This window comes from Streptomyces sp. NPDC005533, from assembly GCF_042871845.1.
Taxonomy (GTDB): Bacteria; Actinomycetota; Actinomycetes; order Streptomycetales; family Streptomycetaceae; genus Streptomyces.
Genome location: NZ_JBIAJH010000026.1, coordinates 1 through 56,988 on the forward strand (window position 1 = coordinate 1; position 56,988 = coordinate 56,988).

The 56,988-nt window shown below is 71.6% G+C and carries 55 protein-coding genes and 1 pseudogene (1 of these 56 only partly in view); 47 read left to right on the forward strand and 9 right to left on the reverse strand.

Annotation, left to right across the window (positions count from 1 at the left end):
- The 3 genes and pseudogenes from ACFYP3_RS24595 to ACFYP3_RS24605 all read left to right on the forward strand — a co-directional run.
- Positions 1-297, forward strand: a pseudogene (locus tag ACFYP3_RS24595) (protein translocase subunit SecF); the annotation flags it as partial.
- Positions 294-848 (forward strand): adenine phosphoribosyltransferase, encoded by a 555-nt coding sequence (locus ACFYP3_RS24600; RefSeq protein ID WP_388836324.1) that lies wholly within the window; start codon positions 294-296, stop codon positions 846-848. The pseudogene ACFYP3_RS24595 and the gene ACFYP3_RS24600, both read left to right, overlap by 4 nt.
- Before the next feature lie 229 nt (positions 849-1,077).
- Positions 1,078-3,510: a RelA/SpoT family protein gene (locus ACFYP3_RS24605; RefSeq protein WP_388836327.1), complete on the forward strand. Its 2,433-nt coding sequence runs from the start codon at positions 1,078-1,080 to the stop codon at positions 3,508-3,510.
- A gap of 88 nt (positions 3,511-3,598) precedes the next feature.
- On the opposite strand, the gene ACFYP3_RS24610 is transcribed toward ACFYP3_RS24605, so the two are convergent.
- Together ACFYP3_RS24610 and ACFYP3_RS24615 are read right to left on the reverse strand one after the other, a co-directional pair.
- Complete coding sequence (locus ACFYP3_RS24610) at positions 3,599-4,828, reverse strand: DUF349 domain-containing protein (protein WP_388836330.1); 1,230 nt, start codon at positions 4,826-4,828, stop codon at positions 3,599-3,601.
- A 191-nt stretch (positions 4,829-5,019) separates the two neighbouring features.
- The gene (locus tag ACFYP3_RS24615; RefSeq protein ID WP_388836333.1) at positions 5,020-5,811 is read right to left on the reverse strand and encodes a peptidylprolyl isomerase; all 792 of its coding nucleotides are present in this window, start codon (positions 5,809-5,811) and stop codon (positions 5,020-5,022) included.
- A 153-nt stretch (positions 5,812-5,964) separates the two neighbouring features.
- Here ACFYP3_RS24615 and ACFYP3_RS24620 point away from each other — a divergent pair, with 153 nt between their 5' ends.
- The 4 genes from ACFYP3_RS24620 (at position 5,965) to ACFYP3_RS24635 (ending at position 10,108) form a co-directional block, all read left to right on the forward strand.
- Complete coding sequence (locus ACFYP3_RS24620; RefSeq protein WP_388836336.1) at positions 5,965-6,678, forward strand: MBL fold metallo-hydrolase; 714 nt, start codon at positions 5,965-5,967, stop codon at positions 6,676-6,678.
- Positions 6,679-6,688: 10 nt separating this feature from the next.
- On the forward strand, positions 6,689-7,948 hold the full coding sequence (gene hisS, locus ACFYP3_RS24625) for a histidine--tRNA ligase (RefSeq protein WP_388836338.1): 1,260 nt from the start codon (positions 6,689-6,691) through the stop codon (positions 7,946-7,948).
- A gap of 146 nt (positions 7,949-8,094) precedes the next feature.
- The gene (locus ACFYP3_RS24630; protein ID WP_388836340.1) at positions 8,095-8,709 is read left to right on the forward strand and encodes a vitamin K epoxide reductase family protein; all 615 of its coding nucleotides are present in this window, start codon (positions 8,095-8,097) and stop codon (positions 8,707-8,709) included.
- Between the two features lie 40 nt (positions 8,710-8,749).
- On the forward strand, positions 8,750-10,108 hold the full coding sequence (locus ACFYP3_RS24635; protein ID WP_388836343.1) for a replication-associated recombination protein A: 1,359 nt from the start codon (positions 8,750-8,752) through the stop codon (positions 10,106-10,108).
- 46 nt (positions 10,109-10,154) lie between these two features.
- Here ACFYP3_RS24635 and ACFYP3_RS24640 read toward each other — a convergent pair whose 3' ends face one another.
- Complete coding sequence (locus ACFYP3_RS24640; protein ID WP_388836346.1) at positions 10,155-10,832, reverse strand: DUF2470 domain-containing protein; 678 nt, start codon at positions 10,830-10,832, stop codon at positions 10,155-10,157.
- A gap of 286 nt (positions 10,833-11,118) precedes the next feature.
- Between ACFYP3_RS24640 and rpsD the strand changes: the two genes are divergently transcribed.
- On the forward strand, positions 11,119-11,730 hold the full coding sequence (gene rpsD / locus ACFYP3_RS24645; protein WP_008740451.1) for a 30S ribosomal protein S4: 612 nt from the start codon (positions 11,119-11,121) through the stop codon (positions 11,728-11,730).
- A 13-nt stretch (positions 11,731-11,743) separates the two neighbouring features.
- Here rpsD and ACFYP3_RS24650 read toward each other — a convergent pair whose 3' ends face one another.
- Entirely contained in the window at positions 11,744-14,017 is a 2,274-nt protein-coding gene (locus tag ACFYP3_RS24650) for an ATP-binding protein (RefSeq protein WP_388836350.1), read from the reverse strand.
- A gap of 160 nt (positions 14,018-14,177) precedes the next feature.
- Between ACFYP3_RS24650 and ACFYP3_RS24655 the strand changes: the two genes are divergently transcribed.
- The 15 genes from ACFYP3_RS24655 to nusB all read left to right on the forward strand — a co-directional run bounded on the left by ACFYP3_RS24655 (position 14,178) and on the right by nusB (position 27,699).
- Entirely contained in the window at positions 14,178-14,621 is a 444-nt protein-coding gene (locus ACFYP3_RS24655) for a DUF948 domain-containing protein (protein ID WP_365477525.1), read from the forward strand.
- Positions 14,622-14,629: 8 nt separating this feature from the next.
- Positions 14,630-14,974 carry a DUF6167 family protein gene (locus ACFYP3_RS24660; protein WP_388836353.1) on the forward strand — a complete coding sequence of 115 codons (345 nt, stop codon included), beginning with the start codon at positions 14,630-14,632 and terminating at the stop codon, positions 14,972-14,974.
- Positions 14,974-17,643: an alanine--tRNA ligase gene (alaS, locus tag ACFYP3_RS24665; protein WP_388836356.1), complete on the forward strand. Its 2,670-nt coding sequence runs from the start codon at positions 14,974-14,976 to the stop codon at positions 17,641-17,643. Before ACFYP3_RS24660 ends, alaS begins: the two co-directional genes overlap by 1 nt.
- 2 nt (positions 17,644-17,645) lie before the next feature.
- Positions 17,646-18,116 carry a Holliday junction resolvase RuvX gene (gene ruvX, locus ACFYP3_RS24670; protein WP_030009552.1) on the forward strand — a complete coding sequence of 157 codons (471 nt, stop codon included), beginning with the start codon at positions 17,646-17,648 and terminating at the stop codon, positions 18,114-18,116.
- A 128-nt stretch (positions 18,117-18,244) separates the two neighbouring features.
- On the forward strand, positions 18,245-20,011 hold the full coding sequence (gene mltG / locus ACFYP3_RS24675) for an endolytic transglycosylase MltG (protein ID WP_388836359.1): 1,767 nt from the start codon (positions 18,245-18,247) through the stop codon (positions 20,009-20,011).
- 6 nt (positions 20,012-20,017) lie between these two features.
- On the forward strand, positions 20,018-20,842 hold the full coding sequence (locus ACFYP3_RS24680; protein ID WP_388836362.1) for a shikimate dehydrogenase: 825 nt from the start codon (positions 20,018-20,020) through the stop codon (positions 20,840-20,842).
- A 33-nt stretch (positions 20,843-20,875) separates the two neighbouring features.
- Entirely contained in the window at positions 20,876-21,091 is a 216-nt protein-coding gene (locus tag ACFYP3_RS24685; protein WP_388836364.1) for a hypothetical protein, read from the forward strand.
- Between the two features lie 283 nt (positions 21,092-21,374).
- Positions 21,375-22,559 carry a chorismate synthase gene (gene aroC / locus ACFYP3_RS24690; RefSeq protein WP_388836367.1) on the forward strand — a complete coding sequence of 395 codons (1,185 nt, stop codon included), beginning with the start codon at positions 21,375-21,377 and terminating at the stop codon, positions 22,557-22,559.
- The gene (locus tag ACFYP3_RS24695) at positions 22,556-23,074 is read left to right on the forward strand and encodes a shikimate kinase (protein ID WP_388836370.1); all 519 of its coding nucleotides are present in this window, start codon (positions 22,556-22,558) and stop codon (positions 23,072-23,074) included. The genes aroC and ACFYP3_RS24695 overlap by 4 nt, the downstream gene beginning before the upstream one ends.
- Complete coding sequence (gene aroB, locus ACFYP3_RS24700; protein WP_388836373.1) at positions 23,071-24,162, forward strand: 3-dehydroquinate synthase; 1,092 nt, start codon at positions 23,071-23,073, stop codon at positions 24,160-24,162. The genes ACFYP3_RS24695 and aroB overlap by 4 nt, the downstream gene beginning before the upstream one ends.
- Entirely contained in the window at positions 24,159-24,599 is a 441-nt protein-coding gene (gene aroQ, locus ACFYP3_RS24705) for a type II 3-dehydroquinate dehydratase (protein ID WP_388836375.1), read from the forward strand. The genes aroB and aroQ overlap by 4 nt, the downstream gene beginning before the upstream one ends.
- Before the next feature lie 92 nt (positions 24,600-24,691).
- A complete protein-coding gene (locus tag ACFYP3_RS24710) occupies positions 24,692-25,462 on the forward strand; it encodes an AAA family ATPase (protein ID WP_388836378.1) in 771 nt (256 codons plus the stop codon).
- Positions 25,463-25,534: 72 nt separating this feature from the next.
- A complete protein-coding gene (locus tag ACFYP3_RS24715; RefSeq protein WP_388836381.1) occupies positions 25,535-26,641 on the forward strand; it encodes an aminopeptidase P family protein in 1,107 nt (368 codons plus the stop codon).
- A gap of 59 nt (positions 26,642-26,700) precedes the next feature.
- Complete coding sequence (gene efp / locus ACFYP3_RS24720; protein WP_327412890.1) at positions 26,701-27,267, forward strand: elongation factor P; 567 nt, start codon at positions 26,701-26,703, stop codon at positions 27,265-27,267.
- 3 nt (positions 27,268-27,270) lie between these two features.
- Positions 27,271-27,699: a transcription antitermination factor NusB gene (nusB, locus tag ACFYP3_RS24725; RefSeq protein WP_388836386.1), complete on the forward strand. Its 429-nt coding sequence runs from the start codon at positions 27,271-27,273 to the stop codon at positions 27,697-27,699.
- Positions 27,700-27,973: 274 nt separating this feature from the next.
- On the opposite strand, the gene bldD is transcribed toward nusB, so the two are convergent.
- Positions 27,974-28,474, reverse strand: coding sequence for a transcriptional regulator BldD (gene bldD, locus ACFYP3_RS24730; protein ID WP_007263032.1), 501 nt, complete (start codon positions 28,472-28,474; stop codon positions 27,974-27,976).
- Positions 28,475-28,763: 289 nt separating this feature from the next.
- Between bldD and pyrR the strand changes: the two genes are divergently transcribed.
- The 14 genes from pyrR (at position 28,764) to ACFYP3_RS24800 (ending at position 45,319) form a co-directional block, all read left to right on the forward strand.
- Positions 28,764-29,339 carry a bifunctional pyr operon transcriptional regulator/uracil phosphoribosyltransferase PyrR gene (gene pyrR, locus ACFYP3_RS24735; RefSeq protein ID WP_030706334.1) on the forward strand — a complete coding sequence of 192 codons (576 nt, stop codon included), beginning with the start codon at positions 28,764-28,766 and terminating at the stop codon, positions 29,337-29,339.
- Between the two features lie 114 nt (positions 29,340-29,453).
- Positions 29,454-30,446, forward strand: a complete 993-nt coding sequence (locus tag ACFYP3_RS24740; RefSeq protein WP_388836390.1) for an aspartate carbamoyltransferase catalytic subunit — start codon at positions 29,454-29,456, stop codon at positions 30,444-30,446.
- A gap of 2 nt (positions 30,447-30,448) precedes the next feature.
- Positions 30,449-31,735, forward strand: a complete 1,287-nt coding sequence (locus ACFYP3_RS24745) for a dihydroorotase (RefSeq protein ID WP_388836393.1) — start codon at positions 30,449-30,451, stop codon at positions 31,733-31,735.
- Positions 31,732-32,313 carry a hypothetical protein gene (locus tag ACFYP3_RS24750; protein ID WP_388836396.1) on the forward strand — a complete coding sequence of 194 codons (582 nt, stop codon included), beginning with the start codon at positions 31,732-31,734 and terminating at the stop codon, positions 32,311-32,313. The genes ACFYP3_RS24745 and ACFYP3_RS24750 overlap by 4 nt, the downstream gene beginning before the upstream one ends.
- Complete coding sequence (gene carA, locus ACFYP3_RS24755) at positions 32,310-33,458, forward strand: glutamine-hydrolyzing carbamoyl-phosphate synthase small subunit (RefSeq protein WP_388836399.1); 1,149 nt, start codon at positions 32,310-32,312, stop codon at positions 33,456-33,458. Before ACFYP3_RS24750 ends, carA begins: the two co-directional genes overlap by 4 nt.
- Positions 33,451-36,759, forward strand: coding sequence for a carbamoyl-phosphate synthase large subunit (gene carB / locus ACFYP3_RS24760; protein ID WP_388836402.1), 3,309 nt, complete (start codon positions 33,451-33,453; stop codon positions 36,757-36,759). Before carA ends, carB begins: the two co-directional genes overlap by 8 nt.
- Positions 36,760-36,849: 90 nt before the next feature.
- Positions 36,850-37,959, forward strand: coding sequence for a quinone-dependent dihydroorotate dehydrogenase (locus tag ACFYP3_RS24765; protein WP_030706346.1), 1,110 nt, complete (start codon positions 36,850-36,852; stop codon positions 37,957-37,959).
- Positions 37,956-38,798, forward strand: a complete 843-nt coding sequence (pyrF, locus tag ACFYP3_RS24770) for an orotidine-5'-phosphate decarboxylase (protein ID WP_388836405.1) — start codon at positions 37,956-37,958, stop codon at positions 38,796-38,798. The genes ACFYP3_RS24765 and pyrF overlap by 4 nt, the downstream gene beginning before the upstream one ends.
- 304 nt (positions 38,799-39,102) lie before the next feature.
- Positions 39,103-39,426, forward strand: a complete 324-nt coding sequence (locus ACFYP3_RS24775; RefSeq protein ID WP_030008746.1) for an integration host factor — start codon at positions 39,103-39,105, stop codon at positions 39,424-39,426.
- Between the two features lie 61 nt (positions 39,427-39,487).
- Positions 39,488-40,051 carry a guanylate kinase gene (gene gmk, locus ACFYP3_RS24780; RefSeq protein WP_030706348.1) on the forward strand — a complete coding sequence of 188 codons (564 nt, stop codon included), beginning with the start codon at positions 39,488-39,490 and terminating at the stop codon, positions 40,049-40,051.
- Between the two features lie 75 nt (positions 40,052-40,126).
- Positions 40,127-40,399: a DNA-directed RNA polymerase subunit omega gene (rpoZ, locus tag ACFYP3_RS24785; RefSeq protein WP_004948662.1), complete on the forward strand. Its 273-nt coding sequence runs from the start codon at positions 40,127-40,129 to the stop codon at positions 40,397-40,399.
- A 107-nt stretch (positions 40,400-40,506) separates the two neighbouring features.
- Complete coding sequence (gene coaBC / locus ACFYP3_RS24790; protein ID WP_388836409.1) at positions 40,507-41,721, forward strand: bifunctional phosphopantothenoylcysteine decarboxylase/phosphopantothenate--cysteine ligase CoaBC; 1,215 nt, start codon at positions 40,507-40,509, stop codon at positions 41,719-41,721.
- A gap of 196 nt (positions 41,722-41,917) precedes the next feature.
- Entirely contained in the window at positions 41,918-43,126 is a 1,209-nt protein-coding gene (gene metK, locus ACFYP3_RS24795) for a methionine adenosyltransferase (protein ID WP_319721164.1), read from the forward strand.
- 54 nt (positions 43,127-43,180) lie between these two features.
- The gene (locus ACFYP3_RS24800) at positions 43,181-45,319 is read left to right on the forward strand and encodes a primosomal protein N' (protein WP_388836412.1); all 2,139 of its coding nucleotides are present in this window, start codon (positions 43,181-43,183) and stop codon (positions 45,317-45,319) included.
- Between the two features lie 128 nt (positions 45,320-45,447).
- Here ACFYP3_RS24800 and ACFYP3_RS24805 read toward each other — a convergent pair whose 3' ends face one another.
- On the reverse strand, positions 45,448-45,996 hold the full coding sequence (locus ACFYP3_RS24805; protein WP_388836415.1) for a hypothetical protein: 549 nt from the start codon (positions 45,994-45,996) through the stop codon (positions 45,448-45,450).
- Positions 45,997-46,289: 293 nt separating this feature from the next.
- Between ACFYP3_RS24805 and fmt the strand changes: the two genes are divergently transcribed.
- The 10 genes from fmt to ACFYP3_RS24855 all read left to right on the forward strand — a co-directional run bounded on the left by fmt (position 46,290) and on the right by ACFYP3_RS24855 (position 55,490).
- The gene (gene fmt, locus ACFYP3_RS24810) at positions 46,290-47,234 is read left to right on the forward strand and encodes a methionyl-tRNA formyltransferase (protein ID WP_388836418.1); all 945 of its coding nucleotides are present in this window, start codon (positions 46,290-46,292) and stop codon (positions 47,232-47,234) included.
- A 157-nt stretch (positions 47,235-47,391) separates the two neighbouring features.
- Positions 47,392-48,852: an RsmB/NOP family class I SAM-dependent RNA methyltransferase gene (locus tag ACFYP3_RS24815; RefSeq protein WP_388836421.1), complete on the forward strand. Its 1,461-nt coding sequence runs from the start codon at positions 47,392-47,394 to the stop codon at positions 48,850-48,852.
- A gap of 128 nt (positions 48,853-48,980) precedes the next feature.
- Positions 48,981-49,436, forward strand: coding sequence for a hypothetical protein (locus ACFYP3_RS24820; RefSeq protein WP_388836424.1), 456 nt, complete (start codon positions 48,981-48,983; stop codon positions 49,434-49,436).
- A gap of 7 nt (positions 49,437-49,443) precedes the next feature.
- Positions 49,444-51,279 (forward strand): alpha/beta hydrolase, encoded by a 1,836-nt coding sequence (locus ACFYP3_RS24825; protein ID WP_388836427.1) that lies wholly within the window; start codon positions 49,444-49,446, stop codon positions 51,277-51,279.
- A 104-nt stretch (positions 51,280-51,383) separates the two neighbouring features.
- Entirely contained in the window at positions 51,384-52,235 is an 852-nt protein-coding gene (locus ACFYP3_RS24830) for a hypothetical protein (RefSeq protein ID WP_388836430.1), read from the forward strand.
- Between the two features lie 141 nt (positions 52,236-52,376).
- Positions 52,377-53,063 carry a ribulose-phosphate 3-epimerase gene (gene rpe / locus ACFYP3_RS24835; protein WP_388836433.1) on the forward strand — a complete coding sequence of 229 codons (687 nt, stop codon included), beginning with the start codon at positions 52,377-52,379 and terminating at the stop codon, positions 53,061-53,063.
- Positions 53,064-53,168: 105 nt separating this feature from the next.
- Positions 53,169-54,218, forward strand: coding sequence for a sugar-binding domain-containing protein (locus tag ACFYP3_RS24840; RefSeq protein WP_327412869.1), 1,050 nt, complete (start codon positions 53,169-53,171; stop codon positions 54,216-54,218).
- Between the two features lie 102 nt (positions 54,219-54,320).
- Positions 54,321-54,542, forward strand: a complete 222-nt coding sequence (locus ACFYP3_RS24845) for a CarD family transcriptional regulator (protein WP_030012151.1) — start codon at positions 54,321-54,323, stop codon at positions 54,540-54,542.
- Between the two features lie 49 nt (positions 54,543-54,591).
- Positions 54,592-55,050, forward strand: a complete 459-nt coding sequence (locus ACFYP3_RS24850; RefSeq protein WP_388836437.1) for a ribonuclease domain-containing protein — start codon at positions 54,592-54,594, stop codon at positions 55,048-55,050.
- Positions 55,047-55,490, forward strand: a complete 444-nt coding sequence (locus ACFYP3_RS24855; protein ID WP_388836440.1) for a barstar family protein — start codon at positions 55,047-55,049, stop codon at positions 55,488-55,490. The genes ACFYP3_RS24850 and ACFYP3_RS24855 overlap by 4 nt, the downstream gene beginning before the upstream one ends.
- A 215-nt stretch (positions 55,491-55,705) precedes the next feature.
- On the opposite strand, the gene ACFYP3_RS24860 is transcribed toward ACFYP3_RS24855, so the two are convergent.
- From ACFYP3_RS24860 to ACFYP3_RS24870, 3 genes are all read right to left on the reverse strand, one after another.
- Positions 55,706-56,176, reverse strand: coding sequence for a group II truncated hemoglobin (locus ACFYP3_RS24860; protein ID WP_388836443.1), 471 nt, complete (start codon positions 56,174-56,176; stop codon positions 55,706-55,708).
- Positions 56,173-56,502: a putative quinol monooxygenase gene (locus ACFYP3_RS24865; RefSeq protein WP_388836446.1), complete on the reverse strand. Its 330-nt coding sequence runs from the start codon at positions 56,500-56,502 to the stop codon at positions 56,173-56,175. Before ACFYP3_RS24865 ends, ACFYP3_RS24860 begins: the two co-directional genes overlap by 4 nt.
- Before the next feature lie 73 nt (positions 56,503-56,575).
- Positions 56,576-56,988, reverse strand: partial view of a hypothetical protein gene (locus tag ACFYP3_RS24870; protein ID WP_030706381.1) — the 3' portion only. Its footprint extends 97 nt past the window's final position; 413 of the gene's 510 nt are visible here — the last part of the coding sequence; the start codon falls outside the window, past its right edge; it ends in the stop codon at positions 56,576-56,578.

A 56,988-nucleotide genomic window follows, 5' to 3' on the forward strand; every position in this document is an offset into this window, starting at 1 on the left:
CTCCCGGTCGCCGCGCTGCTGTTCATCGGCGGCGGCTTCCTGGGCGCCGGCATGCTGAACGACATCTCGCTGTCGCTGTTCGTCGGCCTCGCGGCCGGTGCGTACTCCTCGATCTTCATCGCGACCCCGCTGGTCGTGGACCTCAAGGAGCGCGAGCCGGCGATGAAGGCCCTGACGAAGCGGGTGCTCGCGAAGCGGGCGGCCGCGGCGGCCAAGGGCGAGTCCCCGGACGACGGCTACGCCTCCGAGGACGGGCCGCAGGTCGTGGCGCAGGGCCGGCCGGGGCGGCGACGTTGACCGCGCCGCTGTCCGAGGACGTACGGGCCCTGCTGCTCGCACGGATCAAGGACGTCCCGGACTACCCGAAGCCGGGCGTGATGTTCAAGGACATCACCCCGCTGCTGGCCGACCCGAAGGCCTTCGCGGCCCTGACGGACACGCTGGTGGAGCTGGCCGGACGGTACGGGGCGACGAAGATCGTCGGACTGGAGGCCCGGGGGTTCATCCTCGCGGCTCCGGTGGCCGTGCAGGCCGGCATCGGCTTCGTGCCGGTGCGCAAGGCCGGGAAGCTGCCGGGTGCGACGCTCGCGCAGTCGTACGAGCTGGAGTACGGCACCGCGGAGATCGAGGTCCACGCGGAGGACCTGGCGGCGGGTGACCGGGTCATGGTCATCGACGACGTGCTGGCCACCGGTGGTACCGCCGAGGCCTCGCTCTCGCTGATCCGGCGGGCCGGGGCCGAGGTCGCGGGCGTGGCGGTCCTGATGGAACTGTCGTTCCTGCCGGGGCGGGCCAAGCTGGCCCCGGCGCTGGGCGGGGCTCCGCTGGACGCGCTGATCGTGGTCTGACCTCTGCCGTGCCGAAGCGGCGGGCATCCGGTTCCTCCGGGTGCCCGCCGCTTCCGTGTGCGGGGGGCCTGCGGGGCGGAGCCCCGGAAGCGGCGGCGGCCGGGGCGTTCGAGGCGTGGGCTCGGGGAACGGGCCGGCGCAACCCTCGCTACCATGGGTTGTCCGGACCGGACACGGGCACCGGATGCTCCCCCACGCTTCGTCCGGGGGGACCCCCAGAGGAGCGCTCTTGCCAGACGAGGTCCAGCCAATCTCCGCCGCGCAGCCCGACCCGAAGGCCGAGCCGGCCACGGCGGTCCCCGCCACGCCCCCGCCGGCTCCGCCGGCGCCGCCGGTGAAGCCCGCGTCGGCGAAGTCGGCCGGTTCCTCGAACCGGGTGCGCGCCCGTCTCGCCCGGCTCGGCGTGCAGCGCTCGAACCCGTACAACCCGGTGCTGGAGCCCCTGCTCCGCATAGTCCGCAGCAACGACCCGAAGATCGAGACGTCGACGCTGCGCCAGCTCGAACAGGCCTACCAGGTCGCCGAGCGCTGGCACCGCGGCCAGAAGCGCAAGAGCGGCGACCCCTACATCACCCATCCGCTCGCGGTGACGACCATCCTCGCCGAGCTCGGCATGGACCCGGCCACCCTGATGGCCGGTCTGCTGCACGACACCGTCGAGGACACCGAATACGGCCTGGAGGACCTGCGCCGCGACTTCGGCGACGCCGTGGCCCTCCTCGTCGACGGCGTCACCAAGCTGGACCGGGTGAAGTTCGGCGAGGCCGCCCAGGCCGAGACCGTCCGCAAGATGGTCGTGGCGATGGCCAAGGACCCGCGCGTCCTCGTCATCAAGCTCGCCGACCGGCTGCACAACATGCGCACCATGCGCTACCTCAAGCGGGAGAAGCAGGAGAAGAAGGCCCGCGAGACGATCGAGATCTACGCCCCGCTGGCGCACCGGCTGGGCATGAACACGATCAAGTGGGAGCTGGAGGACCTCTCCTTCGCGATCCTGTACCCGAAGATGTACGACGAGATCGTCCGCCTGGTCGCCGAGCGGGCGCCCAAGCGCGACGAGTACCTCGCTCTCGTCACCGACGAGGTGATGGTCGACCTCCGGGCCGCCCGGATCAAGGCCACCGTCACGGGCCGGCCGAAGCACTACTACAGCGTCTACCAGAAGATGATCGTCCGCGGCCGTGACTTCGCGGAGATCTACGACCTGGTGGGCATCCGCGTCCTCGTCGACACCGTCCGGGACTGCTACGCGGCCCTCGGCACCGTGCACGCGCGCTGGAACCCGGTCCCCGGCCGGTTCAAGGACTACATCGCGATGCCCAAGTTCAACATGTACCAGTCGCTCCACACGACGGTCATCGGGCCCAGCGGCAAGCCCGTCGAACTCCAGATCCGCACCTTCGACATGCACCGCCGCGCCGAGTACGGCATCGCCGCGCACTGGAAGTACAAGCAGCAGACCGTCGCCGGCACCTCCAAGGTCCGCACCGACGTCCCGCAGGCCGCCAAGGGCAGCGCCGGCCAGGACACGGTGAACGACATGGCCTGGCTGCGCCAGCTGCTCGACTGGCAGAAGGAGACCGAGGACCCGGGCGAGTTCCTCGACTCGCTGCGCTTCGACCTCTCCCGCAACGAGGTCTTCGTCTTCACCCCCAAGGGCGACGTGATCGCGCTGCCCGCCGGCGCCACCCCCGTGGACTTCGCGTACGCCGTCCACACCGAGGTCGGCCACCGGACCATAGGCGCCAGGGTCAACGGCCGCCTGGTGCCGCTGGAGTCCACCCTCGACAACGGCGACCTGGTCGAGGTCTTCACCTCGAAGGCCGAGGGCGCGGGCCCGTCCCGCGACTGGCTGGGCTTCGTCAAGTCCCCGCGGGCCCGCAACAAGATCCGCGGCTGGTTCTCCAAGGAGCGCCGCGACGAGGCCATCGAGCACGGCAAGGACGCCCTCGCGCGGGCCATGCGCAAGCAGAACCTGCCCATCCAGCGCATCCTCACCGGCGACTCGCTCGTCACCCTCGCGCACGAGATGCGCTACCCCGACATCTCCTCCCTGTACGCGGCGATCGGCGAGGGCCACGTGGCCGCGCAGGGCGTCGTACAGAAGCTGGTGGCGGCCCTCGGCGGCGAGGAGGCGGCCAACGAGGACATCGAGGAGTCGATCCCGCCGGCGCGTGCCCGCAGCAAGCGGCGCAGCAACGCCGACCCGGGCGTGGTCGTCAAGGGCGTCGACGACGTGTGGGTCAAGCTGGCCCGCTGCTGCACCCCGGTGCCGGGCGACCCGATCATCGGGTTCGTCACCCGCGGCAGTGGCGTATCGGTTCACCGCGCGGACTGCGTCAACGTCGACTCGCTCTCGCAGCAGCCCGAAAGGATGCTGGAGGTCGAGTGGGCGCCCACCCAGTCCTCGGTCTTCCTCGTCGCCATCCAGGTGGAGGCGCTGGACCGGTCCCGACTGCTGTCCGACGTGACCCGGGTCCTGTCGGACCAGCACGTCAACATCCTCTCGGCGGCCGTCCAGACCTCCCGCGACCGGGTGGCCACCTCCCGGTTCACCTTCGAGATGGGCGACCCCAAGCACTTGGGCCACGTCCTGAAGGCCGTCCGGGGCGTCGAGGGCGTCTACGACGTCTACCGGGTGACCTCCGCCCGCAGGCCGTAGGAGATCCGGCTGTCGACCGACGTACCGGGGCCCGGTGGTGATCCTTCACCACCGGGCCCGGTACGTCGTGCGGCGTCCGCTCGGCCACTCAGCCGCCGAACTCCTCCAGGCCCTTCAGCGCCTGGTCCAGCAGGGCCTGGCGGCCCTCCAGCTCCCGGGCCAGCTTGTCGGCCTTCGCGTTGTTGCCGGCGGCCCGCGCCGCGTCGATCTGCTCACGCAGCTTGTCGACCGCCGCCTGGAGCTGACCCGTCAGACCGGCCGCACGCGCCCGCGCCTCCGGGTTCGTACGGCGCCACTCGCCCTCCTCGGCCTCCTGGATCGCCCGCTCCACCGCGTGCATCCGGCCCTCGACCTTCGGCCGGGCGTCCCGCGGCACGTGGCCGATGGCCTCCCAGCGCTCGTTGAGGGAGCGGAACGTGGCACGGGCCGACTTCAGGTCCGTGATCGGGACGAGCTTCTCGGCCTCGTCGGCCAGCTCCTCCTTCAGCTTCAGGTTCTCCACCTGCTCGGCGTCGCGCTCCGCGAACACCTCGCTGCGGGCCGCGAAGAACACGTCCTGCGCACCGCGGAAACGGTTCCACAGGTCGTCCTCGGACTCGCGCTGCGCCCGGCCCGCCGCCTTCCAGTCCGCCATCAGCTCGCGGTAGCGGGCGGCCGTCGGACCCCAGTCGGTCGACTTCGACAGCGACTCGGCCTCCGCGACCAGCCTCTCCTTGACCTTGCGGGCGTCCTCGCGCTGCGCGTCCAGCGAGGCGAAGTGCGCCTTGCGGCGCTTGGAGAAGGCGGAACGGGCGTGCGAGAACCGGTGCCACAGCTCGTCGTCCGACTTGCGGTCCAGGCGCGGCAGCCCCTTCCAGATGTCCACCAGGGCACGGAGCCGCTCACCGGCGCTGCGCCACTGGTCGCTCTGCGCCAGCTGCTCGGCCTCGACGACCAGCGCGTCCTTGGCCGCACGGGCCTCGTCCGTCTGCTTCGCCTTCTGGGCCTTGCGCTCCTCGCGCCGCGACTCCACGGTCCCGACCAGCTTGTCCAGCCGCACGCGCAGCGCGTCGAGGTCGCCCACGGCGTGGTGCTCGTCGACCTGCGTGCGCAGGTGGTCGATCGCCGTCTGCGCGTCCTTGGCGGACAGATCAGTGGTCCGCACCCGCTTTTCGAGGAGGCCGATCTCGACCACCAGGCCCTCGTACTTGCGCTCGAAATAGGCCAGGGCCTCCTCAGGGGTGCCCGCCTGCCACGAACCGACGACCTGCTCGCCCTCGGAAGTACGCACGTACACGGTGCCCGTCTCGTCGACGCGGCCCCACGGGTCGCTGCTCACAGCGCCTCCTCCACCTGATGCCTTGCGAGGGGTTCACCCCCTGGGCATCGTCCACAGTTTCCTGGGGCGGGCAGCGCCCGCCCTGCACAACGCCAACATAGGCGACCGCCGGGCCGGCTGTCCGCATCCCGCACGACGGAATATCGACGTACGGGCGGCGGGCCGGCGAGGCCCGGGGCCGCCGCATCCGGTCAGTTCTGGGTGACCGTGCCCTTCTCGATCTTGACCTCGGTCTTCGGCGCGCCGTCCTGGCCGCCGTCGACCGTACCGGCCTTGGCGATGTCCTCCAGGACCTTCAGGCCGGCCGCGTCGATCTTCCCGAACGGGGTGTACGACGGCGCGAGCGGGCTGTCCTTGTAGACCAGGAAGAACTGGCTGCCGCCCGAGCCGGGCTGGCCCGTGTTGGCCATCGCGACCGTGCCCGCCGGGTAGATCACCTGACCCTGCTCGTTGGCCTTGCCGAGCGAGTCCAGGTTCTCGTCCGGGATGTTGTAGCCCGGGCCGCCGCGGCCGGTGCCCTCGGGGTCGCCGCACTGCAGCACGAAGATCCCGCCGGCCGTCAGCCGGTGGCACTTCGTGTTGTCGAAGTACTTCTTGTCGGCCAGCGACTTGAAGGAGTTCACGGTCTGCGGGGTCTTCGCCGCGTCCATCGTGAAGTTGATGTCGCCCGCGCTCGTCTTCAGGGCGAAGGTGTACTTCGCCTTCTGGTCGATCGCCATCTCCGGCGAGGGGGACTGCTTGGGCTCGGGCGCCGACGGCGAGGCCGACGGGTTCGCCGCCGGGTCCGCTGCCTGGTCCTTCTTGTCCTTGTCGAAGACACCGCCGACGATCAGGCCGACCAGCGTCGCGACCACCACGGCCACCGCCGCGCCGATCACCGCCGTACGCCGGCGTGCCTTCCTGCGGGCCTCCGCGCGGCGCTTCTGCTGGCGCTCGAACTTCTCCCTGGCGAGCTGTCGCCGCCGCTGATCGCTCGTGACCACGGGGTCGTCTCCTTGTGCGTGTCTGGTACTGCTGTCCGGGCTGGGATAGGCCGTACCGTATATGGGTTCGCTGTGTAATGAGCGGCGCCGGTAGGCTCTGAGCAGCAGGATTCCGACCTGCAGCCTCCCGCCGGACGACGATTGAGGACGAACGTGCTGATTGCCGGGTTCCCTGCCGGGGCCTGGGGGACCAACTGTTACGTGGTCGCCCCCGCCGCCGGTGAGGAGTGCGTCATCATCGACCCGGGCCACCAGGCCGCCCAGGGTGTCGAGGAGACGCTGAAGAAGCATCGGCTCAAGCCCGTCGCGGTCGTGCTGACCCATGGCCACATCGATCATGTGGCCTCGGTGGTCCCGGTCTGCGGAGCACACGACGTACCGGCCTGGATCCACCCCGAGGACCGCTACATGATGAGCGACCCGGAGAAGGCCCTCGGCCGCTCCATCGGGATGCCGCTCATGGGCGAGCTGACCGTGGGCGAGCCGGACGACGTCCGCGAACTGGCCGACGGCGCCGCGCTGAAATTGGCCGGAATGGACTTCTCCGTGGCGCACGCGCCGGGGCATACCAAGGGGTCGGTGACCTTCCGGATGCCCGAGCTGGCCGACGTCCCACCGGTCTTCTTCTCGGGCGACCTGCTCTTCGCCGGCTCCATCGGACGCACCGACCTGCCCGGCGGCTCCCACGCCGAGATGCTCGCATCGCTGGGCCGCGTGTGCCTGCCGCTCGACGACTCGACCGTGGTGCTGTCCGGCCACGGTCCCCAGACCACCATCGGCCGCGAGCGCGCGACCAACCCGTACCTGCGGGAGGTCGCCGCCGGCCTGGCAGCGGACCCGACAGCCGCTCCACGACGAGGAATGTGACGAGAGTTCCGTGGCTACTTTCCAGGCCCCCAAGGGCACGTACGACCTGATCCCGCCGTTCTCCGCGAAGTACCTCGCGGTGCGCGACGCCATCTCCGCCCCACTGCGCAAGGCCGGCTACGGCTACATCGAGACGCCCGGCTTCGAGGACGTGAACCTCTTCGCCCGCGGTGTCGGCGAGTCCACCGACATCGTCACCAAGGAGATGTTCACCCTCACCACCAAGGGCGGCACCAACCTCGCCCTGCGCCCGGAGGGCACCGCCTCCGTGCTGCGCGCGGCGCTGGAGGCCAGCCTGCACAAGCAGGGCAACCTGCCGGCCAAGCTCTGGTACTCCGGCTCGTACTACCGCTACGAGCGCCCGCAGAAGGGCCGCTACCGCCACTTCTCGCAGGTCGGCGCCGAGGCCATCGGCGCCGAGGACCCGGCGCTGGACGCCGAGCTGATCATCCTGGCCGACCAGGCGTACCGCACCCTCGGTCTGTCGAACTTCCGCATCCTGTTGAACTCGCTGGGCGACAAGGAGTGCCGCCCGGTGTACCGGGAGGCGCTGCAGTCCTTCCTGCGCGGGCTGGACCTCGACGAGGAGACCATCCGCCGCGCCGAGATCAACCCGCTGCGCGTCCTCGACGACAAGCGGACCGACGTGCAGCGGCAGCTGGTCGGCGCGCCGATGCTGCGCGACTACCTGTGCGACGCGTGCAAGGCGTACCACGAGGAGGTCCGCGAGCTGATCACGGCCGCCGGCGTCGCCTTCGAGGACGACGAGAAGCTGGTGCGCGGGCTGGACTACTACACGCGGACGACCTTCGAGTTCGTGCACGACGGTCTGGGCGCGCAGTCCGCGGTCGGCGGCGGCGGCCGCTACGACGGCCTGTCCGAGATGATCGGCGGACCGGCGCTGCCGTCGGTGGGCTGGGCCCTCGGCGTGGACCGCACCGTCCTGGCCTTGGAGGCCGAGGGCATCGAACTGGACATCCCCGCGCCCACGGCGGTCTTCGCGGTGGCCCTGGGCGCGTCCAAGCCGAGGGTGTTCGGGCTGGTCACGGAGTTGCGCAAGGCGGGCGTCGCGGCGGACATGTCGTACGGCGGCAAGGGCCTCAAGGGCGCCATGAAGGACGCGAACCGCAGCGGCGCCCGCTTCGCGATCGTCGCGGGCGACCGCGACCTCGCGGACGGCGTGGTCCAGGTCAAGGACATGGAGTCCGGCGAGCAGGGTCCGGTGGCGCTGACCGACGTGGTCGAGGCGCTGCGGGCCAAGCTCGGCTGAGCCGGCTGCCCCATCTTTCCGGCCCGTGGGGCCCGGCGGCACTGCCGCCGGGCCCCACGGCCTTACGCGGATCGAACGGTGGACCCCCGGCGCGGTACGGCAGAATGGCCCGTGCTTGATCACCTGGCAGATGTGGAGCGGGCGGTATGACGACACGAGGTACGGACGCGGAGACCGCCCGGGGGACCGTCGGCGCCAGCCGGGCGCTGGCCCTGCTGCTGGTGATCACGGGAGCCGCGGGCCTGCTGGCCGCCTGGGTGATCACGATCGACAAGTTCAAGCTGCTGGAGGACCCGAACTTCACGCCGGGCTGCAGCCTGAACCCGGTCGTCTCCTGCGGCAACATCATGAAGAGCGACCAGGCCGCCGTCTTCGGATTCCCGAACCCCATGCTCGGACTGGTCGCCTACGGCATCGTGATCTGCGTCGGGATGAGCCTGCTGGCCGGAGCCCGGTTCCGCCCCTGGTACTGGCTGACGCTGAACGCCGGCACCCTCTTCGGCGTGGTCTTCTGCGCCTGGCTCACCTACCAGTCGCTCTACAACATCAACTCGCTCTGCCTGTGGTGCTGCCTGGCCTGGGTCGCCACGATCTTCATGTTCTGGTACGTCACCTCGCACAACGTCCGCGAGGGCCTGCTGCCGGCTCCGGGCTGGCTGCGGGGCTTCCTCGACGAGTTCACCTGGGTGCTGCCGGTGCTGCACGTCGGGATCATCGGCATGCTGATCCTGACCCGCTGGTGGGACTTCTGGACCTCGTAGTCCGGACGGCCCTGTCGGTGGGCTCGCTTAGGCTTCCTGTGTGGAACCAGACCTGTTCACCGCCGCTGCCGAAGAACGCCAGGAGAAGGACCCCGCGAGTTCCCCGCTCGCCGTCCGGATGCGCCCGCGCACCCTGGACGAGGTCGTCGGCCAGCAGCACCTGCTGAAGCCCGGCTCGCCGCTGCGGCGGCTGGTCGGGGAAGGGGCCGGCGGCCCGGCCGGTGCCTCGTCGGTGATCCTCTGGGGCCCGCCCGGCATCGGCAAGACCACCCTCGCGTACGTGGTCAGCCAGGCCACGCAGAAGCGGTTCGTGGAGCTGTCCGCCATCACCGCGGGCGTCAAGGAGGTCCGGGCGGTCATCGAGGGCGCCCGGCGCGCGGCCGGCGGCTACGGCAAGGAGACCGTCCTCTTCCTCGACGAGATCCACCGCTTCAGCAAGGCCCAGCAGGACTCGCTGCTCCCGGCCGTCGAGAACCGCTGGGTGACGCTGATCGCGGCCACCACCGAGAACCCGTACTTCTCGATCATCTCCCCGCTGCTGTCGCGGTCGCTGCTGCTGACGCTGGAACCGCTGACGGACGAGGACCTGAGCGCGCTGATGCGGCGCGCGCTCGCCGAGGAGCGGGGCCTCGGCGGAGCGGTGACCCTGCCGGCGGACGCGGAGGCGCACCTGCTGCGGATCGCCGGCGGCGATGCCCGCCGGGCCCTGACCGCGCTGGAGGCGGGGGCCGGATCGGCCCTCGCCAAGGGCGAGGCGGAGATCACCCTGGAGACGGTCGAGGAGGCGGTCGACCGCGCCGCCGTGCGCTACGACCGCGACGGCGACCAGCACTACGACGTGGCGAGCGCGCTGATCAAGTCGATCAGGGGCTCCGACGTGGACGCGGCCCTGCACTACCTCGCCCGCATGATCGACGCGGGGGAGGACCCCCGGTTCATCGCGCGCCGCCTGATGATCTCGGCGAGCGAGGACATCGGCCTCGCGGATCCGACCGCCCTGCCGCTCGCGGTGGCGGCGGCCCAGGCGGTGGCGATGATCGGCTTCCCGGAGGCCGCGCTGACCCTCTCGCACGCGACGATCGCGCTGGCGCTGGCCCCGAAGTCGAACACCGCCACGACCGCGATCGGCGCGGCGCTGGCCGACGTACGGGCCGGGCTGGCGGGCACGGTCCCGGCCCACCTGCGGGACGGGCACTACAAGGGCGCGGCGAAGCTGGGGCACGCGCAGGGGTACGTGTACCCGCACGACGTCCCGGGCGCGATCGCGGCCCAGCAGTACGCGCCGGACGAGCTGCACGGCAAGCGGTACTACGAGCCGACGCGGTACGGAGCGGAGGCGCGGTACGCGGACGTGGTGGAGAAGGTCCGGGAGCGGCTGCGGGGCGCCGGGCCGTCCTGACCTGCGCGGGCAGGGAGTACGCCGGCGGGTGCCGGCCGCCTGCCCCTCAGTGGGAGGCCGCCGAGAAAAGCGTGCGCATCGCCCGCCGCAGGCCGCAGATGTCCGCCACCGGCTCCGGGAAGTCGAAGCGGGCGTCGAAGGAGCCGGCGGCGCCGCCCGTGAAGCGGACGCGCAGGCCCAGGCGGTCCAGGGAGAGCGGGACGGCGGTCATGCCCCGGGCCCCGCGCGGGCCGAGCAGGCCGCACAGTTCGCCGATCCGGTCGCCGTGGGCCGCGTGCAGGTGCTGGAGCAGCTCCGTCTCGTGGGCGACCATCGGGTCCGGCTCCGCCGCGGCCAGGTCCTCCGGGTCCACGTGCTCGGCGCCCCACAGGTCGTCCACCGAGATCTCGCCGACCTCCAGCCGCAGCATCATCCACGCCGGGCGGGCCGAGTACGGCAGCTCCGAGGCCTCCGACAGGCCCAGCAGCTCGCCCACCGGGTGGCGCTCCGCGAGCAGCGCCGCGCAGGCCGCGCGGTCGTCACCGCGCACCGGTGTCAGCCACCCGGCCAGCCAGGCGCGACCTCGGATACGATGGGGCACGGACACCGGCGCCACATCCGTGATCTCGATCACGGCGGTGAGGTCGTCGTCCTGGGCGTGAGCGGCTGCTCTGGCAGCCGTGGATTCCCCGGAAACCAGGAGAATCACGTCCCCGTCCGGGTTGACGGTCCGTGCGGCCGGCACCCCTGCCCCGAACTCCTCGTGCTCGTGACTGTCACGAGCACCGACGAGCGTGAGGGATACTGAGGCGTTGGACTCTACGAGGGTTCGTACGCGTTCGGCTCCGGTGAGCTGCCGAACGCCTTCCCTGGGACGCGGCTGACCTTGCTTATCGTCGGCGCAAGCGGATTCTGTTACGTCTGAATCCGAACTGCGCTGCGCACTGGGCAGGGGGATCCCATGTGGTCGAGACATTACGTCCTCCTCGCTAAGGTAAGCCTCACCTAACTTACATGGAGGTAGGTTCCACGTGAACCAGAAGCGACCCAAGGTCAAGAAGTCGCGTGCCCTCGGCATTGCGCTGACCCCGAAGGCCGTCAAGTACTTCGAGGCCCGCCCCTACCCGCCGGGCGAGCACGGCCGTGGCCGCAAGCAGAACTCGGACTACAAGGTCCGTCTGCTGGAGAAGCAGCGTCTGCGCGCTCAGTACGACATCTCTGAGCGTCAGATGGCCCGCGCGTACGACCGCGCCAAGAAGGCCGAAGGCAAGACGGGCGAGGCGCTTGTCGTCGAGCTCGAGCGTCGCCTCGACGCCCTGGTCCTGCGTTCGGGCATCGCCCGCACCATCTACCAGGCCCGCCAGATGGTCGTTCACGGCCACATCGAGGTCAACGGTGACAAGGTCGACAAGCCGTCGTTCCGTGTCCGCCCGGACGACGTCATCACCGTGCGCGAGCGCAGCCGCGAGAAGGTTCCGTTCCAGGTTGCCCGTGAGGGTGGCTACGCAGGCGAGGGCGAGACCCCGCGCTACCTGCAGGTCAACCTGAAGGCCCTGGCCTTCCGCCTGGACCGCGACCCGAACCGCAAGGAAATCCCGGTCATCTGCGACGAGCAGCTCGTCGTCGAGTACTACGCCCGCTGACGCAGGCCCGGTCTCACTGACTGGTCGACCCGCCGTCCCCTCCGGGGGGCGGCGGGTCTTCCCGTTCCCGGGCCCACCCGGCCCGCCGAACGCCCACGACGGCTGGTCCGCCGCCCCGTCCCGCCTGCCGGGACACCCGGGCCGCCCGCCCGCGCTCACCGGGGCTGCGCCGGGCCCGCCCGACCAGCGCCTCGCGGCTCAGCTCCCGCCCCTCGGCCGCGTACGCCTCGTACCGCTCGGCCCCCAACAGCTCGCCGGCCCGCTCCCGGCACATCAGCCGCGGGGCGTTGAAGTACCCCGAGCCGAACAGCTGCAGCCCCACCCCGGCCCACATCGGCTCCGCCGCGCCCTGCAGCAGCGCCGCCTCGGCCGGATCGCCCTCCGCGACCGTGACCAGGGCCAGCAGCTCCAGGGCCAGTACCAGGCCGACCAGGTCGTCGAAGGCGTGGTTGATCGCGACGCACTCGTCGAGCAGCCGCCGGGCCTCCTGCGCGTCCCCCGCGTCCAGGGCCGCGTACGCGAGCACGTACAGGGCGTACGCCTTCGTCCAGCGCTCCCCGCGCTCCTCGCAGATCTCCCGGACCTCCCGGCACAGGGTGAGCGCGCCCGCCAGCTCCCCCTGGAAGGCCAGCGCCATCCCCAGCTCCACCTGGCACATCAGCACGTTGCTGTTCAGCTCCCCGACCGCCCGGTACTGCTCCAGGGCCGAGCCCAGCAGCTCCCGGGCCCGGCCCATGTCGTCCGAGACGAGCGCCAGGCAGCCCAGCCGGTGCACCGCGTAGGCCGAGGCGAGGGGGTTCCCGCTCTGCGCCGCCGCGTCCCGGCACTCGTACAGGGCGCCCAGCGAGGCCGCCGCGTCCCCCTGCAGCGCCGCGACGTAGCCGAGCACCCACAGGGCCTTCAGCCGGGAGCTCTCGTACTCCGTCACCGCGCGGCCGGTGGGCTCCAGGGCCCGGTCCAGCCAGTGCCGCCCCTCGGTCAGGCGCCCGCACCCCGCCCAGTAGAACCACAGGGTGCCCGCCAGGTACTGGCCCAGGTGCACCTCGTCCGGCTCGTCGAGGCAGCACTCCAGGGCGAGCCGCAGGTTCGCCAGCTCCGTCTCCACCAGCGCGGCCACCTCCTGCTGGCGCGGGCTGAACCAGTCCAGCTCGCACGAGGTGGCCAGCCCCAGGTACCAGTCCCGGTGCCGCCGCCGCAGCCGCCGGGCGTCGCCCAGCGACTCCAGCCAGCCCGCCCCGTACACCCGTACGGTCTCCAGCATCCGCAAGCGCACCCCGTCGGCCGTCTCCTCGCGGACCAGCAGGGACTGCTCCTGGAGCTCGCCGACCAGGTCCAGCACGTCCTCCACCGGCAGGTCCGGGCCCGCGCACACGTATTCGGCGGCATCCAGGTCGAACCGCCCGGCGAACACCGACAGCCGCGCCCACAGCAGCCGCTGCGCGGGCGTGCACAGCTCATGGCTCCAGCCGATGGCCGTGCGCAGCGTCCGGTGCCGGGGCAGCGCCCCGCGCGCACCGCCCGTCAGCAGCGCGAACCGGTCCTCCAGCCGGGCCAGCAGCTGAGCGGGGGAGAGGGTCCGCAGCCGGGCCGCCGCCAGCTCCAGGGCGAGCGGGATCCCGTCGAGGCGCGCGCACACCTCGGCCAGCGCCTCCCGGTTCGCCGCCGTGACGGCGAAGCCCGGGTCGGCCGCCCCGGCCCGCGCCGCCAGCAGGGCGAGCGCCTCCTCCGGGACCGGCGGAGCCAGCGGGAGGACCAGCTCCCCGTCGAGGGCGAGGGGGCGCCGGCCCGCCGCGAGCACCCGCAGGCCGGGGCAGCGGCGCAGCAGCTCCCGCACCAGGGCGGCGCTCTCGTCGACCACCTGCTCGAAGCCGTCCAGGACCAGCAGCAGCCGCCGCCCGGCCAGGTGCTCGGCCAGGACGGTCCGGGGCGTCCGGGTGGTGTGGTCGGTCAACCCGAGCGCCTCGGAGACGGTCAGCTCCAGCAGCGCGGGATCGCGCACGGCGGCCGCCTCCGCCAGAAACACCCCGTCGCCGTACCGCTCCCGCGCCGCCCGCCCCGCGAGGGTCCCCCGGGCACCCCGCGCACCACGCGCCGCCTCGGCGGCCGACCAGGCCGCCGCGAGGACCAGCCGCGACTTGCCCACCCCGCCCACGCCGGTCACCGTGACCAGCCGGGAGGACTCCAGGAGCCTTCCCAGCTCGGCGAGTTCGGCACCCCGCCCGATGAACCGGCCCGGCTCCGAGGGAAGATTGCCCCAGGGCCCGTCTCGCAGGGGTCTGTGTCGCATGGGACACGGAGGGTACTGCTCCGGATGCGCTGCGTTCAAGGCGGTGCCCCGCACCCCCCAATTCGGGTACGGCCGGGGATCCCCGGCGCGATAGGGTCGGAGGACCAATGGGGGAATCGGTGCGGCCGGCAGTTCAGGCACAGACAGAGAGCGGTGTGACGTGTCCGGTGTAGAGGTGGCCGGGATCATCGTGGCCGTCTTCTGGGCCATCCTGATCTCGTTCCTCGCCGTGGCGCTGGCGAGGCTGGCCCAGGTGCTCAGGGCGACCACCAAGCTGGTGGCCGACGTGACCGACCAGGCCGTCCCGCTGCTCGCCGACGCCTCGACCACCGTCCGCTCCGCGCGCACCCAGCTGGACCGGGTCGACGCCATCGCGAGCGACGTCCAGGAGGTCACCTCGAACGCCTCCGCGCTGTCCTCCACCGTGGCCACCGCCTTCGGCGGGCCGCTGGTGAAGGTCGCGGCCTTCGGCTACGGCGTCCGCAAGGCGCTGGGCAAGGGGGATGCCGCGGCGTCGGGCGGCGTGCCGCCGAAGACATCCCGACGTAACGTGATCGTTGGCCGTACGGTGCCGCCCGCCCGGCGCCGGAAGCAGAAGGGCTGAGACCGCCGATGTTCCGCCGAGCCTTCTGGTTCACCGCAGGCGCAGCCGCCGGCGTGTGGGCCACCACCAAGGTCAACCGTCAGCTGAAGAAGCTGACACCGGAGAGTCTCGCGGCCCAGGCGGCCGACAAGGCCGTCGAGGCGGGCCACCGCCTCAAGGACTTCGCCCTCGACGTCAAAGCGGGAATGACGCAGCGCGAGGACGAGCTGAACGACGCACTGGGGCTGCACCAGGCCCCCGACGGACCCGACAACGTCACCGCCCTTCCCGGGCCGCGGCGGCTGCGGGCCATCGAGAACGACCACACCACCCACCGACCAACGTTTTCGTACGACCGGAATGAGGACCACTGATGGAGTCGGCTGAAATTCGCCGCCGCTGGCTGAGCTTCTTCGAGGAGCGCGGTCACGCCGTTGTCCCTTCGGCGTCGCTCATCGCGGACGACCCGACTCTGCTGCTGGTCAACGCGGGCATGGTCCCGTTCAAGCCGTACTTCCTCGGTGAGACCAAGCCGCCGGCCCCCCGGGCCACCAGCGTGCAGAAGTGCGTCCGTACGCCGGACATCGAAGAGGTCGGCAAGACCACCCGCCACGGCACCTTCTTCCAGATGTGCGGCAACTTCTCCTTCGGGGACTACTTCAAGGAAGGCGCCATCAAGTACGCCTGGGAGCTGCTCACCAGCTCCGTGGCGGACGGCGGCTACGGCCTGGAGCCCGAGAAGCTCTGGATCACCGTCTACCTCGACGACGACGAGGCCGAGACGATCTGGCGCGACGTGATCGGCGTGCCCGCCGAGCGCATCCAGCGCCTGGGCAAGAAGGACAACTTCTGGTCCATGGGCGTCCCGGGCCCCTGCGGCCCCTGCTCGGAGATCAACTACGACCGCGGCCCCGAGTTCGGCGTCGAGGGCGGCCCGGCCGTCAACGACGAGCGCTACGTGGAGATCTGGAACCTGGTCTTCATGCAGTACGAGCGCGGCGCCGGCGACGGGAAGGAAGACTTCCCGATCCTCGGCGACCTGCCGTCGAAGAACATCGACACCGGCCTCGGCCTCGAACGCCTCGCGATGATCCTGCAGGGCGTGCAGAACATGTACGAGACCGACACCCTGCGCGTGGTCATGGACAAGGCCACCGAGCTGACCGGCGTGCAGTACGGCGCCGCCCAGGGCACCGACGTCTCGATGCGCGTGGTCGCCGACCACATCCGCACCTCCGTCATGCTCATCGGCGACGGCGTGACCCCCGGCAACGAGGGCCGCGGCTACGTGCTGCGCCGCATCATGCGCCGCGCCATCCGCAACATGCGCCTCATGGGCGCCACCGGCCCGGTCGTCCAGGACCTCGTCGACGTCGTGATCAACACGATGGGGCAGCAGTACCCGGAGCTGGTCACCGACCGCAAGCGCATCGAGACCGTCGCGCTCGCCGAAGAGGCCGCCTTCCTCAAGGCCGTCAAGGGCGGCACCAACATCCTCGACACCGCCGTGACCGAGACCAAGGCCGCCGGCGGCACGGTCCTCTCCGGCGACAAGGCGTTCCTGCTCCACGACACCTGGGGCTTCCCGATCGACCTGACCCTGGAGATGGCCGCCGAGCAGGGCCTCTCCGTGGACGAGCCCGGCTTCCGCCGCCTGATGCAGGAGCAGCGCGACCGCGCCAAGGCCGACGCCAAGGCCAAGAAGACCGGCCACGCCGACGTCTCCTCGTACCGCGAGATCGCCGACAGCGCCGGGGCCACCGAGTTCACCGGATACGCCACCAACCAGGGCGAGTCCACCATCGTCGGCCTCCTGGTCAACGGCGTCTCCGCGCCCGCCGCCTCCGAGGGCGACGACGTCGAGGTCGTCCTCGACCGCACCCCCTTCTACGCCGAGGGCGGCGGCCAGCTCGCCGACCAGGGCCGCATCAAGCTCGACTCGGGCGCCGTCATCGTCGTCCGCGACGTGCAGCAGCCGGTCCCGGGCGTCTCCGTGCACAAGGGCTCCGTCCAGGTCGGCGAGGTGACGGTGGGCGCCTCCGCGTACGCCGCCATCGACGTCAGCCGCCGCCGGGCCATCGCCCGCGCCCACTCGGCCACGCACCTGACCCACCAGGCGTTGCGCGACGCCCTCGGCCCGACCGCCGCCCAGGCCGGTTCGGAGAACTCGCCGGGCCGCTTCCGCTTCGACTTCGGTTCGCCGAACGCCGTTCCCGGCTCGGTCCTCACCGACGTCGAGCAGAAGATCAACGACGTGCTCTCGCGCGAGCTCGACGTCACGGCCGAGATCATGAGCATCGACGAGGCCAAGAAGCAGGGCGCCATCGCCGAGTTCGGCGAGAAGTACGGCGAGCGCGTGCGCGTCGTCACCATCGGCGACTTCTCCAAGGAGCTGTGCGGCGGCACGCACGTCGGCAACACCTCCCAGCTGGGTCTGGTGAAGCTGCTCGGCGAGTCCTCCATCGGCTCGGGCGTGCGCCGCGTCGAGGCCCTCGTCGGTGTGGACGCGTACAACTTCCTCGCCAAGGAGCACACGGTCGTCGCCCAGCTCCAGGAGCTGGTCAAGGGCCGTCCGGAGGAGCTGCCGGAGAAGATCGCCTCCATGCTCGGCAAGCTGAAGGACGCCGAGAAGGAGATCGAGAAGTTCCGCGCGGAGAAGGTCCTCCAGGCCGCCGCCGGGCTCGCCCAGAACGCCCAGGACATCCACGGCGTCGCCCTTGTCGTCGGCCAGGTGGCGGACGGCATCGGCGCCGACGACCTGCGCAAGCTGGTCCTCGACGTCCGCGGCCGCATCCCGGGCGACCGCCCGGCCGTCGTGGCCCTGTTCACGGTGGCGGGCGGCCGTCCGCTGACCGTCATCGCCACCAACGAGGCCGCCCGCGAGCGCGGCCTCAAGGCCGGTGACCTGGTGCGTACGGCCGCCAAGACCCTCGGTGGCGGCGGCGGCGGAAAGCCGGACGTCGCCCAGGGCGGCGGCCAGAACCCGGGCGCCGTCCCGGAGGCCATCAGCGCCGTCGAGCGCCTCGTCGTCGAGACGGCCTGACGATGACGCTGCGCCGCGGCCGCCGGCTCGCCATCGACGTCGGTGACGCCCGGATCGGGGTCGCCTCGTGCGACCCCGACGGGGTGCTGGCCACGCCGGTGGAAACCGTCCCGGGCCGGGACATCCCCTTCGCCCACCGGCGGCTGCGGCAGCTCGTCGAGGAGTACGAACCCCTCGAAGTCGTGGTCGGCCTCCCCCGCTCGCTCAGCGGGCGGGAGGGGCCGGCCGCGGTCAAGGTGCGTGCCTTCGCCAACGAACTGGCCAAGGGCATCAAGCCGGTGACGGTCCGTCTGGTGGACGAGCGGATGACCACGGTCACCGCCGCCCAGGGGCTGCGGGCCTCCGGGAAGAACGCGAAGAAGGGCCGGTCGGTCATCGACCAGGCGGCCGCTGTGGTGATCCTTCAGAACGCTCTTGAGACCGAACGGGTATCAGGTAATCCGCCCGGTGAGTGCGTCGAAGTGGTTGTCTGATCGCGATACGGTAACGTTCCGCGCGATGAGACGGCATTCGAACAGCCGTCGCCCACCGTCAAAGAGGCGGAACCGGGTGCCACGGACGACGGAGTCCGTGGCCTCCGTCTCGCGGCTCTAGGGGACCGATGACTGAGTATGGCCGGGGCCGTGGCCCCGAACCCTGGCACCCCGAGGATCCCCTGTACGGGGACCAGGGGTGGACCGGGCACCAGACCCAGCAGGGCCAGGCGCCCTACGGTGGTGCCCCGCAGCAGGAGTACCCGCAGGAGCCCCAGTACCCACAGCAGTACCCCGAGCAGTACCAGCAGTACCCCCAGCAGTACCCGGAGTACGAGCAGCAGCAGTACCCGCAGCCGTACCCCGACCAGCAGTACGCCGCGCAGCAGGAGGCCTATGCCCCGCAGCAGGCGTATGCCCCCCAGCAGCAGGTCTACGCCCCGCAGCAGCCGCAGCAGCCCCAGCAGCCGCACCCGCAGGCCCAGCCCCAGCAGCCGGTGTACGACAACCAGGGCTGGGACACCGGCCAGGGCCAGTACGCGGCCGCGGTGCAGGCCGACCCCTACGTGGGCGCGGACCCGTACGCGCAGCAGACCGTCGCCGGCTACCCCGGCGAGGCCCCCGACCTCTACACCACGCCCGAGGCCTACCCGCCGCCGCAGCCCCCGGGCCGGCGTCACCTGGAAGCGGAACCGGTCGAGGAGGAGGCGGAGGAGCCCGAGACCGGCTTCCTCGCAGGTGGCGACGGCGACGACGACGGGGACGAGCCCGGCCGCCGCGGCAGCCGTTCGAAGGGCGGCAAGCCGAAGAAGCGCAGTGGCATGGCCTGCCTCGTCGCGGCCGTGGTCATCCTCGGCGTGGTCGGCGGTGGCGGCTACTACGGCTACTCGTACATCAAGGCGAAATTCGGCGCGGCCGAGGACTTCGCGGGCGAGGGCACGGACGAGCTGGTCGACGTGGAGATCCCCAAGGGCGCGCTCCTGGGGCAGATGGGCCGCATCCTCAAGGACGCCGGCGTGGTCGCCAGCGCCCAGGCCTTCGTCGACGCCGCGAACACCAACACCAAGAGCAAGTCGATCCAGCCCGGCATCTACCCGATGAAGAAGAAGATGTCGGGTGCCGCCGCCGTCGCGCTGATGATCGACCCCAGCAAGCTGAACGTCATCACCGTCACCGAGGGCATGCGCAACGCCAAGGTGTACGAGGCGATCGACAAGAAGCTGGGCAAGCCGGAGGGCACCACCCGGGAGATCGCCCTGCGCGATGCCAAGAACCTGGGACTGCCGGCCTGGGCCGGCAACAACCCGAAGCTCATGGACCCGCTCGAGGGCTTCCTGTACCCGATGCGCTACGACCTCAGCAAGGACAGCACCCCCGAGTCGCTGCTCAAGGTGATGGTCAAGAACGCGAGCGACAAGTACGCGGAAGCGGGCGTCGAGGCCAAGGCCAAGGAGCTCGGCCTGGACAACCCGCTCCAGGTGATCACGGTCGCCAGCCTCGTCAACGCCGAGGGCAAGAACCACGACGACTTCCGGAAGATGTCCGAGGTGGTCTACAACCGCCTGAAGAAGACCAACGACGTCACGAACCAGAAGATCGAGTTCGACTCGACGTACAACTACGCCAAGGGCCAGAGCGAGATCAACTTCAACCTCAAGGAAGCCCAGGCCTTCAACAACCCGTACAACACGCACTTCATCAAGGGACTGCCCGTCGGCCCGATCGGCAACCCCGGCCTGGACGCGCTGACCGCTACGCTCAACCCGGATCACGGCGGGTGGATGTTCTTCGTGTCGGTCGACGGCAACACGACGACCTTCACCAAGACCTACGAAGAGCACCTCAAGCTCGTCGACGAGTTCCAGGAACGGCAGAAGCAGAAGAACGGCGGGTAGCAGGACATGTCACGGATACGGGCCGCGGTGCTGGGTTCGCCCATCGAGCACTCCCTCTCACCGGTGCTGCACCGCGCCGCCTACCAGGAGCTCGGCCTCGACGACTGGTCGTACGACCGCTTCGAGATCGACGAGGCCGCGCTCCCGGGGTTCGTCGCCGGACTCGGCCCCGAGTGGGCCGGGCTGTCGCTGACGATGCCGCTCAAGCGGGCGGTCATCCCGCTGCTGGACGGCGTCAGTGACACGGCCGCGTCCGTCGAGGCGGTCAACACGGTCGTCCTCACGGAGGACGGCCGGCGCCTCGGCGACAACACCGACATCCCCGGCATCGTCGCAGCGCTCCGCGAACGCGGCGTCGAGAAGGTGTCCTCGGCCGCCGTCCTGGGCGCCGGAGCCACCGCCTCCTCGGCGCTCGCCGCGCTCTCGCGGATCTGCTCCGGCGAGGTCACGGCGTACGTCCGCTCGCGGGCGCGCGCCGACGAGATGCGGCAGTGGGGCGAGCGGCTCGGGGTTCCCGTCCGCACGGCCGACTGGTCCGAGGCGGCCGGGGCACTGTCCGCGCCGCTGGTCATCGCCACCACCCCGGCCGGGGCCACCGACGCACTGGCCGCCGCCGTGCCCGATGCCCCGGGCACCCTCTTCGACGTCCTGTACGAGCCCTGGCCCACGGCCCTCGCGGCCGCCTGGTCGCGTCGCGGCGGCAAGCTCCTCGGCGGCCTGGACCTCCTGGTGCACCAGGCGGTCCTCCAGGTCGAGCAGATGACGGGGCGCGCCCCGGGCCCGCTCGCCGCCATGCGGGCCGCCGGAGAGCGGGCGCTCGCCGCCCGCTAGGCTTTCGACCTGCGCGTATTCACAGGGGGCGGCATGGGCGAGTCGGGCACGGAGCTGATACTGGCGTCGAAGTGGGACATCCCCTTCGTGGTGTTCGGGGTGGTCCGGGTGGCGTTCGCCAACCTGCCCCTCTGGGTGAAGGCGATCGTGTTCGGGCTGGTGGTGGCCCTCGCCGGGTGGACGGGGATCACCTGGCTCCGCGAGCGGCGCCGGGCCGCTCGCCCCGGCACCGGTGACCGAACGGGCTGACGTACTCGTCGTACATCACCCTGCCGCCCCGGTACTGCGTGCTGCGCAGGATCCCCGGCGAGCAAAAGGAAACGATCTTTCGCGAAGCGCGGATGGCCCTCGCAGTGTGTCAGGACACCGTCAATTTCGGGCGTCTGGCCGGGAAGCGGGGGGATCAGGCGTCCGATAGCTGGACCGGGGCCCGGCAAACCCGTCCGGACATGGGAGGATCGGGTCAGGCGGGTCCGGGCCGCGCACCCCGATCGCGCCGTCGCTGTACCAGGCGCGAGCATGAGGAGCATCGTTGAGCAGGTTGCGTTGGCTGACCGCCGGGGAGTCGCACGGACCGGCGCTGGTAGCGACGCTGGAGGGCCTTCCCGCCGGCGTCCCGGTCACCACCGAGCTGGTGGCCGACCACCTGGCCCGGCGCCGGCTCGGCTATGGCCGCGGTGCCCGGATGAAGTTCGAGCAGGACGAGATCACCTTCCTGGGCGGCGTCCGGCACGGCCTGTCGCTGGGTTCTCCCGTGGCCGTCATGGTCGGCAACAGCGAGTGGCCCAAGTGGGAGACGGTCATGTCGGCCGACCCGGTGGACCCCTCGCTGCTCAAGGACACCGGCCGCAACGCGCCGCTCACCCGCCCGCGGCCCGGCCACGCCGACCTCGCCGGCATGCAGAAGTACGGCTTCGACGAGGCCCGGCCGATCCTGGAGCGCGCCAGCGCCCGTGAGACCGCCGCCCGCGTCGCCCTCGGCGCGATCGCCCGCTCCTTCCTCAAGGAGGTCGCCGGCATCGAGATCGTCTCGCACGTGGTGGAACTGGCCGCGGCCAAGGCCCCGTACGGCGTCTACCCGACCCCGGCCGACGTCGACAAGCTCGACGCCGACCCGGTGCGCTGCCTCGACGCCGACGCGAGCAAGGCGATGGTCGCGGAGATCGACCAGGCCCACAAGGACGGTGACACCCTCGGCGGCGTCGTCGAGGTGCTCGCCTACGGCGTCCCCGTCGGCCTCGGCTCGCACGTCCACTGGGACCGCCGGCTCGATGCCCGCCTCGCCGCCGCCCTCATGGGCATCCAGGCCATCAAGGGCGTCGAGGTCGGCGACGGCTTCGAGCTCGCCCGCGTGCCCGGCTCGAAGGCCCACGACGAGATCGTCTCCACCCCCGAGGGCCTCAAGCGCACCTCCGGCCGCTCCGGCGGCACCGAGGGCGGTCTGACCACCGGCGAGCTGCTGCGCGTACGCGCCGCGATGAAGCCCATCGCGACCGTCCCGCGCGCGCTGGCCACCGTGGACGTGGCCACCGGAGAGGCGACGGTGGCCCACCACCAGCGCTCCGACGTGTGCGCCGTGCCGGCCGCCGGCATCGTCGCCGAGGCCATGGTGGCCCTCGTCCTGGCCGACGCCGTCGTCGAGAAGTTCGGCGGCGACTCGGTCCCGGAGACCCGTCGCAACGTGCAGTCGTACCTCGACCACCTGCAGATCCGGTGACGGGCGGACCGCTGGTCGTCCTCGTCGGCCCCATGGGGTCCGGCAAGTCCACGGTGGGGGCGCTGCTCGCCGAGCGGCTCGGCGTCCCCTACCGGGACACCGACGCCGACATCGTCGCGGCCGAGGGCCGGGAGATCTCCGACCTCTTCGTCGACGAGGGCGAGCCGTACTTCCGTGAGCGGGAACGGCGGGCGGTCGCCGCCGCCGTCGCCGAGCACACCGGAGTCCTCGCCCTCGGCGGCGGCGCCGTCCTCGACGAGGGCACCCGCGAGCTGCTCACCGGCCTGCCCGTCGCCTACCTGTCGATGGACGTCGAGGAAGCCGTACGGCGCGTGGGCCTCGGCGCCGCGCGCCCGCTGCTCGCCGTCAACCCGCGCCGCCAGTGGCGCGAGCTGATGGACGCGCGGCGCCCCCTGTACACCGAAGTCGCGCGCGTCGTGGTGGCCACCGACGACCGCACCCCCGAAGAGGTCGCCCAGGCGGTCCTCGACGCTCTGGAGTTGAAGGACGTATGACAGACCAGGTGACGCGGATCCAGGTCGGCGCCAGTGCCGGACACGACGCGTACGACGTGCTCGTCGGGCGGCAACTGCTCGGCGAGCTCGGCTCCCTGATCGGTACGAAGGCCCAGCGGGTCGCCGTGATCCACCCCGAGGCGCTCGCCTCGACGGGTGAGGCGCTGCGCGACGACCTCGCCGAGCAGGGCTACGAGGCGGTCGCCATCCAGGTGCCGAACGCCGAGGAGGCCAAGACCATCGAGGTCGCCGCCTACTGCTGGAAGGCGCTCGGCCAGTCCGGCTTCACCCGCACCGACGTCATCGTCGGCGTCGGCGGCGGAGCCACCACGGACCTCGCGGGCTTCGTCGCGGCCTCCTGGCTGCGCGGGGTGCGCTGGATCGCGGTGCCGACCACCGTCCTCGCGATGGTGGACGCGGCGGTCGGCGGCAAGACCGGCATCAACACCGCCGAGGGCAAGAACCTGGTGGGCGCCTTCCACCCGCCGGCCGGCGTGCTGTGCGACCTCGCGGCGCTGGACTCGCTGCCGGTCAACGACTACGTCAGCGGCCTCGCCGAGATCATCAAGGCCGGATTCATCTCCGACCCGGCGATCCTCGACCTGATCGAGGCGGACCCGGCCGCGGCCCGCACCCCCGACGGCCCGCACACGGCCGAGCTCATCGTGCGCTCCATCCAGGTCAAGGCCGACGTGGTCTCCAGTGACCTCAAGGAGTCGGGGCTGCGGGAGATCCTCAACTACGGCCACACCCTCGCGCACGCCATCGAGAAGAACGAGCGCTACAAGTGGCGGCACGGCGCGGCCGTCTCGGTCGGCATGGTCTTCGCCGCCGAACTCGGCCGGCTCGCGGGCCGGCTCGACGACGCGACCGCCGACCGGCACAAGGAGATCCTCGCCGCCGTCGGGCTGCCGCTCACCTACCGCGGCGACCAGTGGCCCAAGCTGCTCCAGACCATGCAGGTCGACAAGAAGTCCCGCGGCAACCTGCTGCGCTTCATCGTCCTCGACGGACTGGCCAAGCCGACCGTCCTGGAGGGCCCCGACCCGGCGCACCTGATCGCCGCCTACGGCGAGGTGTCGGCGTGAGCCGCCCGGTGCTCGTGCTGAACGGCCCGAACCTGGGCCGGCTCGGCTCGCGCGAGCCCGACGTGTACGGGGCCACCTCGTACGCCGGACTGGTCGAGAGCTGCCGCTCGCTGGGCGGGGAGCTCGGCTTCGACGTCGAGGTCCGGGAGACCAACGACGAGGGCGAGCTCGTGCGTTGGCTGCACGAGGCGGCGGACGGGAAGATCCCCGTGGTCATCAACCCGGGGGCCTTCACCCACTACTCGTACGCCATGCGGGACGCGGCCGCGCAGCGCACCGCCCCGCTCATCGAGGTGCACATCTCGAACCCGTACGCCCGCGAGGAGTTCCGGCACACCTCGGTCATCGCGGCCGTCGCGACCGGCACGGTGGCGGGCTTCGGGATCGGTTCGTACCGGCTGGCGCTGCGCGCACTGGCGGAGGAGATCTCCGCCTGACACCCTGCCTGACGGTGCTGGTGGACGGTCTGGCCTCCGCGGTCATATAACGTTCTCGCATCAGTCGCCGGAACGAGACGGAGTGGCAGCGGATGCAGCAAGGAGTGGGGGGCGGGGGAGCGGGCTGGGGTCAGCAGGGACCGCACCCGGCGGCGCCCCCGCAGCCACCCATAGCCCCGGCGCAGGGCTGGCCGGGCCAGCCCGGGCACCAGCCCCCGCCGCAGCAGGGCCACCAGCCCCCGCCGCTTGCGATGCCGTCCCTGTCGGAGGCCACCGGTCACATCCCGCTGCCGCCCGCGGTGGCGGGGACCGGAGGGGCCGTCCTCGCCGTGCTCCTGATCGGCCCGGCGGGTGCCGGCAAGACCACCGTGGCCCGGCACTGGGCGAGCACCCGGCCCGTGCCGACGGCCCACGTCAGCCTCGACGACGTCCGCGAGTGGGTGTGCTCGGGCTTCGCGGACCCGCAGGCGGGCTGGAACGAGCACTCCGAGGCCCAGTACCGGCTCGCCCGCCGCACCTGCGGCTTCGCCGCACGCAACTACCTGGCGAACGGGATCTCCTGCATCCTGGACGACGCGGTCTTCCCCGACCGGCCCGTGGTCGGGCTGGGCGGCTGGAAGCGGCACGTGGGACCCACGCTGCTGCCCGTGGTGCTGCTGCCCGGTCTGGAGATCGTGCTGGAACGCAACGCGGCCCGCTCCGGCAACCGCCGGCTCTCCGACGAGGAGGTCGCGCGGATCCACGGCCGGATGGCCGGCTGGTACGGCTCCGGCCTGCCGATCATCGACAACTCCCACCTCGACGTCGAAGGCACCGCGCGCGCCCTCGACGAGGCGCTGGCCCGGGCCCTGACAGGGCCGTAGGCGCGGCCGCCCACGCCCCGTCCGGACGCGCTCACCAGGCCGGATCCGCGGCGCGCTCGTACGCTCGAAGACATGTCAGACGTGTACGCCGCCCGCCGGGGCCTGCTTCGCGACCGATGCGCCGCCGCGGGAAACGCCGCCGCACTGATCACGCGTCCGGCGAACGTCCGCTACCTCTCCGGGGCGTCCCCGCTCGGCGCCGTACTGCTGGTCGGGCCCACCGATGACGTGCTGTTCTGCGCCGGCGCGCCCACCGGGGAGGCCGACGAGGGGCGGCTCGACGAGCACCTCAGGGTCTCCGTCCTGGGGAACCCCGGCGCCGACCCGGCCGTCGCGGCCGCCGACATGGCCGCCGCGGTACGGGCCGACTCGCTCGCGGTGGAGGAACACCACCTCACGGTCGGCCGGCACCGCGCCCTGCGCTCGGTGGCACCCAGGCTGCGCCTCGCCGACCTCGGCAGCGCGGTGGAGCAGCAGCGCCTCGTCAAGGACGAGGAGGAGATCGCCTGCCTGCGGATCGCCGCCGAGATCGCCGACCAGGCGCTCGGCGAGCTGCTGGAGTCCATCCTCGTCGGGCGCACCGAACGGCACCTGGCGCTGGAGCTGGAGCGGCGCCTCGTCGACCACGGGGCGGACGGTCCGGCCTTCCCGACCTCCGTCGGCACCGGCCCGCACTCGGGCCGCTCCCTCCACCGCCCCTCCGACCGACGGGTGGAGGAGGGCGACTTCCTCTCGGTCTGCCTCGGCGCCAACTACCGCGGCTACCGCTGCGAGATCGGCCGGACCTTCGTGATCGGCACCAGCCCCGCGGACTGGCAGATCGCGCTGTACGACCTCGTGTTCAGCGCCCAGCGGGCCGGCCGCGAGGCCCTGCTGCCCGGTGCGGCCTACCGGGACGTGGACCATGCCGCACGCTCCGTCCTGGACTCCGCGGGCCACGCGGAAGCCCTCGCTCCGTCGACCGGACACGGTGTGGGCCTCGAAATCGACGAGGACCCGCAGCTTGCACCTACGGCAATGGGTAAACTGGACGCTTGCGTGCCGGTCACCGTCGAACCGGGGGTTCACCTCCCGGGCCGGGGAGGTGTCCGGATCGATGACACGCTCGTCGTACGCCCCGAGGCGGACGGCGGTCCAGAGCTACTCACCATTACGACCAAGGAGCTGCTCGCGCTCTAGCCCGCACTGCCGGGCTGTGCGCGCACCCGTGGTCTTCCAGTGCAGGAGATTCCGCAACCGTGGCTTCCACGAACGACCTCAAGAACGGCATGGTGCTGAAGCTCGACGGGGGCCAGCTCTGGTCCGTCGTCGAGTTCCAGCACGTCAAGCCCGGCAAGGGCCCGGCCTTCGTGCGCACCAAGCTCAAGCACGTGCTCTCCGGCAAGGTCGTCGACAAGACCTTCAACGCCGGCACCAAGGTCGACACGGCCACGATCGACCGCCGCGACATGCAGTTCTCGTACATGGACGGCGAGTACTTCGTCTTCATGGACATGACCACCTTCGACCAGCTGATGGTGGACAAGAAGGCTGTCGGCGACGCCGCCAACTTCCTGATCGAGGGCTTCACCGCCTCGGTCGCCCAGCACGAGGGCGAGGTGCTCTACGTCGAGCTCCCGGCCGCGGTCGAGCTCAAGATCGAGCACACCGACCCGGGCGTCCAGGGCGACCGCTCCACCGGTGGCACCAAGCCCGCCACCCTGGAGACCGGTTACGAGATCCAGGTCCCGCTCTTCGTCACCACCGGCGAGACGGTCAAGGTCGACACCCGCACCAGCGACTACCTCGGCCGGAAGAGCAACTAACCCGTGGCTGCTCGGAGCAATGCGCGCAAGCGCGCCTTCCAGATCCTTTTCGAGGCCGACCAGCGCGGGGTGCCCGTTCGCGAGGTCCTCGCGGACTGGATCCGCCACTCGCGGTCGGACGACCGTCAGCCGCCGGTCAGCGCCTTCACGATGGATCTCGTCGAGGGGTACGCCGACAAGGTCAACCGCATCGACGACCTGATCGTCACCTACGCCGTGGACTGGGAGCTCGACCGCATGCCGGTCGCGGACCGGAACATCGTGCGGCTCGGTGCCTACGAGCTGATCTGGGTGGACGACACCCCGGACGCCGTGGCCATCGACGAGGCCGTCCAGCTGGCCAAGGAGTTCTCGACGGACGAGTCCCCCTCGTTCGTGAACGGGCTGCTGGCCCGGTTCAAGGACCTGAAGCCGAGCCTGCGCCGCGAGTAGCCTCCGGCGGTTCGGCACAGCGGAGGGGCCGCAGCGCGTGCGCTGCGGCCCCTCCGCTTTTCCGGAACGACGAAAACCGGCGGGGGGGGGGGGGGGGGGCGGGGGGGGGGGGGCCGCCCCCGCGGGGGGGGGGGGCCCCGGGGGGGGGGGGCCGCCGGCGGGGGCGCCCCCCCCCCCCGCTGCGCCCCCCCCCCCCCCCCCGGGGGGGGCCGGCCCCCCCGGGGGGGCCCCCCCCCCCCGCCGGTAACGTTTCTGCTGGTCCTGGAACCGGGGACTAGATGTCCTCGTGCGCCACGGCGCGGCGCGCGTCCGCGTCCAGCACGCCCCAGCTGATCAGCTGTTCGGTCAGGACCGAGGGGGACTGGTCGTAGATGACGGCCAGGGTGCGCAGGTCGTCCTGGCGGATCGACAGCACCTTGCCGTTGTAGTCGCCGCGCTGGCTCTGGATGGTCGCCGCGTAACGCTGCAGCGGGCCGGCCTTCTCGGCGGGAACGCCCGCCAGGCGCTCCAGGTCGAGGCGCAGCTTCGGCGGCGGCTCGGCCGCTCCACCGGGAGTCGTGCCCGGCAGCAGTTCCTGCACCGGAACCCCGTAGAAGTCGGCCAGCTCGGCAAGACGCTGGACGGTCACGGCGCGGTCCCCGCGCTCGTAGGACCCGACCACCACGGCCTTCCACCGGCCCTGGGACTTCTCCTCGACACCGTGGAGGGAGAGGCCCTGCTGGGTGCGGATGGCGCGGAGCTTGGCCCCGAGCTGTTTGGCGTATTCGCTGGACATAACGCTCCCGGACGCTGTGACGCTGTGACGACATGGACGCTGTGACGACATTGACCACGTGCGGCTCCGCCGCGCGGCTGGTAACTCACTGTGAGGTTACGCAGCGTTACTTGGATGCGTCAAGCCGAATGGTCTTCGTCGCCCCCTCACGAGGGGCCCCAGCAGCCCCCTGGGAGCCCCTGCGTCCCAGGCCGGTGCCGGACGACCGGCCGCACCCTGGTACCGTGGGACACGTACATCAGACGTCCTTTAAGGTCCGTCCCGTGAGGCGGAGAAGGAGGTCCTTTTCATGGACACCCAGCAGCAGCCCGATTCCATGCGCCCGGTACTCGAAGCGCAGGACATCGCGCGGGTCCTGACCCGCATCGCCCACGAGATCGTCGAACGCGCCAAGGGCGCCGACGACGTGGTGCTCCTCGGCATTCCCACCCGCGGTGTGTACCTCGCCCGCCGGCTGGCCGCCAAGCTCGAAGAGATCACCGGCACGAAGATCCCGGTCGGCTCCCTCGACATCACCATGTACCGCGACGACCTGCGGATGAAGCCCGCCCGCGCGATCGGCCGCACCGAGATCCCCGGTGACGACCTCGACGGCCGCCTCGTCGTCCTCGTCGACGACGTGCTCTTCTCCGGCCGCACGATCCGCGCCGCGCTCGACGCCCTCGGCGACCTCGGCCGCCCGCGCGCCGTGCAGCTCGCCGTCCTCGTCGACCGGGGCCACAGAGAGCTCCCGATCCGCGCCGACTACGTCGGCAAGAACCTCCCCACGTCGCTGCGGGAGACCGTCAAGGTCCAGCTCCAGGAGGAGGACGGCCGTGACGCCGTGCTGCTCGGCCAGCGGACCGCCCAGGCAGCAGGGCTGTAGCCCCCACCGAGTGACGGGCCCCCCGAGGGGGTCCGCGCCGAGGCCTGCCCTGCCCGCCCGCACCTCTGCCCGTCCGTCCGCCCGCCTGCCCTCCCGACCTACGGAGCCATCCAGATGAAGCGCCACCTCATCTCGGCCGCCGATCTCACGCGCGACGACGCCGTCCTGATCCTCGACACCGCCGAGGAGATGGCCCGCGTCGCGGACCGGCCGATCAAGAAGCTGCCCACCCTGCGCGGTCTCACGGTCGTCAACCTCTTCTTCGAGGACTCGACCCGCACCCGGATCTCCTTCGAGGCGGCCGCCAAGCGGCTCTCCGCCGACGTCATCAACTTCTCCGCCAAGGGTTCCTCCGTTTCCAAGGGCGAATCCCTGAAGGACACCGCGCTGACCCTGGAGGCCATGGGCGCCGACGCGGTCGTCATCCGCCACCACGCCTCCGGCGCGCCCTACCGGCTCGCGACCTCCGGCTGGATCGACTCCGCCGTGGTCAACGCCGGCGACGGCACCCACGAGCACCCCACCCAGGCCCTGCTGGACGCCTTCACCATGCGCCGCCGCCTGGTCGGCCGCGACGCCGGCCTCGGCAAGGACCTGAACGGCCGCCGCATCACCATCGTCGGCGACGTCCTGCACAGCCGCGTCGCCCGCTCCAACGTGCAGCTGCTCCACACCCTCGGCGCCGAGGTCACCGTCGTGGCCCCGCCCACCCTGGTCCCGATCGGCGTCGAGAGCTGGCCCTGCGAGGTCTCGTACAGCCTCGACGACGTGCTGCCCAAGTCCGACGCGGTCATGATGCTGCGTGTGCAGCGCGAACGCATGAACGCCGCCTTCTTCCCGACCGAGCGCGAGTACTCCCGCCGGTACGGGCTCGACGGCGACCGCATGGCGAAGATGCCCGAGCACGCCATCGTGATGCACCCCGGCCCGATGAACCGCGGCATGGAGATCACCGCCCAGGTCGCCGACTCCGACCGCTGCACGGCCGTCGAGCAGGTCGCCAACGGCGTCTCCACCCGGATGGCCGTCCTGTACCTGCTGCTCGGAGGGTCCGAGCCCGCCGTCACCACCACCCCCGCCGCCCCGCGCACCGAGGAGAGCAAGTAACCATGAGCAAGATCCTTATCCGTGGCGCGAAGGTACTCGGCGGCGAGGCGCAGGACGTCCTGATCGACGGCGAGACCATCGCGGAGGTGGGCACCGGCCTGTCCGCCGAGGGCGCGACCGTCATCGAGGCCGAGGGCCAGGTCCTCCTCCCGGGCCTCGTCGACCTGCACACCCACCTGCGCGAGCCCGGCCGCGAGGACTCCGAGACCGTCCTCACCGGCACCCGCGCCGCCGCCTCCGGCGGCTACACCGCCGTGTTCGCCATGGCGAACACCTTCCCGGTCGCCGACACCGCCGGCGTCGTCGAGCAGGTCTGGCGCCTGGGCAAGGAGTCCGGCTACTGCGACGTGCAGCCCATCGGCGCCGTCACCGTCGGCCTGGAGGGCAAGCAGCTCTCCGAGCTGGGCGCCATGCACGACTCCGCCGCCCGCGTCACCGTCTTCTCCGACGACGGCAAGTGCGTGGACGACGCCGTGATCATGCGCCGCGCCCTGGAGTACGTGAAGGCCTTCGGCGGCGTCGTCGCCCAGCACGCCCAGGAGCCCCGCCTCACCGAGGGCGCCCAGATGAACGAGGGCGTCGTCTCCGCCGAGCTGGGCCTCGGCGGCTGGCCGGCCGTCGCAGAGGAGTCGATCATCGCCCGCGACGTCCTCCTCGCCGAGCACGTCGGCTCCCGCGTCCACATCTGCCACCTCTCCACCGCCGGCTCCGTCGAGATCGTCCGCTGGGCCAAGTCCCGCGGCATCGACGTCACCGCCGAGGTCACCCCGCACCACCTCCTCCTCACCGAGGAGCTCGTGCGCTCGTACAACGCGGTCTACAAGGTCAACCCGCCGCTGCGCACCGAGCGCGACGTGCTGGCCCTGCGCGAGGCGCTCGCCGACGGCACGATCGACATCGTCGCCACCGACCACGCCCCGCACCCGCACGAGGACAAGGACTGCGAGTGGGCCGCCGCCGCCATGGGCATGGTCGGCCTGGAGACCGCGCTCTCCGTCGTCCAGCAGACGATGGTGGAGACCGGACTGCTCGACTGGGCGGGCGTCGCCGAGCGGATGTCCTTCGCCCCGGCGCGCATCGGCAGCCTGGAGAACCACGGCCGACCCGTCTCGGCAGGTGAACCCGCGAACCTGACCTTGGTCGATACCTCGTACCGTGGTGTCGTGGACCCCGCACACTTCGCCTCCCGCAGCCGCAACACGCCTTACGAGGGCCGTGAGCTGCCGGGGCGCGTCACTCACACCTTCCTGCGGGGCCGGGCAACGGTCGTGGACGGGAAACTGGCGTGACACCTGCAGTAATCCAACTGGCCGCCGAGGCCGCCGAACGACAGTCGGCGGAGGTGACCAGCTTCGGCGCCCGCATGGCGTGGGTGATCGGCCTGGCCGTCTTCGTCGCGTTCGTCTACTGGCTGATGCGGCAGGGCTGGAAATGGCGCGGCGCTCTGCAGAACGATCTGCCGGAGCTGCCCGCCGCCCCCGACGGCCTTCCCGAGCACCGGCTGGCCCTGACCGGCCGGTACCACGGGTCCACCACCGCCGGGCAGTGGCTCGACCGGATCGTCGCCCACGGTCTGGGCCTGCGCAGCCGGGTCGAGCTCACGCTCACCGACGCGGGCCTCGACGTGGTCCGACCGGGTGCCAACGACTTCTTCGTACCGGCCGCGCAACTGCGCGGCGCCCGCCTCGACAAGGGAATCGCGGGCAAGGTACTCACCGAGGGCGGACTGCTCGTCGTCACCTGGGCGCACGGCGACAAGCTGATCGACTCCGGATTCCGCTCCGACCGCGCGGCCGAACACGCCGCCTGGGTCGAAGCGATCAACCTCATGAACCAATCCATCACGACGGAAGGCGCCGAACGATGACGACCTCCACCAGGGGAGCAGCCAAAGCTCCCGCCGTACTCGTCCTGGAGGACGGTCGGATCTTCCGCGGCCGTGCCTACGGCGCTGTGGGGGAGACCTTCGGCGAGGCCGTGTTCTCCACCGGCATGACCGGATACCAGGAGACCCTCACCGACCCGTCGTACCACCGGCAGGTCGTCGTGATGACCGCCCCGCACGTGGGCAACACCGGCGTCAACGACGAGGACCCCGAGTCCTCCCGCATCTGGGTGGCCGGCTACGTCGTCCGCGACCCCGCCCGCGTCCCCTCCAACTGGCGTTCGCAGCGCTCGCTGGACGAGGAGCTCGTCAAGCAGGGCGTCGTCGGGATCTCCGGAATCGACACCCGCGCCCTGACCCGCCACCTGCGCGAGCGCGGCGCCATGCGGGTCGGCATCTTCTCCGGCGACGCCTGGACGGGCATCCGCGACGAGGCCCTGGTGGCCAAGGTGCAGTCCCAGCCGCAGATGAAGGGCGCGAACCTCTCCGCCGAGGTCGCCACCAAGGAGGCGTACGTCGTCCCCGCGATCGGCGAGAAGAAGTTCACCGTCGCCGCCGTCGACCTCGGCATCAAGGGCATGACCCCGCACCGGATGGCCGAGCGCGGCATCGAGGTGCACGTGCTGCCCGCCACCGCGACCGTCGAGGACGTGTACGCGGTCAACCCGGACGGCGTGTTCTTCTCCAACGGCCCGGGCGACCCGGCCACCGCCGACGGCCCCGTCGCCGTCATGCAGGGCGTGCTGGAGCGCCGGACGCCGCTCTTCGGGATCTGCTTCGGCAACCAGATCCTCGGCCGCGCGCTCGGCTTCGGCACCTACAAGCTGAAGTACGGCCACCGCGGCATCAACCAGCCGGTGCAGGACCGCACCACCGGCAAGGTCGAGGTCACCGCGCACAACCACGGCTTCGCCGTCGACGCGCCCCTCGACAAGGTGTCCGAGACCGCCTACGGCCGCGCCGAGGTCTCGCACGTCTGCCTGAACGACAACGTCGTGGAAGGCCTCCAGCTGCTCGACCAGCCGGCCTTCTCCGTCCAGTACCACCCCGAAGCAGCCGCGGGCCCGCACGACGCCGCGTACCTCTTCGACCGCTTCGTAACCCTGATGGAGGCCGAGCGTGCCTAAGCGCACCGATATCCAGTCCGTCCTGGTCATCGGCTCCGGCCCGATCGTCATCGGACAGGCCGCCGAGTTCGACTACTCCGGCACCCAGGCCTGCCGCATCCTCAAGGCCGAGGGCCTGCGGGTCATCCTGGTCAACTCCAACCCCGCGACGATCATGACCGACCCGGAGATCGCCGACGCCACGTACGTCGAGCCGATCACCCCCGAGTTCGTCGAGAAGATCATCGCGAAGGAGCGCCCCGACGCGCTGCTCCCCACCCTCGGCGGCCAGACCGCGCTCAACACCGCGATCTCCATGCACGAGCAGGGTGTGCTGGAGAAGTACGGCGTCGAGCTCATCGGCGCCAACGTCGAGGCCATTAACAAGGGCGAGGACCGCGACCTCTTCAAGGGCGTCGTCGAGGCCGTCAAGGCCAAGATCGGATACGGCGAGTCCGCCCGCTCGGTCATCTGCCACTCGATGGACGACGTCATCAAGGGCGTCGACACCCTCGGCGGCTACCCCGTCGTCGTCCGCCCCTCCTTCACCATGGGCGGCGCCGGCTCCGGCTTCGCCCACGACGAGGACGAGCTGCGCCGCATCGCCGGCCAGGGCCTCACGCTCTCCCCGACCACCGAGGTGCTCCTGGAGGAGTCCATCCTCGGCTGGAAGGAGTACGAGCTGGAGCTGATGCGCGACACCAAGGACAACGTGGTCGTCGTCTGCTCCATCGAGAACTTCGACCCGATGGGCGTCCACACCGGCGACTCCATCACCGTCGCCCCGGCGATGACGCTGACCGACCGCGAGTACCAGCGGCTGCGCGACATCGGCATCGCGATCATCCGCGAGGTCGGCGTCGACACCGGCGGCTGCAACATCCAGTTCGCGATCGACCCGACCGACGGCCGCGTCATCGTCATCGAGATGAACCCGCGCGTGTCCCGCTCGTCCGCGCTCGCGTCGAAGGCCACCGGCTTCCCGATCGCCAAGATCGCCGCGAAGCTGGCCATCGGCTACACGCTCGACGAGGTCCCCAACGACATCACCGAGAAGACCCCGGCCTCCTTCGAGCCGTCCCTCGACTACGTCGTCGTCAAGGCCCCGCGCTTCGCCTTCGAGAAGTTCCCGCTCGCCGACGCCACCCTCACCACCACGATGAAGTCGGTCGGCGAGGCCATGGCCATCGGCCGCAATTTCACCGAGGCGCTGCAGAAGGCCCTGCGCTCCCTGGAGAAGAAGGGCTCGCAGTTCACCTTCGTCGGCGACCCGGGCGACAAGGAAGAGCTGCTGCGCACCGCGGTCCGCCCGACCGACGGCCGCATCAACACCGTCATGCAGGCCATCCGCGCCGGCGCCACCCCGGAGGAGGTCTTCGAGTTCACGAAGATCGACCCCTGGTTCGTCGACCAGCTCTTCCTCATCAAGGAGATCGCGGACGAGCTGACCGCGGCCGACAAGCTCCACCCCGAGCTGCTCGCCGAGGCCAAGCGCCACGGCTTCTCCGACGCCCAGATCGCCGAGATCCGCGGCCTGCGCGAGGACGTCGTCCGCGAGGTCCGCCACGCGCTGGGCGTCCGCCCGGTCTACAAGACGGTCGACACCTGCGCCGCCGAGTTCGCCGCGAAGACCCCGTACTTCTACTCCTCGTACGACGAGGAGTCCGAGGTCGCGCCCCGCACCAAGCCCGCGGTGATCATCCTGGGCTCCGGCCCGAACCGCATCGGCCAGGGCATCGAGTTCGACTACTCCTGCGTCCACGCCTCGTTCGCGCTCAGCGACGCCGGCTTCGAGACCGTGATGGTCAACTGCAACCCGGAGACCGTCTCCACGGACTACGACACCTCCGACCGCCTGTACTTCGAGCCGCTGACGCTCGAGGACGTGCTGGAGATCGTCCACGCGGAGTCGCTGGCCGGCCCCATCGCCGGTGTCGTCGTCCAGCTCGGCGGCCAGACCCCCCTCGGTCTCGCCCAGGCGCTCAAGGACAACGGCGTGCCCGTCGTCGGCACCTCCCCGGAGGCCATCCACGCCGCCGAGGACCGCGGCGCCTTCGGCCAGGTCCTCGCCGAGGCCGGCCTGCCCGCCCCCAAGCACGGCACCGCCACCACCTTCACCGGCGCGAAGGCCATCGCCGACGAGATCGGCTACCCGGTCCTCGTCCGCCCGTCCTACGTGCTCGGCGGCCGCGGCATGGAGATCGTCTACGACGAGGCCCGCCTCGAGTCGTACATCGCCGAGTCCACCGAGATCTCCCCGACCCGCCCCGTGCTGGTCGACCGCTTCCTCGACGACGCCATCGAGATCGACGTCGACGCCCTCTACGACGGCCACGAGCTCTACCTCGGCGGCGTCATGGAGCACATCGAGGAAGCCGGCATCCACTCCGGCGACTCGGCCTGCGCGCTGCCCCCGATCACCCTCGGCGGCTACGACATCAAGCGCCTGCGCGCCTCCACCGAGGCCATCGCCAAGGGCGTCGGCGTCCGCGGCCTGATCAACATCCAGTTCGCGATGGCGGGCGACATCCTCTACGTCCTGGAAGCCAACCCGCGCGCCTCCCGGACCGTCCCCTTCACCTCGAAGGCGACCGCCGTCCCCCTCGCGAAGGCCGCCGCCCGCATCTCGCTCGGCACCACCATCGCCGAGCTGCGCGAGGAGGGCCTGCTGCCGAAGACCGGCGACGGCGGCACCCTGCCGATCGACGCGCCGATCTCCGTCAAGGAGGCCGTCATGCCGTGGTCGCGCTTCCGCGACATCCACGGCCGCGGCGTGGACACCGTCCTCGGCCCGGAGATGCGCTCCACCGGCGAGGTCATGGGCATCGACGCCGTCTTCGGCACCGCCTACGCCAAGTCGCAGGCCGGCGCCTACGGCCCGCTGCCCACCAAGGGCCGGGCGTTCATCTCCGTCGCCAACCGCGACAAGCGCTCGATGATCTTCCCGGCGCGCGAGCTCGTCGCACACGGCTTCGAGCTGATGGCCACCTCCGGCACCGCCGAGGTGCTGCGCCGCAACGGCATCAACGCCACCGTGGTGCGCAAGCTCAGCGAGGGCGAGGGCCCGAACGGCGAGAAGACCATCGTCCAGCTGATCCACGACGGCCAGGTCGACCTGATCGTCAACACCCCGTACGGCACCGGCGGCCGCCTCGACGGCTACGAGATCCGCACGGCGGCCGTGGCCCGCAGCGTCCCCTGCCTCACCACGGTCCAGGCACTCGCCGCGGCCGTCCAGGGCATCGACGCGCTCAACCGCGGCGACGTGGGCGTGCGCTCCCTCCAGGAGCACGCGGAGCACCTGACCGCGGCCCGCGACTAAGCAGCCCGTACAGCCCGGAAACGGGAGGGGGGACACCGGTTTCACGACGGGTGTCCCCCTTTCCATGAGCGCAGAGGGATCCTCTCGACGATGTACGAACTCTTCTTCAACCTGGTCTTCAAGCGGATGGACCCGGAGAAGGCCCACTACACGGCCTTCCGCTGGATCCGCCTCGCCGCCCGCACCCCCGTGCTGCGCACCTTCGTCGCGGCCTACCTCGCCCCCCGCCACAAGGAGCTCCGCACCGAGGCCCTCGGCCTGCGCATGCACGGCCCCTTCGGCCTCGCGGCCGGCTTCGACAAGAACGCCGTGGCCATCGACGGCATGTCGATGCTCGGCTTCGACCACGTCGAGATCGGCACGGTCACGGCCGAGCCGCAGCCCGGCAACCCCAAGAAGCGGCTCTTCCGCCTCGTGCCGGACCGCGCGCTGATCAACCGCATGGGCTTCAACAACGAGGGCTCCGCGGCCGTCGCGGACCGCCTGGCGGCCCGCCGGCCCGTCTTCAGGACGGTCGTCGGCGTCAACATCGGCAAGACGAAGGTCGTGCCGGAGGAGGAGGCGGTCGCGGACTACGTCGCCTCCACCGAGCGGCTCGCCCGCCACGCCGACTACCTCGTCGTGAACGTCTCCTCGCCCAACACCCCGGGCCTGCGCAACCTCCAGGCCACCGAGTCGCTGCGCCCGCTGCTCACGGCCGTACGGGAGGCCGCGGACCGCACCGTGACCGACCGCCGGGTCCCGCTGCTGGTCAAGATCGCCCCCGACCTGGCCGACGAGGACGTCGACGCCGTCGCCGACCTGGCCCTGGAGCTGGGTCTCGACGGCATCATCGCGACGAACACCACCATCGCGCGGGAGGGCCTCGGCCTGAAGTCCTCCCCGTCCCTGGTGAAGGAGACGGGCGGACTGTCCGGCGCCCCGGTCAAGGAGCGCTCGCTGGAGGTGCTGCGCCGCCTGTACGCCCGCGTGGGGGACCGGCTGGTCCTGGTCGGGGTCGGCGGCATCGAGAACGCCGAGGACGCCTGGCAGCGGATCCTGGCCGGGGCCACGCTGATCCAGGGCTACAGCGCCTTCATCTACGAGGGACCCTGCTACGCCCGCGCCATCCACAAGGGCCTGGCCGCGCGCCTGGCCCTCAGCCCGTACGCGACCCTCGCCGAAGCGGTGGGCGCCGAGACCCGAAAGGCCGCGAAGTGAGCCCTGTGACCCCGTTCGGCACCCGCCTGCGCCAGGCGATGGACACCCGTGGCCCGCTGTGCGTGGGCATCGACCCGCACGCCGAGCTGCTGGCCCGGTGGGGCCTGTCCGACGACATCGCGGGCCTGGAGCGGTTCTCCCGCACCGTCGTGGACGCGCTCGCGGAGTCGGTGGCGGTCTTCAAGCCGCAGGCGGCCTTCTTCGAGCGGTTCGGCTCGAAGGGCGTGGCCGTCCTGGAGCGGACCGTCGCGGACGCCCGGGCGGCGGGGACCCTCGTCGTCATGGACGCCAAGCGCGGCGACATCGGCTCGACCATGGCCGCGTACGCCTCGGCCTTCCTGGACCCGGCCTCGCCGCTGTTCTCGGACGCGCTGACGGTCTCCCCGTACCTGGGCTACGGCTCGCTGAAGCCCGCGGTGGAGCTGGCCCGTGCCTCGGGCGCCGGCCTGTTCGTGCTCGCCCTGACCTCGAACCCGGAGGGTGCGGAGGTCCAGCGGGCGGTCCGGGAGGACGGCCGGACCATCGGCGCGACGATGCTGGCGCACCTGGCGGCGGAGAACGCCGACGCCTCCCCGATGGGGTCCTTCGGCGCGGTGGTCGGTGCCACCCTGGGCGACCTGTCCTCCTTCGACCTGGACATCAACGGGCCGCTGCTGGCCCCCGGCATCGGCGCGCAGGGCGCGACGGCGGCGGACCTGCCGGCGGTGTTCGGCAAGGCCGTGCGCAACGTCGTCCCGAACGTGTCGCGGGGCGTCCTCCAGCACGGTCCGGACGTCACGGCGCTGCGCGACTCCGCACGTCGGTTCGCCGACGAGATCGGCGAGGCCGTCTCCGCGTAATCGCCCGCCCGTGGAGGCCGCCCGCGTCTCCCGCGGTGCGGCCTCTCGTGGTTTCTGGCGAAACCCGAACGCTCTTCATCGGACAAAACAGAGGTATTTTGTCCGTGATGTACGGTTCAGTGGAGGCTGACCAGGACTTTTCGTCCGTTCTCGCTGACTGGAGCGGTGTTGGCCGCTAGTCTCCGAGCAGAGTGAACGTGCAGCGAACGCGTTTCGACCGCTGTTCGGGAGCTCGCCAGGTGTGGTGCCTTCGGGCTGCCCACCGGTCCGTATCCGACAGTTCGACATCCGAGGTGACGTAGGCGTGGCTCTTCCGCCCCTTACCCCTGAACAGCGCGCAGCCGCGCTCGAAAAGGCCGCCGCGGCTCGCCGGGAGCGGGCCGAGGTCAAGAATCGACTCAAGCACTCCGGCGCCTCGCTCCAAGAGGTCATCAAGACGGGCCAGGAGAACGACGTCATCGGCAAGATGAAGGTCTCCGCCCTGCTGGAGTCGCTGCCTGGCGTGGGCAAGGTGCGCGCCAAGCAGATCATGGAGCGTCTCGGCATCTCCGAGTCCCGGCGTGTCCGAGGTCTCGGTTCCAACCAGATCGCCTCTCTGGAGCGCGAGTTCGGCAGCACCGGCGCCTGAGGCGTCGACTGAAGTTCTCCCGGCGTTCTCAGGCAGTCCCGAGAACCTGGATAATCGCTCTATGGCAGCAGAGGTTCGTCCGCGGCTGACCGTGCTCTCCGGCCCCTCAGGGGTCGGCAAGAGCACGGTCGTCGCGCATATGCGCAAGGTTCACCCCGAGGTATGGCTCTCGGTGTCGGCCACCACCCGCAAGCCGCGGCCCGGTGAGCGACACGGAGTCCACTACTTCTTCGTCAATGACGACGAGTTCGACAAGCTGATCGCCAATGGCGAGCTGCTGGAGTGGGCCGAGTTCGCGGGCAACCGCTACGGCACACCGCGCGGCGCGGTGCTGGAGCGCCTGGACAACGGCGAGCCGGTACTGCTGGAGATCGATCTCCAGGGGGCACGGCTCGTCCGCGAGTCCATGTCCGACGCCCAGCTCGTCTTCCTGGCCCCGCCGAGCTGGGACGAACTGGTCCGTCGGCTCACCGGCCGCGGCACCGAATCGGCCGAGGTGATCGAGCGTCGGCTCGCCTCCGCCAAGATCGAGCTCGCTGCCGAGTCGGAGTTCGACACCACCCTGGTCAACACCTCCGTCGAGGACGTGGCGCGTGAGCTGCTAGCCTTGATGGAAGTCGTCTGATTCGTTGGTCGATTTTTCATGATCGAACGAATCGTGATCGATTCGATCTTTCCCACATTCTTCGGAAGGTAGAGCGTGTCCTCTTCCATCACCGCGCCCGAGGGCATCATCAACCCGCCGATCGACGAGCTGCTCGAGGCTACCGACTCGAAGTACAGCCTCGTGATCTACGCGGCCAAGCGCGCGCGTCAGATCAACGCGTACTACTCGCAGCTCGGTGAGGGCCTGCTGGAGTACGTCGGCCCGCTGGTGGACACCCACGTCCACGAGAAGCCGCTTTCGATCGCGCTGCGCGAGATCAACGCGGGTCTGCTGACCTCCGAGGCCATCGAGGCCCCGGCCCAGTAAGGCGCGAGAAATCCTTTCACCACAGGCCCGGCAGAACATCTGCCGGGCCTGTGGTGTGTCATGGGGAGCGACGGTGAACGTGGACAAGGCTCGAAGGGGAGTGCGTGGTGGGTAAGCCGAAGGTCGTGCTGGGGGTCAGCGGCGGGATCGCCGCCTACAAGTCGTGCGAGCTGCTCCGCCTGCTGACCGAGTCCGGACACGACGTGCGGGTGGTGCCCACCGCGGCCTCCCTGAACTTCGTCGGCGAGGCGACCTGGGCCGCCCTGTCCGGGAACCCGGCCTCCACCGAGGTGTGGGAGTCCGTCCACGAGGTGCCGCACGTGCGCATCGGGCAGTCCGCCGACCTCGTCGTCGTCGCCCCGGCCACCGCCGACATGCTGGCCAAGGCCGCCCACGGGCTCGCCGACGACCTCCTCACGAACACGCTGCTCACCGCCCGCTGTCCGGTGGTCTTCGCCCCCGCCATGCACACCGAGATGTGGGAGCACCCCGCCACCCAGGAGAACGTGGCCACCCTGCGCCGGCGCGGCGCCCTCGTCATCGAGCCCGCGGTCGGCCGGCTCACCGGCAAGGACACCGGCAAGGGGCGGCTGCCCGACCCGGCGGAGATCTACGAGGTGTGCCGCAGGGTCCTGGCGCGCGGAGTGGGCGAGCCGGACCTCGCGGGGCGGCACGTGGTGATCAGCGCCGGCGGCACGCGGGAACCGCTGGACCCGGTCCGTTTCCTCGGCAACCGCTCCTCGGGCAAGCAGGGCTACGCGCTCGCCCGTACGGCCGTCGCCCGCGGGGCCCGCGTCACCCTGGTGGCGGCCAACACCGCGCTGGCCGACCCGGCCGGGGCGGACGTCGTCCGGGTGGGGACGGCGGTGCAGCTGCGGGAGGCCGTGCTCAAGGCGGCGGCGGACGCCGACGTCGTGGTGATGGCCGCCGCCGTGGCCGACTTCCGGCCCGCCGAGTACGCGGGCGGGAAGATCAAGAAGAAGGACGGGCAGGACCCCGCGCCGGTCGTCCTCGTGCGCAATCCGGACGTTCTGGCGGAGATCTCGGCCGACCGGGCCCGGGACGGGCAGATCGTGGTGGGGTTCGCCGCCGAGACCGACGACGTCCTCGCCAACGGGCGGGCCAAGCTCCTCCGCAAGGGATGTGATCTTCTCGTCGTCAACGAGGTCGGCGAAGCCCGCACCTTCGGTTCCGAGGAGAACGAAGCTGTCATCCTGGCCTCTGACGGGTCGGAGACCCAGGTCCCCTATGGACCGAAGGAAGCCCTGGCCGAGGTCGTGTGGGACCAGGTGGCCGTCCGGCTGGCGCCGCGACGCGCCTGAGCCGATTGCCCTTCTCCTGCTCACCTCCGTGGGTCAGAATGAGGTGCCGCAGGTCACACGGCTCCCACAAGGCGAGACGGGTGGTCCCGGAAACGGTGGCGACCGATAAACTGCACAAGGAACGTGATCGGGCGCAGCCCCCGGTGTGGTTCCGCCAAATGATCAGCCAGCAGCCGCTGCAACCCCAGGGAGCGTTGTGTCCCGTCGTCTGTTTACCTCGGAGTCCGTGACCGAGGGCCACCCCGACAAGATCGCTGACCAGATCAGCGACACGATCCTCGACGCGCTCCTCTCCGAGGACCCGACCTCGCGCGTGGCCGTGGAGACCCTCATCACCACCGGTCTCGTGCACATCGCGGGCGAGGTGACGACGAAGGCCTACGCGCCGATCGCGCAGCTCGTCCGGGAGAAGATCCTCGAGATCGGCTACGACTCCTCGAAGAAGGGCTTCGACGGCGCCTCCTGCGGCGTGTCGGTGTCCATCGGTGCCCAGTCCCCTGACATCGCGCAGGGCGTCGACACCGCCTACGAGAAGCGGGTCGAGGGCGACGAGGACGAGCTCGACAAGCAGGGCGCCGGCGACCAGGGCCTGATGTTCGGCTACGCCTGCGACGAGACCCCCGAGCTCATGCCGCTCCCGATCCACATCGCGCACCGGCTCTCCCGCCGGCTGTCCGAGGTCCGCAAGAACGGCACCATCCCGTACCTGCGCCCCGACGGCAAGACCCAGGTCACCATCGAGTACGACGGCGACAAGGCCGTGCGCCTGGACACCGTCGTGGTCTCCTCGCAGCACGCCTCGGACATCGACCTGGACTCGCTGCTCGCCCCGGACATCCGCGAGTTCGTCGTCGAGCACGTGCTGGCCCAGCTCGTCGAGGACGGCATCAAGCTCGACACCGAGGGCTACCGCCTGCTGGTGAACCCGACCGGCCGCTTCGAGATCGGCGGCCCGATGGGCGACGCCGGCCTGACCGGCCGCAAGATCATCATCGACACCTACGGCGGCATGGCCCGCCACGGCGGCGGCGCGTTCTCCGGCAAGGACCCGTCCAAGGTCGACCGCTCCGCCGCCTACGCCATGCGCTGGGTCGCCAAGAACGTGGTGGCCGCCGGCCTCGCCTCGCGCTGCGAGGTCCAGGTCGCGTACGCCATCGGCAAGGCCGAGCCCGTCGGTCTCTTCGTCGAGACCTTCGGCACCGCCAAGGTCGAGGTCCAGAAGATCGAGGACGCGATCGGCGAGGTCTTCGACCTGCGCCCGGCCGCGATCATCCGCGACCTGGACCTGCTGCGCCCGATCTACGCCCAGACCGCCGCCTACGGCCACTTCGGCCGTGAGCTGCCGGACTTCACCTGGGAGCGCACCGACCGCGTCGACGCGCTGCGCACGGCCGCCGGTCTGTAAGCACCCCCGCGCGTAGGCGTTCGGCCCCGGACCTCCTGGTCCGGGGCCGTTCGCATGCCGTGGCTGTCGGTGGGGTTTGGTAAGAATGCTGATGTGAGCAGCGCGAACGATTCCCAGCCGGAGCAGCTCGCACTGATCCGGGAGATGGTCGCCGAGGCGAAGGCCAAGGCGCCCAAGGCGAAGCCGCGCACCTGGCGGGGGGCCGCCCTCGCCGAAGAGCTGCCCGTCGCCCGGGTCCTCGTGAACAAGGGCGTGCTCCACCTCGACCGGACCTTCGACTACGCCGTGCCCGCCGAGCTCTCCGAGGCCGCACAGCCCGGCGTCCGCGTCCGGGTCCGCTTCGGCGCCGGCTCCCACCAGGTGCACGGAGGCCGCCGCGAGGGCGGCGGCCTCATCGACGGCTTCATCGTGGAGCGCCGCGCCGAGTCCGACTACAACGGGGCCCTCGCCGCCCTCGCCCAGGTGGTCTCGCCCGAGGTGGTGCTCACCCCCGGCATGCTGGCCCTCGCCCGGGCCGTCGCCGACCGCTACGCCGGCAGCCTCGCCGACGTGCTCCAGCTCGCCCTGCCCGCGCGGAGCGCCCGCGCCGAGGCCAAGCCCTCGCCGGAGCCGCTGCCCCCGCCCGCCGCGCCCGAGCCCGCCGGCTGGGAGCGGTACGGCGCCGGGCCCGCCTTCCTGCGGGCCCTGGCCGGCGGCGCCGCCCCGCGCGCCGTGTGGACCGCCCTGCCCGGCCCCGGCTGGGCCGACGAACTCGCCCGCGCCATGACCGCCACCCTCGCCTCCGGGCGCGGCGCCCTCGCCGTGGTCCCCGACGGGCGCACCGCCGCCCGGCTCGACCAGGCGCTGACCGCCCTGCTCGGCGAGGGACGGCACGCGCTGCTGACCGCCGAGTCCGGACCCGAGAAGCGCTACCGCCAGTGGCTCGCCGTGAACCGGGGCTCGGTGCGCGCCGTCATCGGGACCCGGGCGGCGATGTTCGCCCCCGTACGGGACCTCGGACTGGTCGCCGTCTGGGACGACGGCGACTCCAGCCACAGCGACGACAACGCCCCCTTCCCGCACGTCCGGGAGGTGCTGGAACTGCGCGCGGTCAGCGACGGCTGCGCCTTCCTGGCCGGGAGCACCAGCTGCACCGTGGAGGCCGCGCAGCTGGTCGAATCGGGCTGGGCCCGGCCGCTGGTCGCCAGCCGCGAGACCGTACGCGCCTGCGCCCCCCGGATCCGGACCGTGGGCGACGAACTGCTCGCCCGCGACGAGGCCGCGCGCGCCGCGCGACTGCCGAGCCTGGCGTGGGAGACCGTACGGGAGGGGCTGAAGACCGGGCCCGTGCTCGTCCAGGTGCCACGGCGGGGCTACGTCCCGCGGCTGGCGTGCGAGCGGTGCCGGACCCCCGCCCGCTGCACGGTCTGCGCGGGCCCCCTGGAGGCCCCCGACGAGCGGGACCTGCAGTGCGGGTGGTGCGGGCGCGCCGAGCCGGCCTGGCACTGCGAGGAATGCGGCTCGTTCCGGCTGCGCGCCCAGGTGGTCGGCGCCCGGCGGACGGCCGAGGAGCTGGGCCGGGCCTTCCCGGCCGTGCCCGTACGGACCTCCGGGCGCGACCACGTGCTCGACGAGGTGCCGGACCGGCCGGCGCTGGTGGTGTGCACGCCGGGCGCCGAGCCGGTGGCGGCCGGCGCCGGGTACGCGGCCGCGCTGCTGCTCGACGGCTGGGCCATGCTCACCCGGCCCGACCTGCGCGCGGGCGAGGACGCGCTGCGGCGGTGGATCACGGCCGCCTCGCTGGTCCGGGGCGACGGGCAGGTCGTGGTCGTCGCCGAGCCGACGCTGCGGCCGGTCCAGGCGCTCGTCAGGTGGGACCCGGTGGGCCACGCCGTGCGGGAGCTCGCGGAACGCGCCCAGCTGGGCTTCCCGCCCGTCTCGCGGATGGCGGCCGTGGCCGGGCGGGGCGAGGCGGTGGAGGCCTTCCTGGCCGGCGCCGGGCTGCCGCCGGACGCGGAGATCCTGGGCCCGGTCCCGATACCGGGACGGCGCGGGGAGCGGTCCCCGGGCGAGCGGGCGCTGGTCCGGGTCCCGCCGGGCAGCGGCGCGGCCCTGGCGGCCGCCCTGAAGACCGCGCAGGCGGCCCGGATGGCACGGGGCGTCCCGGCGGCCGACGCGGTGCGGGTCCGGATCGACCCGCCGGACATCGGCTGACCGGCCGGCAGCGCACGCGCAAGCCCCCGGCGGGAGACGCTGGGTCGTCCCGCCGGGGGCGGATTCAGGCGCGGCGAGCGGCGGCGGCCGGCCGTCGGGGGTCGGCGTCCCGGCGGCAGGACACGAGGTCAGCCGTTGCGCGGACCGGGGAAGGCGGGGGAGCGCGGAACCTCCCCGAGGCTCCGGGCGGGGTTCCCCCCGGCCGCCGCCTGGGCCTCCTCGCGCACCGGCTGCGGCGGCACGGAGCGGGCGGCCGGCACGGTGGGCAGCGGCCCCATCGTCCGGGTGGTCGTCCCCTCGGTCGGCGGCTCCGCCGACTCGGCGGACTGCGCCCGCCGGGCGCCGTAGCGGCGGTGCACGGCCTGCTTCGTGACGCCGAGCGCCGAACCGACCGCGTCCCACGAGAAGCCGAGCGAGCGGTCGAAGTCCACCGCCGCCGTGACCAGCGTCTCGACGCTGTCCCGCAGCTCCTGCGCGAGGCGGACGGTGGGCGCGGGCGCCCGGCCGTAGACGACGAAGCCCGTGGAGGGACCGGAGCGGCGCGGACGGTACACGTTGCCGAGCTGGGCGGTGAGCGTACGCAGGGCATCCACTTGCCGGCGAACCCGTTCGATGTCCCGTACCAGGAGGTGCAGGCTGGCCCGGGCTTGGGCGTCGTGGGTGGCGTGGTCGGCCATGAAGAAGCCTCTCGAACCGGTGCTGAAGGGCGGATCGGGCCGCAGACACCGTTCACACGCGGCCCGTTTCGGTCAATCTCTCTTGACCAACGCGTCACCCGTCGCCCAGGTCACGCTGTGGGGGCGTGTCGGCATATGCGAGGGGCGCGCGCGTGTGCGTACGCCCCCTCGACGGCGCAGGTGGGCCACGGTGAGCGCCGGAGGGCCGGGGCCGGCCACCTTCGGGCGGCCCCCGGGCGCCCGCCCCATAGACTGGTGCGCTGCTGACAGCCGAGATAGCGAGGTAGGACCCAGTGAAGCTGGTCTTCGCAGGCACCCCCGAGGTCGCCGTACCCGCCCTGGACGCCCTGATCGCCTCCGGGCGGCACGAGGTCGCCGCCGTCGTCACCCGGCCCGACGCACCGGCCGGCCGCGGCCGCCGGCTCGTCGCCAGCCCGGTCGCGGAGCGCGCCGAGGAAGCGGGCATCGAGGTCCTCAAGCCCGCACGGCCGCGCGACCCCGACTTCCAGGCCCGGCTGCGCGAGATCGCCCCCGACTGCTGCCCGGTCGTCGCCTACGGGGCCCTGCTCCCCAAGAGCGCCCTCGACATCCCCAAGCACGGATGGGTCAACCTGCACTTCTCGCTGCTGCCCGCATGGCGCGGCGCCGCGCCCGTCCAGCACTCGATCATGGCGGGCGACCAGGTCACCGGCGCGTCCACCTTCCTCATCGAGGAGGGCCTGGACTCCGGCCCGGTCTACGGCATCCTCACCGAGGAGATCCGCCCGACCGACACCAGCGGCGACCTGCTCACCCGGCTGGCCTTCGCCGGCTCCGGGCTGCTGGCCGCCACCATGGACGGCATCGAGGACGGCACCCTGCGCGCCGTCGCGCAGCCCGCCGACGGCATCTCCCTCGCGCCCAAGATCACCGTCGAGGACGCCCGCATCGACTGGACGGCCCCCGCGATGCGCGCCGACCGCGTGGTGCGCGGCTGCACGCCGGCCCCGGGCGCCTGGACCGTCTTCCGCGGCGAGCGGCTCAAGCTGATCTCGCTGGGCCTGGTGGCCGACCGCACCGACCTGGCGCCCGGCGAGCTCGCCCCGGCCAAGAACCACGTCCACGTCGGCACCGGCTCGCACGCCGTGGAGCTGCTGTGGGTGCAGCCCCAGGGCAAGAAGCCGATGCGCGCCGCCGACTGGGCCCGCGGGGTGCGGATCGCGCCCGGCGAGCGACTCGGCGGAGCCGACGTAGGCTGAATCCAGCCGAGCCGGATCCGGCCGCGCCGCCCTCGCGGCGGCGCGGGACCCCGGACCCGCGGACGGCCCCCCGCCGGGGCGGCGCCCGCCGCCCCCGCACCGCGTCACCGCAGCACCTCATGACCGCAGCACCTCGTAAACCCGGAGCACCTTTCACGTGAGCGAACAGCCCCGTCCCCGTCGCAACCCCGCAGGCCAGCGGCAGGCCAAGCCGTACCGGCGGCCCCAGAAGGACCCCGTCCGGATGCTGGCCTTCGAGGTGCTGCGGGCGGTGGACGAGCGCGACGCCTACGCGAACCTCGTGCTGCCGCCGCTGCTGAAGAAGGCCCGCCAGGACGAGAGCTTCCAGGCGCGCGACGCCGCACTGGCCACCGAGCTGGTCTACGGGACGCTGCGCCGGCAGGGCACCTACGACGCCGTCATCAAGGCGTGCATCGACCGGCCGCTGCGGGAGGTGGACCCGCCGGTGCTCGACGTGCTCTCGCTCGGCGCGCACCAGCTGCTCGGCACCCGGATCCCCACGCACGCGGCGGTCTCCGCGAGCGTGGAGCTGGCCCGGGTGGTGCTCGGGGACGGACGCGCCAAGTTCGTGAACGCCGTGCTGCGGAAGATCGCCGCGCACGATCTCGACGGCTGGCTGGAGCGGGTCGCACCCCCCTACGAGGACGACGCCGAGGAACACCTCGCGGTGTACCACTCGCACCCCCGGTGGGTCGTCAGCGCCCTGTGGGACGCGCTGGGCGGCGGCCGCGCCGGCATCGAGGACCTGCTGGAGGCCGACAACGAGCGGCCCGAGGTGACCCTGGTCGCCCGTCCCGGCCGCTCCACCCCGCAGGAGCTGCTGGACGCGGTCGGCGAGGACTCGGCGCTGCCCGGGCGCTGGTCGCCGTACGCCGTGCGGATGGCCGAGGGCGGCGAGCCCGGCGCGCTGGAGGCGGTGCGCGAGGGCCGCGCCGGCGTCCAGGACGAGGGCAGCCAGCTGGTGGCGATGGCCCTGGCGGCCGTGCCCGTCGAAGGCAGCGACGAGCGCTGGCTCGACGGCTGCGCCGGCCCCGGCGGCAAGGCGGCGCTGCTCGCCGCGCTCGCCGCGCAGCGCGGAGCCTTCCTCCTCGCCTCGGAGAAGCAGCCGCACCGGGCGCGCCTCGTGGAGCGCGCCCTCGCCGGCAACCCGGGCCCCTACCAGGTCATCGCGGCGGACGGCACCCGGCCGCCGTGGCGGCCCGGCTCCTTCGACCGCGTCCTGATGGACGTCCCCTGCACGGGCCTGGGCGCGCTCCGCCGCCGCCCGGAGGCCCGCTGGCGCCGCCGCCCGCAGGACCTGGAGGGCTTCGCGCCGCTCCAGCGCGGACTGCTGCGCGAAGCGCTGTCGGCGGTGCGGGTGGGCGGCGTCGTGGGCTACGCGACGTGCTCGCCGCACCTGGCCGAGACCCGGGTCGTCGTGGACGACGTCCTGAAGGGGCGCGGCGCGGGCGCCTCGCCGGTGTCCGCGGAGCTGATCGACGCGCGGCCGTACATGTCGGGCGTACCGGGTCTGGGCGACGGCCCGGATGTCCAGCTGTGGCCGCACCTGCACGGAACGGACGCGATGTACCTGGCCCTGCTGAGGCGCACGGCGTAGCGCCGGCCCCCGGTTCCCCACCCCTCGAAAGGGGCCGCAGCACTAGGTACGCGTACTCATGAGCCGTGCTACGGCGCGAGGTAGCGTTCCCGATTGGTGTGATCATCGGACAATCGGGGGCTGCGCGCATGGCGTGGGACGAGTGGGAACAGATGAAGGCCGGGGCGGGCGAAAGGCACGTGGGCATGAGGCTCAACCACGTGCCCTCCGATCCCGGAACCGGCGCCCCGAGCGCCGTGACGGGGGGTCTCCAGTCCAGCAAGAAGGCGTGGACCACGGCCGCCGAGGGCGTGGGATCCCTGCGCCCGACCATCGGCACCGCGCTCACCAAGCTCGAGACCGGGCAGACGGGCATCGGCTCGACCGCCGGCTGTCTGAGCGCGGCCGCGCAGAAGGACGTGTACGACTCCTGGAAGAAGTACGCCGAGAGCGTCAGCGAGCGCTGCGGCGCGCTCCGGGGAGTCCTGGACCAGGTCGGCCGTGACGTGCTGACGACCGACGAGGGCGTCCGGGCGGAGATGGACAGGCTGAACCACACCTACGCGGACACGGACGCCGTCGGCGGCCAGGCCAAGGGGCGGTGACGCCGCGATGGACTACGACACCCTCAAGGCCTTCAAACCGTCCGAGTTCGAGGAAGCCGCCGACGGCTACCGCACCATGGGCAACTCGGCCCAGGCGGCCAGGGAGCACCTCGAGAACGCGGTCGCCACGGGCATGCGCAAGTCGCTGAAGGGCGAGGCGGTGGACGCCGCGCAGAAACAGCTCCAGGCCCTGGCGAAGAACCTCCACTACACGCAGACCGAATGTGGTGTGATCAGCACCGCGCTCAACGGGTTCGCCTACGACATGGCGGTTGCCAAGCGGAAGCTGGAGGCGGCGATCGCCGACGCGCAGGCGGACGGCTGCAAGGTGAACGACGACGGCTCGGTCACGTTCCCGGCCGGCCAGAAGCCGGGCGCCGAGAAGGCCACGGAGGGCGGCTCCGTGACCGGGAGCGCGGGAGGCAACGAGACCTCCGACGCCTTGGAGCGCCAGGCGGCGAACATCCACCCGAACCCGAACTACGGCAAGGCGATGGGGTACGCGAACCGTATCGCCGACGCGCTCAAGGAAGCCAGCGACGCGGACGCCAAGTGGGAGCCGAAGATCCGGGCCCTCAAGGCCGACGACGACCTGACCGTGTCCGGCAGCGACTGGAAGGACGTGACGTCGGACACGGACGGCGTGCGCGGGGCGGCCGACGGGTACCTCGGCACGATCAAGCCACCGCCCAAGAACGACTGGCCCCAGGACAACGCCAACTGGTGGAACGGCCTCACCGATGAACAGCGCGAGGCCTACGTCTCCATGCACCCCGCGAGCATCGGGGCACTCGACGGCCTCCCCTCCGCCGTACGCGACGACGCGAACCGCATCGTCCTCGCGGAACAGCGCGGCGCCAAGCAGGTGGAGTACGACGCCTGGCTGAAGAAGGAGCCGGAGCACTACAGGCCCTACATCAGCCCCGTCACGGGCCGCGAGGTGAAGGGCGCGATGGTCCCGACGGAGGAGTGGAAGAAGTGGGAGGAGAAGCGGAAGGAGATCGAGGGCGGCTACCAGGGCATGGACGCCATACAGAGACGATTCGACACCTATACGAGCGAGAGCAACCGCCCCTACCTCCTCGGCTTCGACGGCAAGGACATGGGGCGTGCCATCGTCTCCATAGGCAATCCGGACACCGCCGACAACGTGGTGACGTACGTGCCCGGGACGTTCGCCGAGCTGAAGTCCATCGACGGCGACCTCGGCAGGGCCGAGCGTCTCCAGGCACAGGCGGAAGCCACCGACCTCTCGAAGTCGACGGCTTCGATCGTGTGGCTCGGTTACGACGCCCCGCAGGGCATCACGACCGATGCGACGGAGACCAAGTGGGCGGACAACGCCAGGGAGCCGCTCGGTAACTTCATCCAGGGGATCGAGGAATCCAACCACCGCGAGGGCGGCGTGAACCAGACGCTCCTGGGGCACAGCTACGGGTCCCTGGTGGTGGGCGAGGCGATGAGCATGCACGTGGACCTACCGGTCGACAACGCGATCATGGTGGGCAGTCCGGGCGTGGGAGTGGACCACGCGAAGGACCTGAACATCCCGCCGGACCGGGTCTTCGCGGCCACGGCGGGTTGGGACCTCATCAACATCGCCCCGCCGCCGGCCGGGCCCTTGGCCCCCCTCAATCCGAAGGCTTACATGGAGCTCTTTGACGACCATTCGATCGTCCACGGAACGGACCCGACCAGCGACGACTTCGGGGGCCAGGTCTTCGAGGTCCCCGACGGGAAGTTGCCGCTCGAGGACTGGGAAATGATGCCCGCGCACTCCCAGTACTGGGACGACGCGCCCCTCAGGAGCCTGGCAGGGATCGTCACCGGAGGAAAGCCGTGAATCTACGGAAGGCATTCTCAGTCGCCGCACTGCTCGCACTGACGGTCGCGGTGACCGCGTGCGGGGGAGGGCCGGGCAACGGAGAGAAAGCGAAGCAGGTCACCATGAACGAGCAGCAGGCCATCGACAGGGCGGAAGAGATCATCCGGCAGGCGGTGGACACCATGTCGCCCCAGCCGACGCTGGAGCGGTTCGGACCCGCGACCATCGGCCCCTGCATTGCCAGGAACGACAGCCGCAAAGACGACCGGTTGCAGGCGACCCTCTTCTACAAGCTCACCGGGGTTCCCGGGACCGAGGCCAGGAACCTCGTGCTGCAGGCGCGGGACGCCTGGCTGAAGCAGGGCTACAAGTACAACTCCTCGAACGAAGAGGACATGTCCGGCCCCTTCCCCTGGGTCAGCATGCGTACGGAGCCGGACGACTTCTGGATGGAGGGCATCACCGGGGTCTTGGACCGCGCCAAGGGCGAGGGTGTGGCCACCCTCAAGGTGGTGTCGCCCTGCTTCCTCCCGCCGGGCAAGAGCAAGGCCTCGGGGGTGACCCCGGCCGGTCCTGCCGCGTACCAGGCCCCGTCGCCCGACGATCCCGCCACACGCCGGGCCCTCGCCCACTCCAGCCGGATCTACGACGCGCTGCAGGTCCGATCGGCGCCCACGCAGCCCGGGGAGGGACTCGGCACGGTCAGGGACGAGTCGGGTGCCTCGGTCCACCACGCCTGGTCGACCGAGCCGCTGCCGGAGGGGGAGAGGGCGGCCGCCGTGGCACGCGCGCAGACGTTCTTCCAGAGCGCGGGATGGACCGTGCGCCGGGTGCCGATGGTCGAGGGCACCCCGGCCGTCGTCGCCGGCCACCCCGGAGACCGCACGGTCGCGCAGGTCGCGTCCTCGACCACCGGGGCGGTGCGCGTCGCGGTGACGGCACCCGCCCACGGTCCCGCGTCCGCCGACGCGTGACGGCCGGCGGGACCGGGCTCCGGGCCCGTCGGCCCTTAAGGGCGGATGAAGCATCCCCCGTGGTGCGTTAAGCGTTGCTACGCCCGCCCCGACTTGCGGGGTCGTGGCCGGAACCGGCCGTAGGCATGGCAGGCTTGGGGCATGGCCGCGCAGATTTATCCCAGCATCCTGTCCGCCGACTTCTCCCGACTCGCCGAAGAGGCGAGGGCCGTCGAGGGGGCCGACTGGCTGCATGTCGACGTCATGGACAACCATTTCGTCCCCAACCTCACCCTCGGCATGCCCGTCGTGGAGTCCCTGAGCCGGGCCACGGACATCCCGCTGGACCTCCACCTGATGATCGAGAACCCGGACCGCTGGGCCCCGCAGTACGTGGAGGCCGGTGCGGGTTCGGTCACCTTCCACGCCGAGGCCGCGGCGGCGCCCGTACGCCTCGCGCGCGAGATCCGGGCCAAGGGGGCGCGGGCGTCGATGGCGCTCAAGCCCGCGACGCCCATCGAACAGTACGAGGACATCCTCCCCGAGCTCGACATGCTGCTGATCATGACGGTCGAGCCCGGCTTCGGCGGCCAGCCCTTTCTCGACATCATGCTCCCCAAGATCCGCCGGACCCGGGAGCTGATCTCCAAGCACGGCCTGGAGCTGTGGCTGCAGGTCGACGGCGGGGTCTCGGCCTCGACGATCGAACGCTGTGCCGAGGCCGGCGCCGACGTGTTCGTGGCGGGCAGCGCGGTCTACGGCGCGGTCGATCCGGCCGCCGCCGTACGCACGCTCCGTGAGCAGGCGGGTGCGGCGATCGCCGCGGCGCCGTGGGCTTGCGACCACTGAGCCAAGGGTTGATGAACAGCTCGGTGAACGGGAGCTGTCCAGGCTGATCAACGGCCGTCGGATCTGACAGGATGAACGGCGAGTCGAGAGTGTGAACACGAGAGTGTGAACAGCAGTGAGGAGAACGCGGTGTCTGCAATGTCGGCGGGACGGTCAGCCCTGCGGATGGGACCCGCGGAGCTGGTGCAGGCGGCGGCCATGGCGCGCCGTTTCTACCTCGAGGGCAAATCCAAGATCCAGATCGCCGAGGAGTTCGGCGTGAGCCGCTTCAAGGTGGCCAGGGTCCTGGAGACCGCCCTGGAGCGCGACCTCGTACGGATCGAGATCCGGGTACCGGCCGAACTGGACGCGGAGCGTTCGGACGCGCTCAGGGCCCGGTACGGGCTGCGGCACGCCGTCGTGGTGGAGTCGCCCGCCGACGCCACCGAGGACGCGCCCGACCCGGAGAACCTGGGCGCGGTCGCCGCCGATCTGCTGGGCGAGCTGGTCAACGAGGGCGACGTACTGGGCCTGGCGTGGGGGCGGTCGACCATTCACATGGCCGCTTCCCTGCACCGGCTGCCGCAGTGCACCGTGGTCCAGCTGACCGGTGTGTACGACGCGGGAACCGCCGAGCGCGGTTCGGTCGAGGCCGTGCGCCGGGCCGCCCAGGTGTCGGGGGGCGACGCGCACCCGATCTACGCGCCGATGCTGCTGCCCGACCCGGCGACGGCGGCCGCGCTGCGCAGCCAGACCGGGATCGCGCGCGCTTTCGAGTACTTCGACAAGGTGACGGTCGCGGCCGTCTCCATCGGGTCGTGGGAGACGGGCATCTCCACCGTCCACGACATGCTGACCGACGAGGAGCGGGCCCACTACGCCTCGCTCGGCGTCGCGGCCGAGATGTCCGCGCACCTGTTCGACTCCGAGGGTCGGCGGGTCGGCCGGGACCTCGGCGAGCGGTGCATCACCGTCGAGGCGGACCGGCTGCGGCGGATCCCGGAGGTCGTGGCCATCGCGGGCGGGCTGCGCAAGGCCTCGGCGATCGGGGCGGTGCTCCGGTCCGGCCTGGTGACCAGCCTGGTCACGGACACGGCGGTGGCCGACTACCTGCTGACCGAGTCGGCCCCCGGCCTGCGGCCCGCGCTGGACCGGGCCGATCCCGACGACCTGTAGAGGCTGTTCGGCGCTCCGTCGCGGCGGCTGGTGCGGATGGTGCCGGAATTGAGATCCGAACGGCGGACCGCGAGGCGGCCTGCTGGGCGCATACTGGTTCCAATGACAAAGTCCGCAGTACCTCGCCGCCATTTGCCGTCCAGCCCGTTCAAGGCCCCCGTGGAACAGCCCATCCGGCAGTTCAACGTCGGCGATCGGGTCACTCACGATGAGCACGGCCTCGGCCGTGTCGTCGGAATCGAGGAGGGGATCGCCGTTCTCGTCGACTTCGGTTCGGTCCAGAAGCGAATCCTGAGTCCCTACACCAAGATGGCCGCACTCTGAGGTCATCGGGCGATTCGCGAGCGAATCGGATATTTGGCACGATCGGTGCATGATCTTTCGGAACGTGCCCCGATCGTTGCTGCGTTTGCTGGGGGCCGTGTTCCTCTGTGCCGCGCTGGTCGGCGCGGTGGGCTGTGGCGGGCAGCAGCCCGCGCCCGCCGCCGCCAGCGCCAGTGCCAGTGCCCGCGGGGTCGGTCCCGGCAGTAGTACCGCTCCCGCGTGGGCGAAGGGGATGGCCGCCGTACGGGCCGACGCGCTGCCGCAGCAGGCCCGCGACGTGCTCGCGCTCATCGACAAGGGCGGCCCGTACCCGTACCGGCAGGACGGCACCGTCTTCGGGAACTTCGAGAAGGCCCTGCCCCGGCAGAAGCGCGGCTACTACCACGAGTTCACGGTGCCGACGCCCGGCGAGCGGGACCGCGGGGCCCGGCGGATCGTGACGGGCGAGGGTGGGGAGTTCTTCTACACGGACGACCACTACGACACCTTCAAGGCGGTTATCCGATGAGCCTGGACCCGCAGCCGCTCGCCCCCGCGCTCGCGGCGGCCGACGCCGCCGGCTGGACGACCCTACGGCTCGACCTGGCCGGCGTACGGGGCAAGGCGGAGCTGATGCGGCGGTGCGGGGTCGCGCTGCGGCTGCCCGAGTGGGTCGGGGGGAACTGGGACGCTTTGGCGGACGCGCTGCGGGACCTGTCGTGGCTGCCGGACGCCGCGGGGCGGCTGCTGGCGGTGACGTCGTGGCGCGGCTATGCGGCCGCGCGGCCCGGTGAGTGGGATACGTTGGTGGAGGTGCTGGAGGAGGCCGTGGACTTCTGGCGGGAGCAGGAGGCCGGGCCGGGGCTGACGGTGTTGCTGGCCGAGGACGGGCCGGATGCCGGGCCCGATGCCGTGCCCGATGCCGGGGCTCCGCCGCGGACACCGCGCCTCAAACGCCGGCGGGGCTGAAGGAACGGGGCTCCGCCCCGGACCCCGCGCCTCAAATGCCGGCGGGGCTGGAGGGTGCGGCGGAGTCGGCAGAGCGGGGCTCCGCCCCGGACCCCGCGCCTCAAACGCCGGCGGGGCTGGAGGGTGCGGCGGAGTCGGCAGAGCGGGGCTCCGCCCCGGACGCCGGCGGGGCTGGTCGTGCGAAGACCCGGGGTGGTGCCCCGGGTCTTCGGTGGTCAGTCCGCCTTCGGGATCCACGGTGGGGTCTGGCCCCAGGACCAGACCGGGATCTTGGCCGCGTCCACCGGGGGCGGGTTGGGGCCCGAGTAGATCAGGGCCATGCGGGTGCCCCACTCGATGTAGTAGGCGAAGACCCCGCGGAACTCCGGGTCCGTCGGGAGGCCGACCTCGTCGGCCGTGTCCATCAGCAGGTCCACCCAGCGGCGGCGCTGCTCCTCGGTGATCCCGCGGCCCAGGTGCTTGGTGGCCATGTGCTGGTGGCCGCCGTGGTGGGCGGTGTAGTCCGAGGGGCCGCCGAAGACCTCCGACAGCCAGATCGCGACGTGCTGCGGGTGCTCCGAGTCCATGCCGGCGAAGACCGGGGCCAGGATCTCGTCCCGCAGGGCGTGGGCGTAGAAGGCGTCGGTGAGACGGTTCATCGCCTCCGCGCCGCCCATCCACTCGTAGATGGTGGGTGTGGTGCTCATGACTGTCCGGCGGCCTTTCCCGTGCCCACGACGCCCGTCACGAGGTAGTGCTGCATCTCCTCGATGGCCGTCACGTACGGACGGATCGCGCTGAAGAACGCCGGGAAGTGCTCGCCCTTGCGGAATCCGCCCAGGTGGGCCTCGATCGAGGTCCAGCGGATGCGCAGGATGTAGCGCTCCTTCTCCTCCTCGCACCGGGCCAGTTCGTAGTCGATGCACTCGGGCGACGCGGCCAGGGCCTCGGCGGCCCGGGCGTACGCGTCCTCGAAGGCCGGCTGGTCGTCCAATGCGATCCGGTAGCGGATGTATTCGACGGTGGTGGTCATGGGTGCGTGCCTCTCCCTGGATGGTGGTCTCGGCCAGCCTTACGCGATCATGCGCCGGAGTGGGGCCGATCGGTCATTCGGACCCGGACTTCCTGGAGTCGGTCTCGCCGGAGACGTCCGGGCCCTGCTCACGGACCTGGCGGACCTTGTCCAGCGAGTCGCGCAGTTCCGTCAGCCAGGTGTCGGTGTTGCGGCCGACGAGGCGGACGCACCAGGCCAAGGCGTCGGCCCGGCTGCGGGCGACCCCGCCGGCGACCAGGGTGTCGAGGACCTGGCGTTCGGACTGGCGCAGGCGGGTCATCACCGGGACGGCGAGGTGGGTGAAGAGCGTCGTCTCCTCACCCACCCGTACGCCCCAGGCGACCTTGCGGCGGTAGAGGGACTCGGCCTCGCGGGCCACCTCGATGCGCTGTTCGCGGGTGCGTTCGCGGAACTCCTTGACCGACTCGGTCGCCGGTATGACGCCGACGACCGTGATCTCCTCGC

What these genes read in the sequence shown, in the direction of transcription:
- ACFYP3_RS24630 (WP_388836340.1), top strand. Translation starts at nt 8,095, where the DNA reads ATGACGACACGAGGTACGGACGCGGAGACCGCCCGGGGGACCGTCGGC.
- ACFYP3_RS24650 (WP_388836350.1), bottom strand. Translation starts at nt 14,017, where the DNA reads ATGCGACACAGACCCCTGCGAGACGGGCCCTGGGGCAATCTTCCCTCG.
- ACFYP3_RS24660 (WP_388836353.1), top strand. Translation starts at nt 14,630, where the DNA reads ATGTTCCGCCGAGCCTTCTGGTTCACCGCAGGCGCAGCCGCCGGCGTG.
- alaS (WP_388836356.1), top strand. Translation starts at nt 14,974, where the DNA reads ATGGAGTCGGCTGAAATTCGCCGCCGCTGGCTGAGCTTCTTCGAGGAG.
- ruvX (WP_030009552.1), top strand. Translation starts at nt 17,646, where the DNA reads ATGACGCTGCGCCGCGGCCGCCGGCTCGCCATCGACGTCGGTGACGCC.
- mltG (WP_388836359.1), top strand. Translation starts at nt 18,245, where the DNA reads ATGACTGAGTATGGCCGGGGCCGTGGCCCCGAACCCTGGCACCCCGAG.
- ACFYP3_RS24680 (WP_388836362.1), top strand. Translation starts at nt 20,018, where the DNA reads ATGTCACGGATACGGGCCGCGGTGCTGGGTTCGCCCATCGAGCACTCC.
- ACFYP3_RS24685 (WP_388836364.1), top strand. Translation starts at nt 20,876, where the DNA reads ATGGGCGAGTCGGGCACGGAGCTGATACTGGCGTCGAAGTGGGACATC.
- aroB (WP_388836373.1), top strand. Translation starts at nt 23,071, where the DNA reads ATGACAGACCAGGTGACGCGGATCCAGGTCGGCGCCAGTGCCGGACAC.
- ACFYP3_RS24710 (WP_388836378.1), top strand. Translation starts at nt 24,692, where the DNA reads ATGCAGCAAGGAGTGGGGGGCGGGGGAGCGGGCTGGGGTCAGCAGGGA.
- ACFYP3_RS24715 (WP_388836381.1), top strand. Translation starts at nt 25,535, where the DNA reads ATGTCAGACGTGTACGCCGCCCGCCGGGGCCTGCTTCGCGACCGATGC.
- bldD (WP_007263032.1), bottom strand. Translation starts at nt 28,474, where the DNA reads ATGTCCAGCGAATACGCCAAACAGCTCGGGGCCAAGCTCCGCGCCATC.
- pyrR (WP_030706334.1), top strand. Translation starts at nt 28,764, where the DNA reads ATGGACACCCAGCAGCAGCCCGATTCCATGCGCCCGGTACTCGAAGCG.
- ACFYP3_RS24740 (WP_388836390.1), top strand. Translation starts at nt 29,454, where the DNA reads ATGAAGCGCCACCTCATCTCGGCCGCCGATCTCACGCGCGACGACGCC.
- ACFYP3_RS24745 (WP_388836393.1), top strand. Translation starts at nt 30,449, where the DNA reads ATGAGCAAGATCCTTATCCGTGGCGCGAAGGTACTCGGCGGCGAGGCG.
- carA (WP_388836399.1), top strand. Translation starts at nt 32,310, where the DNA reads ATGACGACCTCCACCAGGGGAGCAGCCAAAGCTCCCGCCGTACTCGTC.
- ACFYP3_RS24765 (WP_030706346.1), top strand. Translation starts at nt 36,850, where the DNA reads ATGTACGAACTCTTCTTCAACCTGGTCTTCAAGCGGATGGACCCGGAG.
- gmk (WP_030706348.1), top strand. Translation starts at nt 39,488, where the DNA reads ATGGCAGCAGAGGTTCGTCCGCGGCTGACCGTGCTCTCCGGCCCCTCA.
- ACFYP3_RS24800 (WP_388836412.1), top strand. Translation starts at nt 43,181, where the DNA reads ATGCCGTGGCTGTCGGTGGGGTTTGGTAAGAATGCTGATGTGAGCAGC.
- ACFYP3_RS24805 (WP_388836415.1), bottom strand. Translation starts at nt 45,996, where the DNA reads ATGGCCGACCACGCCACCCACGACGCCCAAGCCCGGGCCAGCCTGCAC.
- ACFYP3_RS24820 (WP_388836424.1), top strand. Translation starts at nt 48,981, where the DNA reads ATGGCGTGGGACGAGTGGGAACAGATGAAGGCCGGGGCGGGCGAAAGG.
- ACFYP3_RS24825 (WP_388836427.1), top strand. Translation starts at nt 49,444, where the DNA reads ATGGACTACGACACCCTCAAGGCCTTCAAACCGTCCGAGTTCGAGGAA.
- ACFYP3_RS24830 (WP_388836430.1), top strand. Translation starts at nt 51,384, where the DNA reads ATGAACGAGCAGCAGGCCATCGACAGGGCGGAAGAGATCATCCGGCAG.
- rpe (WP_388836433.1), top strand. Translation starts at nt 52,377, where the DNA reads ATGGCCGCGCAGATTTATCCCAGCATCCTGTCCGCCGACTTCTCCCGA.
- ACFYP3_RS24845 (WP_030012151.1), top strand. Translation starts at nt 54,321, where the DNA reads ATGACAAAGTCCGCAGTACCTCGCCGCCATTTGCCGTCCAGCCCGTTC.
- ACFYP3_RS24850 (WP_388836437.1), top strand. Translation starts at nt 54,592, where the DNA reads ATGATCTTTCGGAACGTGCCCCGATCGTTGCTGCGTTTGCTGGGGGCC.
- ACFYP3_RS24855 (WP_388836440.1), top strand. Translation starts at nt 55,047, where the DNA reads ATGAGCCTGGACCCGCAGCCGCTCGCCCCCGCGCTCGCGGCGGCCGAC.
- ACFYP3_RS24860 (WP_388836443.1), bottom strand. Translation starts at nt 56,176, where the DNA reads ATGAGCACCACACCCACCATCTACGAGTGGATGGGCGGCGCGGAGGCG.
- ACFYP3_RS24865 (WP_388836446.1), bottom strand. Translation starts at nt 56,502, where the DNA reads ATGACCACCACCGTCGAATACATCCGCTACCGGATCGCATTGGACGAC.